This is a genomic window from Thorsellia anophelis DSM 18579, assembly GCF_900111395.1.
Lineage (GTDB): Bacteria > Pseudomonadota > Gammaproteobacteria > Enterobacterales > Thorselliaceae > Thorsellia > Thorsellia anophelis.
This window is the reverse complement of record NZ_FOHV01000001.1, coordinates 115,343-173,013: the sequence shown is the minus strand read 5'-3', so window position 1 is coordinate 173,013 and position 57,671 is coordinate 115,343. Positions and strand designations below refer to the sequence as shown.

Here is a 57,671-nt window from a genome sequence, read left to right as displayed (position 1 = left end):
AAATATGTGGATGAGTTAAACCTTAAAATTAAAGAAGCGCTGACTCAACCCTCACCTAAAATTCAAGCAAAAACAGCAGCTGATTTTGAGCAGGCTATCATTAGAGCAAGTAGTCAAAGATTAGAATTTGATAGGCAGATGCAACAAGAGCAAGAAATATTAAGGGAAATCTCATTAACACAAACCCCTCAATTGATTGCAAATGCAAGAAATCGCTTAACTGAGATACAAAGAAGGTTAGCTGATGTTAGCACTGAAAGCACACCATTATCTAGAATTCAAGCACTTGGAATGCAAGCAGAACAATATGCTCAAAGTGTGAAAATTGAAGAACTCGAACTTTCCCAGCTCTCTGCTAATAATAGACAGGAATTGTCACGTTTACGCATAGAACTTTACCGAGCAAGATATGACTCGTCAGATACCTATTTAGATAAGCTCAGAGAGGGGCTTAATTCACTCAGACAACAAGAAGCAGAAAAAGCCTTGGCGCAGACCAATCAAATTGCCGAGTCACAAGCTGTATTACCAGTGAGCATACAAAATTTGCTCACAAGAAGTCGTGAACTATCCGAAATATTAAATCAAGAAACACAATCAATTCAGTCCCTTGTAAATAGGCAACGTTTAACTGCTTCTAATACCCAACAAGTAAGAGAAGTATTAAATAACTTCACAGAACAAGCACAGTGGTTAGGGTCATCTCCCGTTTTAGGAGAATCTCTTCGAGCTGAAGTTGCCAGATTACCAGAAATGCCACTTACCCAAACATTAAATACCGATATGGCAAATATCAAGGTTAAACGGATTGGATTTCAAAGAGAACTCAATGATCTTCCAAATATTTCTGAATTATTCCAAGATGATGGTGAGGAATTAACAAAAGAGCAAGCGAAAATTGCCTCTGCACAGCTGAATACAAAACGTGAGCTTTTATCCTCATTACTAGCTAATCTAGATACGCAAACTGTCGAATTAACTAGACTGATTGTGGCAAATTCCCAACTTATCGATGCATTAAGTCAAGTCCGAGAAGCAAGCCATAGGCACTTATTTTGGATAGCGGATTTAACGCCCATTTCGATTAACTTTCCGTTTGAAATCACCAAAGATGTTTTGCGATTTTTTTCAACTGAAAGCATCAAAGAAATTCACTTAGCCATCAAAAGCGCAACTCAAGATATCATGGACATCCTATTTCTTCTATTTAGTGCTTTTTTGGTAATTATCAGTTTCAGCCTTAAAAAGAAGCATTTTGCATTTCTTCAGCGCAGTAGTATAAAAGTAGGTAAAGTAACCCAAGACAGTTTTTATTTAACAATTCGAGCCATTATTTGGGCTTTATTTATGTCTCTACCTCTCCCGATTCTTTGGGCGACGATAGGTAATATTCTTAGTAATGCATGGGAATATCCATTAGCTGTAGCACTAGGAAACGGTGTACTAAGTACTGTTCCAATTTTATGGATATTCATGCTAAGCAAACTTTTTTCACACCCACAAGGTCTATTTAGGGCTCATTTTCGTTGGAAGTCAGAAACAGTCAACAGAGCGATGCGTTATTACTCTTTGTCCATTTGGGTAATTGTGCCATTAATTGTCCTGACAACCACGTTTGATACTTATAATGATAGAGAATTTGCAAATTCCTTGGGCAGATTTGCATTTATATTACTATGTATTGCCATTACTTTAGTCACTATAAGTTTTAAACGGGCAGGAGTATTAATATTAAAAAGTAACCGAAATGCGAATGATGGAATTATCAATCGATTTTTTTGGACGTTATTAATTGCAGCCCCCATTGTTGCTGCAATTGCTGCAAGTATTGGTTATTTATCCACTTCAATAGCTCTTTTGATTCGCCTTGAAACTTCTTTATTAATTATTTTCACTCTACGTTTTACTTATCATTTAGTCCATAGAGGCATGCTCATTCAAAGACGCAAACTTGATTTTGAACGTGCAAAACAAAAACGAGCTGAAATTTTGGCTGAACGTGCTAAACAAGGCCAATTAGAAGAATCTAAAGAAATTGCCTCTAACGAAGGCTCTATTGAAATAGACATGGTACCTATTGATTTAGATACAATCAGTGCACAATCCTTAAGATTAGTAGGTTCACTATTAACTTTAACAGGATTTATCCTTGTCGCTTTATTATGGTCAGAGCTACATTCAGCATTTAGCTTTTTAAATAACATGCGTCTTTGGCAGACAACACAAATCGTACAGGGCACAGAAACCATTCAAGCTATTACCATTGCTTCATTATTAGTCGCCACGCTTGTATTTATTATTACCGCCCAATTAGTCAGAAACTTACCCGCATTACTAGAACTTGCCATTTTACAACACCTTGAATTACAACCAGGCACAGGGTTTACTATCACCACGTTAACCAAGTATGTCATTATGCTAATTGGTGGAATTATTGGGTTTTCATGGATAGGTATCGAATGGTCAAAATTACAATGGCTTATCGCAGCGTTAGGTGTTGGGCTTGGGTTTGGTTTACAAGAGATCTTCGCCAATTTCATCTCAGGCTTAATTTTATTATTTGAAAAACCTGTCAGAATAGGCGATGTCGTAACCTTAAGAAATTTAACAGGCACGATAGCCAGAATTAGAACACGGGCAACTGAGATTGTAGATTTTGATAATAAAGAGATCATTGTACCGAATAAAGCCTTTATTACGGAGCAATTTATAAATTGGTCATTATCTGATCCTATTACCCGTATTATTATGACCATTCCTGTAGAACAAGATGCTGATACTGCACTCGTCACAGAACTGTTATTAAAAGCCGCAAATGATTGTGATATGGTAGTTGACACCCCTGTTCCACCGGAAGCTTTTTTAATTAACATGGAAAATGGTATACAGCAATTTAATTTACGGGTTCACACAAATAGTGTGCGTTTCTTAATGCCTTTAAGACATGCTGTACATCAAAATATATTACGCAATTTCCGACTAGCCGGTTTGAAAATGCCTTATCCACCTATCCAAGTTAGAACAGAAATGGCGCACAAAACATCTTAATTTGATAACGAATTATTCATGGTGTGAGTTGAGAAATTAAAATTTTCACAAGTCTACGGTTTTATCAATCTCCGCTTCGCGGAGATTGCGTTTTCTAATTGCACAGTCTACCACCATCACAGATAAAGCATGCCAATTCTAAATCATTAGCTTCACTGGACCTATGACTTTACGGCCAGTACCTTCCCCCTAGTTTTGACAAGAATATACGGTTATTTTCCTAATCGAGCTTCACGCCTTACGGATAGCAAAAAACATTATATTGACAGCGTTTTTTAATCCGTAGGAAGGCCGCTCGTTTTTGAAAGAAATTTTTGTAGGCGCGTTCAAGATCGTTTAAAATCTGTTGAAAATGTTAAAAGAGTGCCTTTTATCCCCGCCCTGAAAAACAGGGTTGTACGACACACAGGATAAAACGCAAAAAATATCTTGAGGTGAAATATAGGCCACGCCACTTATTTGAGATAACACCCCTGATTTATCTATAAGAATTTGAAAAATAAATAAGTAGACATATCAATACTGTTTTAGTATTGTGCGGAAGAATAAACAAACGAATTTTTTCTTAGTAATTTCGCCGTAAACCCAACGCCCATTAGGGCAGTGAGAAGCCACATAGCTACCTTTAGGTTGTCTCCTAAGTTTCCATCTTCATGAAATCGAATTTTGAATATATAAGGTTAAATATAATGAAACTTACTGAGTTAACCTTAGATTTTTCGACGATTAAAACATATGATGATTTACATCAAAAATTGACAGATCTATTTGGTTTTCCTGATTTTTACGGGAAAAATTACCCTGCTTTAATTGATTGTTTGACAAGCCTTAGACATCCCGAAGATGGTATGACGACAATACATGTCAGTCACGATGAAGCTATTTTATTACAGATCAGCGATATGACATTTGATAAAGCAACCATTGGGATATCCGGATTCTTGTTGGCTGCGATACAGTTTGTAAACTATCGCTGCATGTTAGCTGATGAAAAATCCCTAATATATTTATTTTTAGATCGAACATTTTAACCATTAAAAATAATGCATGAGTATCGCACCTATGCGTATGACAGGAGTCAAGCCACCTTTACATTAAGCTATTGATTTATTTATATTGAAATTTTATAATTCATATATTTCAATTGACTCGCTGTAATAACCAGTATATTAAAATGATTATTAAATTCGCATGATAAATAAATGCACGTTCCCCTTGTCCTATTGATAAATTAATCACAATCAGGACGAATAATTCAATAAATTGACATGATAATTCAAATAAATATGTTTATTATTTATCACCTTAACCGATAGAGGCGCTCTCATGAATGATATTAATAGTAAGATAAAACCTTTCAGTTTCCTTGAATATACATCAGCAGCAGGTAACGGCTACTCAGTTATTTTAAACGCAGGGATGTATAAGGATCATATCTTTGAAATGCGTAGTGATGATGGCTTTGAAGGCGGTGGTTATGATTGGGCTAATTTAGCATCCACCTTCCTAGAATTAAACTTAAGTCACCTTGCAGAAAAAATTAGTTTCGACCCAGAAGCTGATATGTTCAGCGCATATTCTAGTGACAAGGATGCATTGGTAAGTTTCATTACTCAATTTCATGCTTTTTGTGAGGATGAACCCAAAATGATTGCACTTTTCCAAACACTTGATTTTATTGATTAGAATGAAACATAAAGATCAAATGGATTGTTCATATAAAAGATGACTTAATTTGCTAAAAACATTGTTTTGATGATTTCAACAGAGATAAATCAAACTTTAATTAAATTAATTGTTCTTAAATATTTTTTAAGGTTATTTTTGCTTAAATATGATCAAATTGCCTGGCGAATTCAAGTCTATTCGGTTAAAGAAATCGCTTTTTAGTGCTTATAGTATTGATTTGTGATTATTCGACATGGGCATCAATCACTAAGTTTGGTAATCTGAGCCTTAAGTGGTTTCATCAAATGCCCTACAAGCAAGGTATTCCCACACGGCACAACGTTGCAAGAATCATTAGAATGATAAAACCCAAGTCATTAAATATGTTACTTATTACATGGGCACAAGCTTATGCGAATCAATCTACAAAAGTGCCCTAATAAGGGGGATATTGGTAAGATATACCCTTATTTACGATTAATGGAAAATAAGTGAGATGTGCAAAGGCTCAGTGTTGAATGTAGTCACAGCATTTGATGTTAACAATCGCATTTCATTTAATACTGAAAGGGGTACAGGTAAATGTCAAAAAGTTCAATAGAATAACTAATTGCACAGTTTAGCCTTTATGTTATAGTAATATCGCATATTACATTCTACTGCTTGATGATTAATGAACATCCAGTCGTTAAATATTTGAATTTAATATTCTGAAAAAAACGTTTCCAGATTGAATTCGTTCAACAATTGTCTATTATGTTTCTATTTTAGGTAGCAGGACAAACAGACACTTTACCGAATTATAAGCTTTATTCACAGTAAACAAACTGACTCTATTACCTCAAGTATTTAAATGTAGTTTAATTTAAACATTCATATTCCCCATAATTTTACACCTACATGAAGATGCAATCTTATAAAAAAGTAATGAAGATAAGTTAAATTATCTTTATGCAAAGATAAGTCAATTTAGGAATATTTTTACCCCACCCCTTGAAGTTTAATTTCTAAACCCCACATAGTAAAGTGAGAAGCGATGCAATATATCCCCCAAATATAAACATTGCTAAATTACTTTAATTTAATTTCATACAATGCTTACTTGAAATAACACTCTTTAGCCATATATTAACGGCATAAGGCATTGTTATAAATTATACTAAGACTTAAATAAATATTTAATTATATAAACTACACTATTGGAGAAAATCATGGGTAGAATTATTGGTATTGACTTAGGAACAACTAACTCTTGTGTTGCAGTAATGGATGGAGATACAGCTCGTGTTATTGAGAATGCTGAAGGCGATCGCACAACCCCTTCAATCATTGCTTATACACAAGACGGTGAAATTTTAGTCGGCCAACCAGCGAAACGTCAAGCAGTAACGAATCCTGAAAACACATTATTTGCAATTAAACGTTTAATTGGACGTCGCTTCCAAGATAGCGAAGCTCAGCGTGATAAAGATATTATGCCTTACAAAATAGTAGAGGCGGATAATGGCGATGCTTGGATTGAAATTAAAGGCGAAAAAATTGCGCCACCACAAATTTCAGCTGAAGTATTGAAAAAAATGAAAAAAACAGCTGAGGACTTCCTTGGTGAATCAGTGACAGAAGCAGTTATTACTGTTCCTGCTTACTTTAATGATGCACAAAGACAAGCAACCAAAGATGCAGGTCGTATCGCTGGTTTAGAAGTTAAACGTATCATCAATGAGCCAACTGCAGCTGCACTTGCTTATGGTATGGATAAAGCTAAAGGAAACCGTACAATCGCAGTGTATGACTTAGGTGGTGGTACATTTGATATATCCATTATCGAAATTGATGAAGTTGATGGTGAAAAAACATTTGAAGTATTAGCAACTAATGGTGATACTCATCTTGGTGGTGAAGATTTTGATAGCCGTTTAATTAACTACTTAGTCGAAGAGTTCAAAAAAGATCAAGGTTTCGATTTGCGTCAAGACCCATTAGCGATGCAACGCTTAAAAGAGGCAGCTGAAAAAGCTAAAATTGAATTATCATCAGCTCAGCAAACAGATGTGAATTTGCCTTATATCACAGCTGATGCAACGGGACCAAAACATCTTAACTTAAAAGTGACTCGTGCAAAACTTGAATCACTAGTAGAAGACTTAATTAATCGTTCAATTGAACCATTAAAAGTTGCTTTACAAGACGCTGGCTTATCTGTTAACGATATTAATGATGTGATTTTAGTGGGTGGTCAAACCCGTATGCCACTTGTTCAAAAAACTGTAACGGATTTCTTTGGTAAAGAACCTCGTAAAGATGTCAACCCTGATGAAGCAGTTGCAATCGGCGCAGCAGTACAAGGTGGTGTATTAAGTGGTGATGTGACAGACGTTTTATTACTTGACGTAAGCCCATTATCATTAGGGATTGAAACAATGGGTGGTGTAATGACACCATTAATCAACAAAAATACAACTATCCCGACAAAACATAGCCAAGTGTTCTCAACTGCTGAAGATAACCAGTCAGCTGTGACAATTCACGTGTTACAAGGTGAGCGTAAACGTGCTGCTGATAATAAATCATTAGGTCAATTTAATCTTGATGGTATTCAACCTGCACAACGTGGTATGCCACAAATTGAAGTAACATTTGATATCGACGCTGATGGTATTTTGCATGTTTCAGCAAAAGATAAAAATACGAATCGTGAACAAAAAATAACAATCAAAGCCTCTTCTGGTTTAAGTGAAGAAGAAATCCAACAAATGGTACGTGATGCAGAAGCGAATGCTGAAAATGACCGTAAATTTGAGGAATTAGTCTCTACTCGTAACCAAGCTGATCAAATGATTCATGCAACTCGCAAACAGTTAGAAGAAGTGGGAGCAAGTTTATCTGAAGAAGATAAAACAGCTATCACAAATGCGACCAATGAGTTAGAAGCAGCAGTTAAAGGTGAAGATAAAGCAGAAATTGATGCTAAAACTCAAGCGCTAATTGCAGTTTCTGGTAAATTAATGGAAGCAGCACAAGCACAAGGTCAGCCGCAAGGCGAAGCAGCAGGTGCAAATGCAAATCGTCCTGATGATGGAACGATTGATGCTGAGTTTGAAGAAGTCAAAGATAAATAAATTACCTAAGACACGTCACAACTTGTGTGGCCTACGTTTTAAGTATTAATGCAATTGAAACACGGGCGTTAGGGTAACTTGACGCCCGTTTGCACGTTTATTATATTTAAAAAAACGGAACCTTATATGTCTAAACGCGATTATTATGAAGTGCTAGGTCTTGCTCGTGGAGCAAGTGAGGCTGAAATTAAAAAAGCCTACAAGCGCCTTGCTATGAAACATCACCCTGATAGAAATCAAGGCAACAAAGAATCAGAAGAACTTTTCAAAGAGATCAAAGAAGCTTATGAAATTTTAAGTGACCAATCTAAACGCTCAGCCTATGACCAATATGGTCACGCTGCTTTTGAACAAGGCGGTATGGGCGGTGGCGGTGCTGGCGACTTTGGAGATATGTTTGGTGACATTTTTGGTGATCTGTTCGGAGGGGGTCGAGGAGGAAGAACTCGCCAGGCAAGAGGATCTGACTTACGTTATGGGATTGAAATCACCCTAGAAGAAGCAGTAGGAGGGGTTCAAAAAGAGATCCGCATCCCAACATTGCAAAGTTGTAAACCTTGTAAAGGTTCAGGAGCCAAACCAGGTACATCCTCCTCAACCTGTACGACTTGTGGTGGAGCAGGTCAAGTACAAATGCGCCAAGGTTTTTTTGCTGTTCAGCAAACTTGTCCAACCTGCCGTGGTCGCGGCAAGGTTATCAAAGAACCTTGCACAAGCTGTCGAGGAGAGGGCCGTGTTGAAGAATACAAAACCTTGTCTGTTAGTATTCCAGCAGGAGTTGACACAAATAATCGAATTCGCTTAGCTGGAGAAGGTGAAGCAGGGCCAAATGGTGCACAACCAGGCGATCTATATGTAGAAATTCATGTCAAACCGCACCCTATTTTTGAGCGCGATGGCAATAATTTATACTGCGACGTGCCGATTAGTTTTACCATGGCAGCACTTGGTGGTGAGATTGAAGTACCTACTCTAGATGGCCGAGTAAAACTTAAAATACCAGCAGAAACTCAAACTCATAAATCTTTCAGGTTAAGAGACAAAGGGGTTAAATCTGTGCGTAGTAATAGCAGAGGAGATTTAATTTGTCGTGTCGTGATTGAAACACCTGTGAAGCTGAATGAACAACAAAAAGCTTTATTAAGAGAGCTTGGTGAAAGTTGTGGTGAGAATGCTGAAGGGGATAACAGCCCTCGTTCAAAGAGCTTTTTTGACGGCGTTAAAAAGTTTTTTGATGACTTAAAAGGTAACTAAATAAACTGGTTTTAAGTTATTTATTTTATGCTATTTAGTTTTCATATCAATAAAATGAAAACTAAATAGCTAACTTATATTTTAGATTTAAATCGTTAACTTCAATTCGTACAATTAGATACTATTACACTAAAATCATGTTAATGAATACAATAACGGATTTGATGATATAGTTAATTGAATAACTATATAAAAAACCACACTGATTCTATCAGCTAAAAATTTCATCTTGAAAAATCAAATCATCGATACAAACTTTATCATCCATTAAAAAACCATTAATGAAGTAAGTAAATTGAATCAGATGATTCTAGCGATTCATCAGCTAAGAAAGCAAGATTAATATCCAGTAAATAAACCTCACCTTCATTTATAGGATATTACTCAAAACAAAACAAAATAATTTAATCTTAAATATGATTATTTACTGATAAAACTTTAGCATAATATTTCATTTTATAATTTATCCTGCCAAATTATTTATATTCATAACTTTATCGTGTGCATTCCCATTAAGTGACTTCCAAGTATCATTTCCACTTTAATATGCATTATGGTGATTGAACCTTCTAAGTTTGTTCCAACGAAACCAACTTTTGTTACACCTTTTGATGTGTCACTCATATACATTACATTAGCTAACCTGTTCTTCGTGCATCTTTATTTGACGCTACCCCTCCTTTAGGGAGGGGAGGATGTTAAATAAGAATTCTGAGCATTCTTCTTAAAGGCTCAGCAGCTCCCCAAAGTAACTGATCACCAACAGTGAAAGCAGATAAATACTCAGGTCCCATATTAAGTTTACGCAAGCGTCCAACTGGTGTAGTTAATGTGCCTGTGACCGCAGCTGGCGTTAATTCACACATTGTAATTTCACGATCATTAGGTATGACTTTCACCCATTCATTATGTGATGCCAATAACGTTTCTACTTCTGTCAGCGGGATATCGCGTTTTAGTTTCAAAGTAAATGATTGACTATGACAACGTAGTGCGCCAATCCTGACACACAACCCATCAATCGGGATTAATTGGTTGGTTGATAAAATCTTATTGGTCTCAGCTTGGCCTTTCCACTCTTCTCTTGATTGTCCATTGTCTAATTGAGTATCAATCCATGGGATTAAACTACCTGCAAGCGGAACACCGAAATTATCGACAGGTAAAGAACCATCTCGCATTGTAGATGTCACTTTACGTTCAATATCTAAAATTGCTGAGGCTGGAGAGGCTAGCTCATTTGCAACAGATTGTTCTAATATTCCCATTTGATTTAAAAGCTCACGCATATGCTTAGCGCCGCCACCAGAAGCAGCCTGGTAAGTAGAGACCGCGGCCCATTCAACCAAATCATGTGTAAATAGACCACCTAGCGCCATCAACATTAGACTGACTGTACAGTTACCACCTGCGAATGTTTTTATTCCCTTATTTAAACCATCATCAATTACTTTTTGATTAACAGGATCTAAGATAATGATCGCATCGTCTTTCATTCTGAGGGTAGATGCAGCATCTATCCAATACCCATTCCAACCACGAGCTCTTAATGCTGGGTAGATCTCACTTGTATAATCGCCACCTTGGCATGTAATAATAATATCCTGTGCGGCTAATGCATCTAGGTTATTTGCATCTTCTAATGTTCCAGCATTAGGTCCAGCAAAAGGAGGAGCTGCCTGGCCTGTTTGTGATGTTGAAAAAAATGTAGGTGTGATGAGTGAAAAATCCTTTTCTTCAATCATACGTTGCATTAATACTGAGCCGACCATTCCACGCCAACCTACAAACCCAACTTTTTTCATCTCGATTCTCCTAAGCAGTGATATTAATTTATTTTAAATTATGTTACAGCTGTTTAAATTAAAGCACGAATTTATACTAGTTACAATCCCGACTTATACCTCAATAAATACCCTTTCTATATTTTAATCGTAATCGATTTTCAAACTATAAAATTGGTACCCTTATATCCTTCACAGAAAGCTACAGGTTTAAATCGTCAATACTCTCATCATCTTCACTTTCAGTATACCCATCTTTATCTTGTAACCAATTATCAGTGATATTTTTTTTCACATCTACCCCTAATTCACGAAAACTTTCAACTTGCTTGATAATATTACCACGCCCTGATGTAAGCTTATTAATTGCAGCTTGATAGCTTTGTTCTGTTTTATTCAATTGCTGCCCAATAGCAAGAAGATCATCTAGAAATAATCTAAATTTATCATAAAGTTTACTTGCTCTTTGAGCAATAAGCGTTGCATTTTGATTCTTATACTCGCTACGCCAGAGTTGTTGTATAGTCCTTAAGGCTGCAAGTAATGTGCTAGGGCTGACTAAGATAATATTTTGTTTTTGTGACTCACTCAATAAATTCTCTTCAGCATTAATCGCTATCATAAAAGCAGGCTCAATAGGGATAAACATCAGTACATAATCTAGTGTATTAATACCACTTAATGCAGAATAATGCTTTTGACTCAATCCTTTCATATGCTGGCGTATTGATAAGATTAACTCATTAGTTGCAATTTGCATTTGAATTTCATTTTCAGCACTATGGTATCGCTCATAGGCCACGAGTGAGACTTTCGCATCAATAATAACTTGTCTACCTTCCGGTAAATTAATAATAACATCTGGCATCCATCGGTTATTATCCTCATCTATAAAGCTACATTGCGTATTGAACTCTCGCCCTTCTTGAAATCCAACCGCTTCAAGTAACTTAGTTAAGATCATCTCTCCCCAGTTACCCTGAATTTTATTGTCACTTTTAAGCGCTTTAGTTAAATTAATGGCTTCTTTAGCAAGTTGTTGGTTAAGTGATTGTAGTTGAACTATTTCATGTTTAAGTGTATGGCGTTCTTTCGCTTCACTGGATAACCCTTCATTAAGTTGTTGACGAAATTGATTAATTTGTTCTTTAAGGGGACCGACAATGTGGAGCAACCCTTGGGCGCTTTGGGTCGCAAGTTCTGTTTGTGAGGCTTGCACAATTTTCTTCGCTAAACTCTCAAATTGATTTGTTATACGAATTTCATTTTCTTGAAAAAATTGAAGACGTTCCTGAGTATTGTGTTCAAAATCTTGCCAGCGTTGTTCTAGCGTTTTTATCTCAAAGCGGTTTTCTGCAAGTTGCTTATCATATTGCGCAATTTGATGAGTGAACGTTAATCTTTCTGAGTGCCAACTTGCCGATTGTTCCATTAATTGCTGGCTTTTAGTCTCTAGCTGTTGCCTACACGTTTTAAGTTCACTTTCGAGAAATTGTTTATCTGCAAGTAATAGATCAATTTGATGCTGCAGTCCATCAACACTTTGCATCAGAAATCTATTTTCATTTTTAGCTTTTTGGCTTTTAAACATCAACCAAAACAAGCCAATAATACATACTGCACACACACACAGCAAAATGACGACAACATTCGTATATAATTCCAGAGATAAGTTCATATTCTCACACTAAAAAAGTTTATATAAATTCAATCTTTTAGCTATTAAGCCTTTTCATCAATGGCTTATTTAAATTTGTATTATGCCAAGTTATTAACTAATCAAGATTAGAGTGATGCCATTTTATTTAAGTAAGTCGACTGTTTATATTTACATTAGATATTAACTTTAATGCACTATCTAAAATATTTAAATCCCTTTAAATGCCTACTTGCACTCATACCTTAATCAACTAATTAAGGTACTTAACCAAGAACAAAAGTCGATAAATAAATGGCAGATAGGTCTCAACTAATAGCAAAGATGGCTTAAAGCTGATAATTCAAAAATAGACATGGCCAAGCATAGCTAACTTTTTTAAATGTCTTTAATATCACTAGGCAAAGTCAACATCTTTCATATTCCTTTTCACACTCAAGATGAATACAGTTGATAGCCTTACAGAACTTTAAGCATCTACAACTAACTGTGCCAAAGCGCCGCTATCACGTAACGTTAAGTTACGGCTTCCAACCAAAAATGGAATCTGGGGGGTCGATACATGTGTAAAAAAAACAAATAATTCAATTGTACCATCGACCCAAACAGTATCGCACAGCCCTCTATCTTCAGGTAAAGGAGGTGCTCCGTTAACACTTGAAACAAGAAAAACAGCACCTTGTAATGTAAAAGACTGAGGTAATATTGCAGTTAAAATCCAGCGCTCCCATGTACCAACTTTTGCATACATATCAACACGCATAGGATCAAATTTATTATGATTAATACCAGGAGGATCGTTATTGAGTAATAATTCTCTTACTTTAATAATTTGACCTTGTACCACAGGCTGAGCAACTAATGTGCTAGGCAAAACCGAGGGAACAAGTGATTTTTCTCCAATGCTATTAAGGGTCAACACTGTGGAGGAAATTAAATCGTTGCTAGACTCAAATATTCGTTTAGTTCGAGCCCAAATACCTAAATCTTGTCCAACTACAATAGACACAGTACTTTGATTACTCATATCAATGATCATCTCACGCCGTTCACCAGGTGCAAGAGAAAATGTGGGGACAATAATTGGACTAGGTAGCAAGCCTTGTTCGGAGCCTATTACATAAAAAGTTTCACCTGTAGATAATTTTACTTGGTATCGTCTTGAATTCGATGCATTATATAACCTTAAACGAATCAGCTTTTTAGGCACATCTAAGACAGGTGAAATGACCCCATTAACAATGAGTCTATCCCCTAAAAATCCGTTTTCCTGCTCTGCATCAAAAACAATATTACCATTGCTATTAAACCTCATATCTTGAATAATAAGTGGTATATCATCTACACCATATTCATTAGGGAGGTCAAAATCTTTACTATACTCATCTTCCACATACCAAAGCCCTGTCAAGCCATTATAGATATGCATGCCATTTAAATTAGGTGTAACGGCTTGATAAGCACAGACTGAGTAATATTGCCTAATTGGAATAATGGGCGACCAAGTTGCATTACTCTCAATCATATGCTGACTACCACCCATTAAATTTGACGGTATATGTAATCCTTGAATATTTATCGCAACTGCTTCTTTTAATCGGTTACTATATATAATTTTAGTATTATCGCCATTTTTTACCCTAACAGTTGGGCCTAAAAAAAGACCGTTAAATCCCCATACAGTAGTTTTTAAATTATCAATAAAAGATCGGTTAACCTCTTGCATAGTTAAAAATATCGGTTGTCCACGTTTACTCTCAACTAATGGTGGAATAGGGAGTTTTGTCTGTTCTGGCTTTTGGGCAAGAAGTTTACCCGGAAATAATGCCGCTCCAGTACCAATTAAACTAGCTTTAAGAAAGGTTCTACGTGTTACTTCAATACTCATTTCTAGTTTTTCCTTTAGTTTACAGTTTAATTGATGTTTCTAGAGCAGCGACTTCAGCATCAAGCTCTTCAATACGCGCTTTCATTACACTGTGACAATGAAGTGCGAGCGCTCGAGCCGCTTCTTTAGGATTGCTCATTTGTACATAAGGTTCTATATCAATAGGAGGGAGCATTTCTACAATCACATAACCATTATTCCAACGATTGAGTTTTATTTTCCCTCTACAAGTATTAGAAACACATAGTGGAATAACTGGTACTCTAGCTGCAATAGCAGTATGAAATGCACCAACTTTAAAGGGTAAAAGTCCTCGTCCTCGACTACGCGTACCTTCAGGAAACATCCAGATTGAGATAGGCTTGCGCTTCATATGTTCTACAATTTGAAGAATCGTTTGATGTGATTTAGCTCGATTATTTCGGTCAATCAAAATATTACCTGAAAGCCAATATAGTTGCCCCCATAGAGGAATCCATTTTAAACTTTTTTTACCTACAGTTACCGTGCCTGGACGAACTAGACTCGCTGCTGTCACTAAATCAAAATTATTTTGGTGGTTTGCAATATAGACCGATTGCTTAGGGATAGTTTGTTCATCTTGATATCGAGCAATCACTTTAATTCCATAATACGGCGCTAAATGTCTAAAATATCTTGCAATTTTAGAAACATGGTTCAGGCTTTTAGGTGTCATCAAACAATACAAAATAGCAACAGTACAAGTGACAACCGTAAATATAATAGTGATGATAAAACGTAAGACAAATAACATGAACTCTCCTATCTTAAACCGACCTAGCTCTATTCAAAAAGGGATTGAGGAATATGTACTTCTAATGCCTCAAAAGGATGAACGCCTCTTGGCAAAGCGGTTCCTTTCTTACCTCTATCAGACTGATATTTAAGCAAATCTGCTTGGCGCATAATGACCTTCCGTTTTCCAATATGGAATGTTAATTCCGTTCCATCCGGTACTAAGTATAGATAGAGTAAACCATCTTCACCTGATTTAGCAGCTGTAGAATTGATACTAATAATTTGATTTCCTTTACCTTTAGACAATTCAGGTAGCTGAGAAACAGGAAATAATAACATTCGCCCAGCTTTTGTAATTGCTAATAACAAGTGCTCTGAGTTTTCAATCAAAATTGGCGGCAAAACTTTGGCATTTTCAGGTAAAGAAATTAAGTGTTTGCCATTTTTGGTTCTTGTGACAAAATCAGAGAAGCTACAAATAAATCCATAACCTGCATCTGAAGCAAGAACAAATTTTTGATCTTCATTCGCCATTAGCAGCTGTTCAACTTTCGCTCCTTCTGGAAGATTGATTTTACCTGTAACCGGTTCTCCTTGGCTGCGAGCGGAAGGTAAACCATTGACATCTAGTGCATAACTTCTTCCTGAACTATCAAGCAATACTGCTGGTTGATTGCTTTTACCACGAGCAGCATGCATAAATTGATCACCAGCTCGATAACTCAGCGCAGTTGGATCGATATCATGCCCTTTGGCACTACGAATCCAGCCCATTTCAGATAATACAACGGTTACTGATTCTACGGGGGTGAGCTCTGTTTCACTAAAAGCTTTTGCCTCTTCACGTTCAACAATAGGCGAACGTCTTTCATCGCCATATTTTTTACTATCTTGTTGAAGTTCTTTTTTGATAAGTAAACTTAATTCAGTTTCACTTCCTAAAATTCGCTCTAGTTCAGCTTTTTCAGCTGTTAGTTCAGCTTGTTCACCACGAATTTTAATTTCTTCTAATTTCATCAAGTGGCGTAAACGAATTTCTAAAATAGCTTCTGCTTGGATTTCACTTAAATCAAACCTTGCAATTAAAACGGCTTTAGGTTCATCTTCTGTGCGGATGATGTGAATCACCTCATCAATATTTAAAAATGCAATCAGCAATGCATCTAAGATATGTAGTCGTTGCAGTACCTTATTCAGTCTATGTTGTAATCGACTACGCACTGTCTCACGTCTAAAAATCAACCATTCATTTAAAATAGTGATTAATCCTTTCACAGCAGGGCGATTATCTAACCCTATCATATTCATATTGACACGATAACTGCGCTCTAAATCTGTAGTCGCAAATAAATGCTGCATGACATTATCAAGATCAACTCGATTAGATCTCGGAACGATTACTAATCGAGTAGGGTGTTCATGATCTGATTCATCTCTTAAATCTTCTACTAATGGTAATTTTTTTGCATTCATTTGTGATGCAATTTGTTCAAGTACTTTAGCACCCGAAACTTGATGCGGTAATCCTGTAACAATCGCACAACCATCTTCTTTATGCCATTTTGCCCTTAAGCGAATTGATCCTTTACCCGATTCATAAATTTTTCTTATCTCTGCCCGTGGGGTAATAATTTCAGCATCTGTTGGATAATCAGGGGCTTGAACAAAATCAATCACTTTATCTAGCGATGCTGTTGGATTATCAAGTAAATAAATAGCCGCTTGCGTGACTTCTTTTAAATTATGTGGGGGGATATCCGTTGCCATACCAACAGCAATGCCCGTAGTACCATTCAATAATATATTAGGTAGTCTAGAAGGGAGAGTACGAGGTTCATCAAGAGAACCATCAAAATTAGGCTGCCAATCTACGGTACCTTGGCCAAGTTCACTTAATAATAAATCCGCATATTTAGATAACCTAGACTCAGTATAACGCATTGCCGCGAATGATTTAGGATCATCAGGCGCTCCCCAATTGCCTTGTCCATCTACTAAAGGGTAACGGTATGAAAAAGGTTGGGCCATTAACACCATAGCCTCATAGCAAGCCGTATCGCCATGTGGATGATACTTCCCTAGCACATCACCAACAGTCCTAGCTGATTTTTTATATTTTGCAGCTGCATTCAAACCAAGTTCAGACATTGCGTATATAATTCGACGCTGTACTGGCTTCAAGCCATCTCCTATATAAGGTAATGCTCTATCCATAATTACATACATCGAGTAATTTAAATACGCATTTTCAGTAAATACGGACAAAGGGAGGCGCTCAACACCATCTTCAGACAACTCAATTGCGTCAATTGGTTGATTCAGTTCATTATCTTTCGTAAAATCAGTCATGGGACTATCTAATCACTCTCTTTATAATTGTTGACATCCTCTCCACCCTAAAGGGCGAGGTTTACGGCACACCAGATAAAAATAATCTACTTTGAGCTATTTATCACTTAGGTATTTCAACTTAAATCTTATCTAATAAAACAGTATTATAACTTTTTTTTCAAAAAAACGTTTAAAAAGTGCGGCTAAAAGCACGCGCCTATTTAATTATTGTTCGGTTCGAGATACACTATACTACAAAAACACAATAAAATTTTACTATATCTAATAAGCAATCGATATTAATAGGTATAAAGCAAAGCTAATTATAGATTTGAAGTATTTTTCTAAGTTTATGCTAAGGTACCAGTTATCAAGCCAACATTTTTGGCTGAAAAATGATGATATACTTAGCACTATGCTAGGTACAAATCCACATTGACATCAATTGTAGATGCAATTTTAGGCAAACTACTCACTTTATCTAGTTAGCCTGCACATGGCTTTAGCTTTATTTTAGCCTTAAAATTTATCTTACACTAAAAATGATAAAATAAACATGAACAAACAGATACTTGCTTTAGTTAATGATGATATAAAAACATTGAACCGTAAATTTTCTGCTATGTCTCGATTTTCTTTGATTAATCCACTTTCAATAAGTAAAATTACCTTGATCGTCATTACTGCTTTATCATTGAATCTATATCCTAATCATTCACAGGCTAATACTTCAACGCAACCAATTAACAATGTTAATGACTTGCTAAGCTCACCTCAAAATAATTGGCTAGATGAAATCCAAACAATTGATATACCACCTGCCCCACCAGAGCCAGAGCGCCCAGCACCAAAACCAGCAGCGAAAAAAAATCAAACAGCTAAACCTGCAAGTAAGCCTAAAGCACAACCAGCAACCAACAAGCCAGCTGCTGAAACTAAAAAACCAGTTACTGAACCTGAAAAACCATTAGAGCAAACTAACAATCCTCCTATACAAAACAAAACATTAACCGAAGAAGAAAAGGCAGCTGCTATTTTACAATCAGTTGGACTTGCACCATCAGGTAATAATTCATCTGAGCTCCCTGATGAGAGTATAACAATTAGGATTGAGAATCCTAATCAACAAACAGCGCAGCCTAAAGAAAGCCAAACTGATGACGCATCAAAAGCACAGCTCATAAAACAAACCGCTGAGCTAGATATCCTTAGGAAAGAGCTTGCCGCTTCAGAACAAAAAGCGCAAGAACAACAAAAAGCGATTGATGAATTGACAAAAACATCAAAAGCGTCGGACCTTGAACGCCAATCAAAAATTGATGCTTTAAATGCTGAACTTAAAACACAACTTGAACTCACAGATAAGCTTAATAAAGAAGCTAATCTAAGAGCTGAAGAACTTAAAACAGCAAAAGAAACGCAACAAAAAGAAATCCAAGCGTTGCAACAGCAATTAAGCGATGCGAAATCAGCGTTAGAAAACCAACTTAAATCCCGCGCTGAAATCGAAAAAGAGCAAGCTTCTGTTGCTCAAAATCAACAAAAAGTAATCGATGATCTCAAACAAGCTTTAGATGCTGCAAAAAAAGAGGCTGAAGCACAAAAAAACGCACTCAATCAATCGAAACAAACCGATAATGAATTACAACAGAAAATAAAAACCTTAACTGATGAACTTGCTGCTAGTGAAAAACTTGCCTCTGAACAAAAAGAAAACAATGCTAAATTAGCACAAGTGGCACAAACTTCTGAAGAGGAAAGCAAACAGGCACTTAAAGCACTTGAAGAGGCCTTAGCAAAGGCTGAAAAAAATCTTACTGAACAAAATAAGACAATAGAAAACTTAACTCAAGCAGCACAAAGTTCAGATGATAGTCGTCAAAAAACAATTGATGAACTTAACCAAAAATTAATTAAAGCACAAGAAGAAGCAACATTAGCTGCTAAACAAGCTGAAGAAAATAAAGCATCTTTTGAGAAAACCATACAAGATGCTATTGCTAGAGCTCAAAATGCAGAAGCATTAGGGCAAGAACGAGCTGCCCAAATTGAAGCGTTAAAAAAACAAATTGCGGATGCCGAAAAGTCACTTAAAAATCAGATTGAACAAAATGAGCTTGCTTTAAAAAAACAAATACAAGAGGCTGATATTAAAGCATCAGCTTTAACACAACTACAAAACCAGTTAAAGGAAGCTGAACTTCGAGCTGAAAAAACCAATGCAGAGTTAGAAAAGCAAACTCAATTAATAAAAAATACTCAAGCTGAAAAACAAAATGAAATTACAGCCTTGACCCAAAAACTGAAAGAACAAGAAATCGCTTCTGCAAAAGCGCTGGCTGATAATGAGAAGAAATTAAACGATCTAGAACAACAAGCCGCTAACTCCTCTCAAATGATTAAATCCCTAGAAAATGAGTTAAAAGAAAAAACGGCTCTAATTGATAGCCAAAAAATAGGACTCACCCAAAATCAACAATCACTCACTGATGCGCTATCTAAAACTGAAGCAGAATTAGCAAAAACTAAGCAAGCATTAGCTGACAATACCGAAGAGAAAAATCGGTTATTAGAGCAGATAAAACTGAGTGAATCTAAAAATAATACTCAAACAGCTAAGCTTCAAGAAGAGTTATCGTTGATACGTGAACTTCTAGCAAAAGCTGAAACAAAAGCGAATGATGATAAATTACTCGCTGAGGAAAAGCTCAAAGAAGCAAATAAAGAGCTACAATCTCAACAAGCTAAATTAGCTGATTATCAATCGCAAATAGAATTAGCAAATGAAGCAAAACTAGCAGCACAAAATGCTCTTGAAGAAGGTTTAAAAAATCAAAGCACTCTCAACAATGAGTTAACGTCCCTGAAAACTATGCTTGCAGAAGCAAAAAAGGCGCAGCCTGACGCTAACGACTTAACGGCTCAAGAAGCCTCGAAAACTAAAATTGCTGAACTTGAAGCCTCTCTTGCGAAAGCTAATGCTGAGCTAATAGCCCAGAATAAAGCGCTAGATGAACAAAAGAAAAAGCTTAATGATACAAATCTAATTAAAGATGAATCATTAACTAAATTACAAAAACAAATCGAATCTGCTGAATCAGCCAAAAAAGCACTCGAAACACAATTAAATCAGCTTGCTGCTGAGAAAGGAATTCAAGAAAAAAATAATCAAGAAAACATTAATCAATTACAAAAACGACTAGCTGAAACTGAACAATTAGAAACTGAGTTAACTCGCCTAAAATCTGAAGCAAATGAACAAAATGCAAAAAATAGTGCGAAAATTCAAGATAAAGATAATGAAATTAAAAAGCTGACAGAAACTTTAGCTAAACTAGAGGGTAATTTAAAACAAGAAAAGGCATCTCTTACAGAACAATTAAAAGCAAATGAAACAGCTTTAGCTAAAAGTATAGATGACGTGAATAAGATTCAGACTGCTTATGATAATCTGATTAAACTACAAGCAACCCAAAAATCTGAAATTGAAACATTAAAAGCAGCTAACAGCGCTGACTCTGACGCGCGCTTAAAGGAAATGGAGCAAGTTAAAAATAATTTAAAAAAAGAACTTGCTATAGCAAAAGAGGAACAACTTAAAGCTGAAAAAGAAAAAGAAGATCTCTTAAAGCAATCTCAAAATAGCACATCAGAGATCCAAAATCTTCAATCACAATTAAGTTCAGCTATCGCTGCGCAAATAGAGGCACAAAAATTAGCTGATAGTGCACAAAAAGAGTATACAACTCAACTTAATGATTTAAATGCTGAGCTTGATATTGCTAAAAAACAGTTAGCAGAACAATCGAAACTTTCTAAGGAAACAACTGGTTCGTCTAATCAAGCTGATGCGGCTATTCAAACAGCTTTAAGTGAATCAGAAAAACAGATTCAAGCCCTAGAGCAAAAAATTAAAGAATTAGAGAATAGTAAAACGGAGATAGGAGGCACACGTGTTGCAGTAAGTGGTAACTTATCTCCTAAAAATGAAATGGAACAACAGGCGTATGCAACAGGCATACTACTTGCAGAACAGTTTAACTCTATCCGTCAAAAACAGATACAAGCGGGTAAAAATTTAAATTCAGATTTTATTCTTGCAGGTCTTGCTGATGCGATAGAATCACAAATGAAAATTGATCCTGTTGAAGCTCAAAAAATAGTTCAATCTCTGAATAAAACGGTGTCTCAAATTGAAAACACAGCCTTAAAAGGCGATGCTTCATATATAGATAGTTTCAAAAAATCAAGAGGCACCTATCCTTTAGAAAATGGTAATTATTACAGAATTATGAGACCTGGTAGCGGCATAAGAGCAACCAAAGACTCTGTCATAACGCTTGATTTAAAAGAATTAAGAACTGATGGTTCAGTTATTAATGAGAATATTTTTAATCAAATTAAAGTTAGCGAATTACCAAGTGTGATTCAAGATGCTGTCATAAGAATGAGTAAAGGTGAAAAGTGGCGGATGGTTGGCCCTGCGTCTCGCCGCTTTGCTGGCGAAACAATGCCTGTCGGTTTGTTTGAAAACTCAGCTATAGTATATCACCTAGAATTGGTAGATATTGCCAAATAACAACAAGTGGTTGATTAAAAAGTTTAATCGACCACTTCAATTAAAAATAAAATATTTATGATGACAAAATAAAAGTTGTTTGTGATTGATACACTCTTGGCAAAGAACGATTTTTTACCTTTATATTCAATACAAATCAATTTAAATATCTTGGGGCTATTGAATATCACACTATACTCATCATCAAAATAATATTGATTTTTGATGTGCTTCAGCCCTATTAAAGCAATAGCTTCCCTATATTCTGATTTTTGCTATGCGAAAAACAATCTATCCACTAGTTTTTTGGCCTCTTCACACTAGCTGACAGGGTATATGCAGAGTAATCTAATAAGCTGTAATCCAGGTTTAATATATCGTACATACCTACAGTATAGGCACGGTTATCACAACCAACGCCATAAAATATAAGGGATTGATTTAATTTAAATTATAATCGAAATAGCCATACATCTGCCCCTGCACTTTAGGGTACTACTATCAAATAACCCTTACTTAAGGCCATTTTACCACTCAGTTCAAGTCTAAACTCCCCGCTCACTTTTATGCATAAAGCAGAGATAGGTTTAATCTAGATTTTTGAAAGTTCCATCTATTCAGTGTCTCCTTTACTTGACTGAGGCGTAGTTGTGCAACACTCTCGATTGCATGGTTTTAGCTAGAATTAGCACTAGTTTGATACAAGTCATCTGATATTATACTGCTTCTGTTAATGGGCATCTATAATTTAAATACGCACATTAAATATTAAAAGCTAGCTCAATTCATTATATTACTGTATATTTCTACTTATTACAAAACTGAACAATACAATCAAAACAACCCACTCTTGGAGCTAATACAATGTTTTTTAACAAAAATATGGATAGACAAGCACTCGAACAAAGTATTTTGGCTGTTATTACTATTGATACTAAGAATAATGTTACGTTTTTTAATAAAGCTGCAGAAAAATTATGGGGGTACAGCAGCAGAGAAGTGCTTGGTAAAAATGTTTCTATCTTAGTACCTCAAGAAATTAGAAATAATCATGATAGCTATGTAAACCACCATCGCCAAACAAATATTGATAAGATAGTAGGTCGTTCTAGAGAAGTACAACTACAACGCAAAGATGGAAAACGCATTTGGGTACAACTCGCCTTATCTCAAATTAAAGTAGGGTTTGAAAAACACTATACTGCCTTTGTTCGTGAAGTCACCGCTGAGCGCCGTGAACGAGAGATCATGCAACAGACACTTGAACAAGCGATTGATGCCGTTGTCTGTATTGATACCAATAACTGTGTCACACTATTTAATAAAGCTGCCGAAGAACTATTTGGTTATACAAGACAAGAAGTGATGGGACAAAATGTCAAAATGCTTGTACCAAGAGAAATTCAATCTTCTCATGATAATTTTGTGAACAGCAACCGGACAACTGGTAAAGATAAAATAGTGGGTACAACACGTGAAATAAAAATTGAAAGAAAAGATGGTCAAGTAGTTTGGGGGCAGTTATCGTTATCAAAAATTCGTGTGGATGAAGGAATTTTATACACTGCTTTCATTAAAGATGTTACAGAAGAAGTGGTGAAACGTAAAGAAAGAGAGATGTTATCATTAGTTGCAAATGAAACAAATAATGCAGTTATCATTACTGATGCTGATGGGATAATTGAGTATGTCAATACCGGTTTTGAACGGCTAACTGGGTATAAATTTACTGAAATTAAAGGAAAAAAACCTGGTGAATTTTTACAAGGACCGGAAACAGATACCCAAACAATTGAACGCATACGTCAGTCACTCAGTAGACGTGAAGATTTTTATGATGAAATACTAAACTACAGTAAATCAGGCGAGCCATATTGGGTTTCACTTTCTATTACACCTATTTTAGAAAATAAGCAATTAAAACGCTTTATCTCTGTACAAGCTAATATTACGCAAGTAAAACAAATGGCTTTAGACTTCACACGAAAACTAGGAGCAATCAGCGAGTCACTTTTCATAGCTGAATTTGAAAACGATTTTAAACTCAAAAGCATCAACCCTCTATTAGAAGAGCGATTGAAATTACATGATATTAAATTAGAAACATTAATAAGCCAGTTAAAAAATGCCTCTAAATCTCATGAGAATCAATTAAATAGTGAAGGGGCAGTATCACTTAAACAAGATTTCATAGGTTCTAAAGATTCTCTAAGTGTTGATGGTCGTCTTTGTGCATTAAGAAACTTTAAAAATGAAATCACACAATATGTGTATTTTGGTATTGATATTAGTGATAGAAAGGAAACCATCATTCGTACACGAGATTCAATGGATAGTGTGGTTGGTGTCAGCAAACAAATTAGCCAGATGGTAGGTAATATTAAACGCATTTCTGATCAAACTAATTTATTAGCGCTTAATGCTGCTATTGAGGCTGCAAGGGCTGGTGATTTAGGAAGGGGGTTTGCAGTGGTTGCCGATGAAGTTAGGAGCCTAGCGAATACATCAAAAGATGTCACGCAAGAGATCGATCATCTTATCAATGAGACTTTAAGCAAAATCGATGAACTTGCAAAATTATTTAATAAAATTGAAGGCTAGTTAGTCAAAATTAGCTGTTCTATTAAAATGTTATCTACTGGCAGCTCAGTAGATAACATTACGTAATATTCCCCCTAAATTAAGCGGATACCTACTGTGGTTAGTTCATTGCGACCTAGTTTCGATGGTTTCTTTCTGGTGACTCCTCTTATTAATATATTGATAGCTAATGCAATATCCGCATTCAACGCATTTAAAATGAACTTATGTTAAACTCGGTATTTGGCATTAATAAATCATTGATGTGAAATTTACCTGGTAATTAACTCACACAAACAGCTGATATTTATATGTTAAATCATTTTTACTACGCAACTATTCTAGTCGTGTCACCCAAGATAAAATAGTATGTTTTTCTTAACCAATTTGACGAAACTTAGTACATCACTAGTAATCTTCTCCAAGTATTTTTAAGATCACCTGAATTTCCTTAGCTAGCTTTATAAACTACTGTGTCATTGCATTATTTGCACGAGTCTGAATCACTGAGATATGCCTAAATAGTTTAAAAGCGTATTTGACTGTAGACTTGGTCACTTTTAACGACTAACCATTTTTGTCTAACCTCCACATACTCAGAGCGAATAAATACGCCTCTATAGCTAGTCTTTATTTTCTCTAATTCCACTTGATTCGGCTTATTTCAGGCTTGATGAGTTAAGGTTAATGCTATAAGGACTAGAGAGACAAAATGTTTGCCTGCTTGATAATATTTGAGCGTAGGCAGTTTTTTATATCTTACATTCACTGTTTTTTATAATAATAACATCCTGTTTGATCACCATTTATACAAGCTGTTTTATAATAGCTTAATCCTTTAATTAGATCTTGTTCCACTCCATGCCCTTTACTGTACATGATTCCAAGATAAGTTTGTGCTGGGGGATGATTTTGTTTAGCTGCTTTTTCAAACATTTCTACCGCTTTCATATAATCCTTTTCTACCCCTAAACCTTTGTAATACAGCATACCAAGAGCAGTTTCTGCGTCTACATTATTTTGTTTAGCCGCTAATTCAAAATAAAATTTAGACTTTACGTAATTTACGTTACCAGCAAACCCCATATAGTAAATAATTCCAAGTTCGTATTGAGCTTTTGAATTTTCTTGTTGTGATGCTAATTCATAGTACTTGATTGCATTATTGAAATCAGCCGACCTGTAATAATAATCAGCAATAAATAATTGAGCCTGTAAGTTACCTTTGTGTGCTTTATTTTCAAACTCTTTGATTAGTGTTGAATCATCAGCAAATGCAACCATGGTATTCAATATAATAAAAAAGCTGAGTGTAATTTTTTTTATTTTCATAATTACATTATGAATCTTGGTATATGAATAATCAATTAGATATTTGGAGCGGTGTAGACACTGAGTTTTTAACATAAGTATTAACTAGGTGATTGTACCTAAATATCGAAAAAATATTTTACCCACCCCATGATTGAAGACATGAAACCGATGCTTGCTAAAGTCTGTGAAGATTTTGAAGCAAAAAAAAAGAGAAAAGTCGCTTAGCAGCCATCGACTAATATCTATTATTAAAGATTATATCAAACAACAAATACTAAAGGCATAGAGACGTAGCCTTTATGCCTTATATTCCCGTCCTTCAGGGCGGAGATATAAGGCAAAATGGATAAAATAGACCTAATACCATACTTTGTTAAATATCAAATACTAAACTCATTAATGAGCGGAAACAATCATTTGAACGAAGATGATACTTAGATAAATTGCAAATACGCGTTTAAGTGCTACCTGAGGTAATTTATGAGCAAGCTTAGCGCCTATAGGCGCAAATAACATACTTGTAATTGCTATTCCAATTAAAGCGGGTAAGTAAATAAACCCAAAACTATACTCTGGTAGATTCGGCGCATCAAAACCATGCCAAACGGCATTCACCGCACCAGCTAAAGCAATTGGAAAGCCTGCAGCAGAGGATGTGCCAATTGCTTTTTTCATTTCATGCCCTAGGTGGCTCAACAAAGGAACCGTCATTGCACCCCCGCCAACCCCTACTAAAGCTGAAATCCCACCTATGCCGAATCCAAATCCAGATAAAGTTAAAAAGTGAGTATTTGGAGCCTTATCTTCAACGACTGGTGGTTTCTTCTTAACAAGGTTATAGATAGAAAAGAGTACGAATGCTGAAAATAAATAGCTTAATAACGTATTAGATAAGTAATTCACAAAATACCCTAATGCAAATACACCTATCAATACCCCTGGTAGAAAACGAATCAAAACATCCCACATCACGGATTGCTTTTTATTATGTGCGTACACAGAGCTTAAAGATGTAAAGCAAATGGTTGCAAAAGAAGTTCCAACGGCAATTTTCATAATATCTTCTTCGTGCACACCTGCCATTTTTAGGGTAATTGTTAAGATAGGGACAATGACTAACCCTCCGCCTAACCCTAATAACCCAGCCATCACACCAGCAATAACACCAAGAGGCAAATAAATCAACATACTTTCTAGCATACTTACTACTCCTTCCTTTGAATTTTATCCTGTCGATTGAGTTGGATGTTTAATTGATGTGAATTCATGTTTAATTGCGCTGATAGATATTTTATTACTATACTTTAATCAATACATTCATTACTAATTAACCTACTCCTACTCATCTAATAAGTCTGATTGTAAAACAACCACTCGCTTAGGACATAATTGTGCAGAATCATTCAGCTGACCAACACCTAAAAACTGTTTAGATACATCATTAAATACTCGCTTAAATCCAGCCTCAGGTAAACATTCTACCACCATATTAGACCGATGATTCTTTGCTGTGGATAAAGCTTCGCTATCTTTTGCAAAAAATTGTACAAAAACCCCTCTAGAAAATGCTTCAGAAGCTTGAGATGTCAAATAAAGTGCCTCAAATGCAGCTGCTGGGGTGTCTAATGGCAAAAGTAAATTATCTATTCTGTCGAATCTAGCTTGTTTCTCTTTTGGATGTAACTCATAAGTTAACTTAAACTTAATATTTGTACCTGCCTCAAAAGCATGATCATGCTCATCAGTGATAAGTTCTGGTTTCGCTGAGACAAATCCTGGCTGGGCAAGCTCTAGTAACTCGAACCAATTAATCATTTTATCCGCAGGATAACTCCCTACCGCAATGCGATGTAATTTTGTCACATGCGCGCCACATCCTAAATTCTCACCCAGATCATCAATAATCGTTCTGATATAGGTTCCTTTTGAACAATGAATATCAAGTGTTATCAGATCATCTTCTAGCTTGATGAGTTCAATAGAATGGACATAGATAGGTCTTGATACTCTAGGCACATCTATTCCCTGCCTAGCATACTCATATAAAGGTCTACCTTGATATTTCAAAGCAGAATACATAGAAGGTATTTGTTCTGTTTCACCTAAAAAAGCATGAATCGCTTTAACTAATTCATCATAAGTATGAGCTAACGGTTTTACTGATATTACCTCACCCTCTACATCCGAAGTATCCGTCCTAACGCCTAACTTAGCAGTCACAAGATAACGTTTATCCGCATCGAGTAAATACTGAGAGAATTTAGTTGCTTCCCCTAAACACACCGGTAACATGCCACTTGCTAATGGATCAAGTGCACCTGTATGACCTGCTCTTTTTGCATCAAAAAGACGTTTAACTTTTTGTAGTAAGTCATTCGATGACATTCCTAGGGGTTTATCAACTAAGATTACCCCATCTAATTCTCTACCACGCCGACTAGGCCGAGCCATAAGACCTCTTTTTTATTTTTACTCTAACTGTAATTAACTTGATAATATTTAACAAACTAATAGATTATTCATCTTCATCTATATCAGATTTTCTTGCCTTATCTTTCATAATGACACTTGTTACAAGATTAGACATTCTCATTCCTTCAGTTAAGGATTTATCATATTCAAAACTTAAATGGGGTACAATCCGCAGACGCATCTGCTTACCTAATAGACTACGAATAAACCCAGCTGCATCATTTAATACAGATAAATTAATTTTAATTCGTTCATGCTCATCAGCTTGTTCTTCATCTAAAATAAAAAAAGAAACAAAAATTTTAGCATAAGCCAAATCTCTTGATACTTCAACTGCTGAAACAGTTACCATACCTAATCTTGGATCTTTAATTTCTCTTTGAAGAATAAAAGCAATCTCTTTTTGAATTTCCTGCGCTACACGTTCATGACGACTAAATGTTTTAGCCATAATATTTCTCCTTATTAGCAATACATTTCTTATGTTTGCACTACGTCTAAATCTATCTAATTGGACATGAAAAAGTGATAATCCGTCATATTAGTCATGATCATATCCTCAAATTTTAAATATAAGCGTGTTTTACTTAGCCTATATTTAATAGAGGTAAAAATCAACAAAGGGCTTGCAAGTCATCCTCGCAAACCCTTGAGAAAAATATTAAAATTAGTTCAACAAACTATATTGTACGCTTAATTTCAATAACTTCAAATACCTCTATCACGTCACCAACTTTAACATCGTTATAATTTTTAACCCCGATTCCACATTCCATACCATTTCGTACTTCATTCACATCATCTTTGAATCGACGCAGTGACTCTAGTTCACCTTCATATATAACGATATTATCACGCAATACACGTATTGGGTTATTACGTTTTACAATGCCTTCTGTAACCATACACCCAGCAATTGCACCAAGTTTTGGTGATTTAAAGACATCACGAACCTCTGCTAACCCTATTATCTGCTGTTTAAACTCAGGTGCAAGCATACCACTCATAGCCTGTTTCACTTCATCTAATAGTGTATAAATCACTGAGTAGTATCTTAAATCAACATCTTCAGCTTCGATAATTTTACGGGCCGTTGCATCAGCACGGACATTAAATCCTAAGACAATTGCATTAGAAGCAGCAGCTAAACTTGCATCTGTTTCAGTAATTCCACCTACACCCGATCCAATGATTTTAACTTTCACTTCATCTGTTGACAGTTGCAATAATGAGTCAACAATTGCCTCACATGAACCTTGTACATCTGATTTAATGACAATATTCAACTCAGAAACGTTACCTTCACCAATATTAGCAAACATATTTTCAAGTTTCGCTTTCTGCTGACGTGCTAATTTCACTTCACGGAATTTACCTTGTCTATATAATGCTACTTCACGTGCTTTTTTCTCATCACGCACAACTGTCGCTTCATCACCCGCAGAAGGTACTGCAGAAAGACCTAGAATTTCAACTGGAATTGAAGGGCCAGCTTCTAATATTTCCTTTCCAAGTTCGTTTCTCATTGCTCTTACGCGGCCATATTCAAAACCACATAGGACAATATCACCTTTACGCAATGTTCCTTCTTGTACAAGGACTGTTGCTACAGGTCCTCGACCTTTATCTAAATAGGATTCTATGACAACACCACTGGCCATACCATCTTTAACAGCCTTGAGTTCTAATACTTCAGATTGAAGAATGATAGCTTCGAGTAGTTCATCAATACCCATTCCCATTTTAGCTGACACATGGATAAACTGTGTATCACCACCCCATTCTTCAGAAATCACACCGTGTTGCGATAATTCATTCTTAACACGATCTGGATCTGCTGTTGGTTTATCTATTTTATTCACTGCAACTACAATGGGTACATTACCCGCTTTAGCATGTTGTATTGCTTCAATTGTTTGAGGCATCACGCCATCGTCAGCAGCAACAACTAATACAACAATATCGGTTGCTTTTGCTCCTCTTGCACGCATAGCTGTAAACGCAGCATGTCCTGGAGTATCTAAAAAGGTTATCATACCATTTGGAATTTCCACATGATAAGCACCGATATGCTGGGTAATCCCACCCGCTTCACCAGAGGCAACTTTTGCTTCACGAATGTAGTCAAGTAAAGACGTTTTACCATGATCAACATGCCCCATAATTGTCACAACAGGTGCTCTTGGTTCTAACCTAGCTTCTGCACCATCACGATCATTCATAATCGCTTCTTCTAGCTCATTTTCACGGCGTAGAATTACTTTATGACCCATTTCTTCAGCAACTAACTGTGCAGTTTCTTGGTCAATAACTTGATTAATAGTTGCCATTGCACCCATTTTCATCATAGTTTTAATGACTTCAGAACCTTTTACCGCCATCTTATTAGCAAGCTCACCAACTGTAATGGTTTCACCAATAATGACATCGCGGTTGATAACTTGAACTGGTTTATTAAAGCTTTGTTGTAAGGTACTTGTACTGCGTTTACTACGTTTACCTTTATGTCTACCACCACGTTCATCTTCTCTATCTGATTTTGAATCGCTATGTCTATTGGTTTTCTTGGCTTTAGCAGCTCGACTACGTTTATCTTTTTCAACTTCAGCATCGTTCACATCTTCAGCTTCACGAGCATAAACAGACGTTGTTGTATGATAATCACCTTCATCTACTACATCAGTAGTTTCAGCTGCCCATTTAGCAGCATTAGCTTCAGCGAGTCTTTTTGCTTCTTCAGCAACACGTTTCGCCTCTGCTTCTACTTTTCTTTGCATCTCTTCTTCAGCTTTGCGCTTAATAGCTGCACTTTCAGCTTCTCTACGAGCTTTTTCTTCTTGAGCTGCTTTAACAGCAGGATCAATTTCAGACTGTTCACTTTTTGAAGAAACAGCTTCAGATTTAGTCTCTGCTGATAGCTTAGCCTGTTCAGCAGCTTTAGCAGCCTGTGCTTCTTTTGCTGCTTGTTCTTTTGCAGCTCTTTGTAAAGCTTCTTTTTGGCGTTCTGCTTCTAATCGCTCTGCCTCTAATTTAGCAGCCTCTTGCTTAGCTTTTTCTTCCGCTGCAATATCTTCAGGTGTACGAACAGTTCGTTTTTTGCGTACCTCTATTTGGACTTCTTTGCTTTTCCCACCTGAACTTGCCACATTTAATGTGGTTCTTGTTTTGCGTTGTAAGGTCATTTGACCTGAGCTCGGCTTATCAGCGCTTAGGTGTTTAAGAAGTTGTTCTTTTTCGGTTTGAGTAACAGTATCTTGCGAACTTTTCGTAAGCCCTGCTGCAGTAAACTGCTGAACCAATCGCTCTACTGGCATATTGATTTCAGCAGCGAGTTCTTTTACGGTTATATCTGTCATACGTCTGTGCTCCCGCTATATTAATTATTTGATTCAGCATCATCTGCGAACCAACAAATTTGTCTCGCTGCCATGATCAATTTACCTGCATATTCACTGGTCATACCTTCAATATCGATTAATTCATCGATACCTTGCTCTGCCAAATCTTCTAATGTACAAATTCCTTGTTCAGCTAATTTATAAGCTAAATCGTCCGTCATTTCTTCTAATGCTAATAAATCATCTGCTGGTTTATTTTCAGCACCCTGTCTCGCAAGCGCTAAAGTAGTCATCGCGGCAATTGCACGACTGCGCAGCATTTCTATTGTCTCTTCGTCTAACTCTTCTATTTCTAATAACTCTTCTTGTGGTACATATGCTAATTCTTCAAGTGTCGAGAAACCTTCTTCCACTAGGAGGGAAGCAAAATCCTCATCAACATCTAGGTGCTGCATGAACATCTCTATAGATTTGTGATTTTCTTGTTGATGTTTTGCTTGAAGATCATCAATGGTCATTACATTTAATTTCCATTTAGTGAGTTGAGTCGCTAATCTGACATTTTGACCATTCCTACCAATAGCTTGAGCAAGTGTATCAGGTTCAACTGCAATATCCATTGTATGATTATCTTCATCAACTATAATCGATGCAACATCAGCTGGCGCCATTGCATTGATCACAAATTGTGCAGGGTTATCATCCCAAAGTACGATATCAACACGCTCTCCTCCTAATTCAGTAGAAACAGCTTGAACACGTGCACCGCGAATCCCCACGCAAGCACCAACAGGATCGATGCGTTTATCATTTGTTTTAACCGCAATTTTTGCTCTCATACCTGGATCACGTGCAGCAGCTTTAATTTCAATCAACTCTTCAGCAATTTCAGGCACTTCAATTTTAAATAACTCAACTAGCATTTCAGGAAGACTGCGACTAATACACAGTTGGGGACCTCTCAATTCGGGGCGAACTGCATATAAAATCCCCCTAATCCTATCTCCAATTCTAAAATTTTCTCTAGGGAGCATATCTTCACGGTTAATTATCCCCTCAGCATTATTACCAAGATCTACTATAATACTTTCACGATTAACTTTCTTAACAATACCTGAAATAATTTGATTAATTCTGTCACGAAATTGATCTGCAATTTGCTCACGCTCAGCTTCTCTAACCTTTTGCATGATCACCTGTTTAACCGTTTGCATAGTGATACGGTCAAAAACAATTTCTTCAATTTCATCTTCGGCAAAGTCACCTAACTTCACTGTGTCATCTTCATGATGAGCAGCATCAAAAGTTATTTCTTTAAATGGACTTGTTACTTCATTAACAACTAACCAACGCCTAAAAGCCTGGTAATCTCCTGTTTTACGATCAATTGCAACACGAGTCTCTATGTCTTGTCCATGCTGTTTTTTTGCTGCCGTAGCAAGCGCAGCTTCTAGGGCTTCGAATATTTTTTCTCTTGCCAACCCTTTTTCATTTGATACTGACTCTACTACAGCTAAGATCTCTTTATTATTCATTTCGCTAGCCTCATGTTTAATCTATTATTACTCTAAGTATACTCTTAGAACTAATCTTTAGAATTTATAAATAATATTTCCTTTTTGGATGTTACTTAAGGCAAATGTTATAGGTTCAGCCTCAACCATCATGGTAATCATTTCCCCCTCAACAGCATGAATGATTCCCTTAAAATTTCGTCTATTTTGCACTGCCATTCTCAAGCTCACTTGCGCTTCTTGACCAATGTATTTTTCATAATGTGCTACTGTAAACAAAAGCCTATCTAATCCTGGTGATGAAACTTCAAGATAATAAGCTGCATTAATTGGATCTTCGACATCTAAAATAGCACTTATTTGATAACTTGCATCTGAACAATCATCAATTGATACACCACCTTCTTTATCAATATAGACACGCAAGATAGCATTTCTTGCTCGTACATATTCAACGCCATATAATTCAAATCCAAGAGATTCAACAGTCGGGGTCAATAATTCAATAATCTTTTCTTCAATGGTAGACACTTCTTCACCTTTATCATATCTGGTTCATTGTTATTTCAACTATTTTATTGCCAAGTCATATTTTATTAATTTTGAAAATTAAAACACTAGCAAAGCATAAATTAATTTTATGACAAAAAATGGTTTTAACCCAATTTGGCTAAACTATTTTCTTTATCATGTAAAATAAATGATTTACAGAGCAATAAAAATAAAAAAGGGCCTATAGCCCAATGTTTCGATAGCCAAAATACCAATAAAAAACCCCGATAAATCGGGGTTTTTTATTGGTAACTTGACCTATGTAAAAATTGGTTGCGGGGGCAGGATTTGAACCTACGACCTTCGGGTTATGAGCCCGACGAGCTACCAAGCTGCTCCACCCCGCGTCCGATATCGCGCGCATAATACCTGTTGATGATAAATAATGCAACACTTAGTTTGTTCATTCACTTAATTGATTTGTAACATACTGAATGAATATATTATCTTTCGTAAATAAACTCTACACCATCTTCATCATCTTCATCCCAATCATCATCTAGATCATCGTCATCAAAGCCTTCAGAATCCTCTTGATTTAATTCACTTTCATGATAGTTATCCCAAATAAATAAAGGCGCAGCCTCATTATTTTCTAACTCTTCTTCTCTTGGATTCTCATCAATATAAGTCATCATTTCCCAAATTAATGGTTTAATACCAATAGATAGACCTGCTGAAATCAACTTATAATTTTCTACTAATTGGTAGGTATTAGGTGTTATCTCATTCAACTTCTGCCATTTTTCATTAATATTTAGAATAATCTCTTTTGCGCGCGCTTCTGCTTCTTCTGATGTGTCAAATAAATCAACTTTATTAAAAACTAGCCAACGCGGTTTATTTGCTAATTTTTCACTATACTGTCTTAATTCATTTTCAATAATATGGATATTTTCAACTGGATCTGATCCATCAATCGGTTGTAGATCGACTAAATGAATTAAAATTCGGCATCGTTCTAAATGCTTTAAGAAGCGAATCCCTAAACCAGCGCCATCTGAGGCTCCTTCAATCAAACCAGGAATATCCGCAATTACAAAACTTTTCTCCATATCTAAACGTACAACGCCTAAACTCGGGACTAATGTTGTAAAAGGATAATCAGCCACTTTTGGTTTCGCCGCAGAAACTGACCGGATAAATGTTGACTTACCTGCATTTGGTAAACCTAGCATACCGACATCAGCTAATAGCATCAATTCTAATAATACTTCGCGTTCCTCACCTTTTGTCCCCATCGTTTTTTGCCTAGGTGCTCGATTGACAGAAGATTTAAAACGAGTATTGCCAAGTCCATGAAACCCACCTTTGGCTATCATGACTCGTTGCTGATGTCTAGTCAAATCAGCGATGACTTCGCCTGTTGCTTTATCCGTAATACGAGTACCAACAGGTAATTTAATTTCGATATCTTTACCACGTTTACCAGTACAATTACGACTTTGACCATTATCACCACGCTCTGCTCGATAAGATTTAACAAATCGATAATCAATCAGAGTGTTAAGATTTTCATCAGCAATAGCAAAAACATGACCACCATCGCCACCATCGCCACCATCAGGACCACCGTCTGGAATGTACTTTTCACGACGAAAGCTCGCACACCCATTTCCACCATCACCTGCTGCAATCAAGATTGTAGCTTCATCCACAAATTTCATATATTACTCCTTCATACCTAGCCAAGATATTCATGTTAAATTTTATTTATTATTCAAACAGAACATAGGTAGTATGATTTTTAAAATCAAAAAGCCCTGCTTGAAATTAAGCAGGGCTTTTCAGATTTGCATAAATTATTTTTTTAGTCGAAATAGGGTTCGCCTATTTTTCGCATCTAAATAAATTAAATTTATTCTGCAACGATACTAATGTATTTGCGGTTTAGTGGGCCTTTAACTTCAAACAATACTTTACCTGAAACTAAAGCAAATAAAGTATGATCACGACCACAACCTACATTTTCACCAGCATGGAATTTAGTACCACGTTGACGAACAAGGATGTTACCAGCTAATACTGCTTGACCACCATAGCGCTTAACACCTAAGCGTTTACTCTCTGAATCGCGTCCATTACGTGTGGAACCGCCCGCCTTTTTATGAGCCATTATCTAATCCTCTTAAATTAAGCACCAATACTAGTGATTTTAACTTCTGTAAACCACTGGCGATGACCTTGTTGCTTACGTGAATGCTTACGACGACGGAATTTAACGATTTTAATTTTCTCGCCACGGCCGTGTGTAACCACTTCTGCTTTAATTTTACCACCTGCTACTAGAGGGGCGCCAATTTTAACGTCTGAACCGTTTACAATCATAAGAACATTATCAAACTCAACAGATTCTCCTGTTGCAGCTTCAATTTTCTCAAGACGTACGATTTGACCTTCTTCAACTCGGTGTTGTTTACCACCACTTTGGAAAACCGCGTACATAATCTCTCCGCTTAATATATATTTTGATGCGTTAAAGCGACAAAAATTCTAAAATTGATAGCGATAATACGCTAAATTTTTTATTTTGTTGCTACACAATTTGTATTTTAAAAAATAGACGATAGATTCTACGCAAAAACCCGTAAGTTAGCAATAGTTATCTAGTCAAATTTATTAAAAATATAACAGCTAACCTAATCAAAGCCAAATAAAACAGATGAATTGATTTTAACTAAACAGTCTGATGAAAACATCAGATATCATGCTAAAATACACTTATACAATTTTTTTTACAAATTTCTTATCTTTGTTTTAAATTGAATACAGCCTTGGGGAATTAATCTGAAATACAGATTTTGTCTAAGGTGCAATAACTTAACTTGAATACTGTGCCAATGGAGGCCTTATGCATAAATTCGGTATTTCGATTTACCCTGAACATTCAACACCAGAAAAAGATATGGCTTATATATCATTAGCTCACAAATACGGATTCAAACGTATTTTTACTTGCTTGCTTTCCGTTGCTGGTGATAAAGAAAAAGTCATTAATGAATTCAAAACAATTATCGCACATGCTAATAAGCTAGGCATGGAAGTTATGCTTGATATAAGCCCTCGCGTATTTGGGCAGCTTGGAATTTCATATAGTGATTTAAGCTTTTTTCATGATATGGGCGCTTATGGTATTCGCTTAGACGTTGGATTTACTGGCCAGGAAGAAGCAACCATGACATTTAATCCTTATGATCTAAAAATTGAAATTAATATGAGCCAAGATGTGCATTATCTCAATAACATTCTTGATTATCGTCCTAATAAATCAAATTTATTAGGCTCACATAATTTTTATCCTCATAGATATGCTGGTTTATCATTTGATTATTTTGTGAAATGTACAGAACGATTTAAAAATGCAGGGATTAGAACTGCAGCTTTCGTATCATCAAACGAGGCTACATTTGGACCTTGGCCAATCATGGAAGGGCAGTCGACTTTAGAAATGCACAGAGATCTGCCCTTAACAACACAGGTAAAACATCTTCTTTATAGTGAATTATTAAATGACATTCTAATTGGTAATGCTTACGCTTCAGAAGAAGAGCTCAAAGCAATGGGCGAGCTTTTAACAGAGCAAAAATTCACGCTTGATGCGTATTTATATGATTCGATTACGCCGCTTGAAAAAATTATTGTCTGCGATGAACAGCATTTCTATCGCGGAGATGTCTCTGATTATTTCATCCGTTCAACACAATCTAGAGTAAAATATAAAGATGAAATATTCAAACCTACCTATACGCCACAAATCAGAAAAGGTGACATCTTAATTGAAAATGAAGGTTATGGGCAATACAAAGGGGAATTGCAAATCGCACTAAAAGACATGGTCAATCAAGGTAAAACGAATGTAGTTGGAAGAATTAAAGAAGATGAAATATTTCTCATCGACTATATGAAACCCTGGAGCAAATTTCAATTTAATATTATTGGACAAATTAACCATCCATAATAAATATTTTTAAATATATTAATTAATTGTTTTATAACGTTGGCGCTTTACCGAGCCTATAATCAATAGTTACACTAAATTAATTATTGGCTTGGCAAGCGCGCCAACCTATATGTCGTTATGGTAAATTACAACACACCTTGTCCCATCATAGCTTTAGCAACTTTAACAAAACCTGCTATATTAGCGCCTTGAACATAATTAGTCTGTTTTTTCTCACCACCATACGTCACACAGGCCTCATGAATATCTAACATAATGCGATGTAAGCGTTGGTCCACTTCTTCAGCTCTCCAGCTGATTCTTTGCGCATTTTGAGCCATTTCAAGACCTGAGGTTGCAACACCACCAGCATTTGCAGCTTTACCTGGTGCAAATAAAACGCCTGCATCTATAAATGCTTCTGTTGCTTCAATTGTCACTGGCATGTTGGCACCTTCACCTACAGCTTTAACGCCATTTTGAATTAAGACTTTAGCATCTTCAAGGCTAAGTTCATTTTGTGTTGCACAAGGCAATGCAATATCACAAGGTATGTGCCAAGGTGTTTTACCCGCAATATAAACCAATTTACGCTCATTGGCATAATCAGAAACTCGGCCATACCGACTATTTTTTATCTCTTCTAAGTGAGCTAATTTGTCAGTATCAAAACCACTTTCATCATATACTGTACCATTCGAGTCAGATGCTGAAATAACCTTAGCACCTAATTGCATTGCTTTTTCAATAGTGTATTGAGCAACATTACCAGATCCTGAAACGGCAATCGTTTTCCCCTCAATACCTTGTTGATGTTGCTTGAGCATTGCGTCGACAAAATAAATTAATCCATAACCAGTAGCTTCTGGACGAATTAAACTTCCCCCAAACTCAAGTCCTTTACCAGTAAAAACACAACTATTATTATTAGTGAGTTTACGCATCATACCAGCCATAAATCCAACTTCACGGCCGCCCACACCGATATCACCAGCAGGTACATCTGTATCAGGTCCAATATGACGGAATAGTTCTTGCATTAATGCTTGACAAAAACGCATGATCTCACCGTGGCTTTTTCCTTTTGGATCAAAATCCGATCCGCCTTTTCCCCCACCCATAGGTAAAGTAGTTAAGGCATTCTTGAACGTTTGTTCAAATCCAAGGAATTTCAGGATAGATAGATTCACAGAAGGATGAAAGCGCATGCCACCTTTGTATGGGCCAATTGCAGAATTGTATTGTACTCTAAAAGCGCGGTTAACATTAACCTGACCTTTATCATCAACCCAGGTCACTCTAAATTGGATCACTCGCTCAGGTTCTACTAAGCGTTCTAAAAGACTAAACTCACGGTATTTTGGATTCTGTTCCAAAAATGGCCAAATAGAGGTAAAAACCTCTTTAACTGCCTGTAAAAACTCTGGTTGATGATCGCTACGTTGCTTTACATACCCTAAAAAACTTTCTAATGTTTTATCTGTCATGCCAACCTCATTTAATTGTTGATTGATATTGTCAATTTTACTGAACTGTATGTCAGAGTAAGAAAACTAGATAAACGTCACTTGACTTAATGCTTACCCTGCCTTTTATTGACTATTTGCCTAATTTTTGAATGCGGGTCTTAACTATAGTGAAGACACATAACATATCAATGCATGCCTAAACGAAGAACTGTGACGCACGTCAAAAGATCACGCGTGCTTGAATATAAATTGAGAAATAGGAAATTGACAAGTGTTTTTTTAATTAATTTTGCATTTTTTTTACAGAAAAATGAATAAAAATTTAAAAACAATAACTTACAAAATCATTTTTTTTCAAAAAAAAATTTAAATCTGCTAAATTTAAATTCCATCGAATAAAAAAACATATTTTCTGCATATTTATTAAAATATAATTAATTTACTTATCTGCATGCAAAGTATAAAGAGGGCTATGAGGCAAAAATAATTCTACTAATTGCAACGGGTAACCATTAATTAATAGATGAGAACGTCGCCCCCATAAATTCACTCTCTTTGATGCGCTAGCCATCCATACTAGATAGGATTGTAGCTGCTCAGATAAAGAACTTAGCTCAATTGAAATTCTTGCAATCTCTAATTTCGAACGAATTAATCCAGGGTGGCTAAATAAATAGCGTCCTAGGGGAATTGTCCCTAAATCAATAAGCTTTTGATTATTATCAAATAAGGTTACCTCAGGTATGAGAGTGCGAGCAATCAACCATGGCTGCCTATTTGCATATAATGTAATATCTCTTTGCCAATATCTTCCCTCAGGATAAACCCCACACGGTAAATTTAAGGCATTAGAGCTTAAATCAATAAATTGTTCAACGTGAGGATATACCGTTACTGACATACCAAGTGATTCAAATCGCTTTGTCATTGAACCAACTTCTAATAGCCAACTTTTACACAAAAGGAATGATTCGTCATATTCAAATGAGGACGCTGCAAAAAACTCTGCAGCTCCTAATTTCCCTTGTAAAATAGCATTATCAGTATTGGTTATATTAAATTCGTCATAACTCATTTTAATGTAATGGTTTGTACACCATCCGTCGTCCCTACTAAAGCAATATCAGCCCCTCTATGGGAGAATAACCCCACTGTGACTACACCCGCAATTCGATTAATCTGATCTTCGAGCTCTATTGGATTAAGTATGGATAAATTGTGTACATCAATAATGACATTACCATTGTCTGTTTTAACACCTTGTCGATAGATAGGTGTGCCACCTAAGCTAACAAGTTGCCTTGCAACATAAGCACGAGCCATAGGTATCACTTCTATCGGAAGCGGGAATTTTCCTAAAATATCCACTTTTTTTGAACCATCAACTATACAAACAAATTTTTTTGCCATTGCAGCGATAATTTTTTCTCGAGTCAATGCAGCTCCCCCACCTTTGATCATTTGCAATGACGGGTTAATCTCATCCGCACCATCGACATAAACATCAACACCATCAACTTCATTGCAATCAAATACTGGGATGCCTAGGCGCTGTAGTTTTTCTGTCGAAGCTATCGAACTCGATACTGTTCCCACTACATCCTCTTTAATGGTAGCTAGAGCATCTATAAAATAAGCTGCCGTACTACCTGTCCCGACTCCAACAATCATGCCAGGTTTAATATAGTCAAGCGCTGCATAACCTACGGCTTTTTTTAATTCTTCTTGTGTCATAAAATACCCCGTCTATAAATCGCCCATTAATATCATTCATTGATAGTATTAACCTTACACCAATTTTTCTAAAATAGCCATAAAGCCAATGAGTGTCAATCAACAAGAAACATTCGTTAACTAGCATTGACATTGAATTCAAATATCTTCTAATATAGCCCTATGATAAATTTAGCACGGTTTGATCCACACCTCCTATACATTTTTTATATTCTCTATCAAGAGAAAAATGCATCACGTGCAGCTGAACGCTTAATGATAAGTCAACCTGGTCTTGCCCATAAGTTAAATAAATTGCGGCAAGAGTGGAAAGATCCATTGTTTATTAAATCATCAAAAGGATTAACCCCTACTCCTAAAGCGCACCTTCTAGCCCCCAAAGTAACTAAATTAATTCATCATTTAGATATATTTTATCAAGAAATATTTGAAAAAGACTTTTTAACTAGGCATGAGAAAATAGTGCTATACACAACAGATTATATGGAGCAAAAATTACTTCCCTCACTTCTCTACATGTTACAAGAAAAGGCACCTAATATCACAATAATCACCCGTAATACCCAAGGAAAACTGCCTAAAAATGAATTAGAAAATGGAGAGTGCGATCTTGCAATTGCAGGGTTCTATAAAAATCTTCCCGATACATTTCGTCAACAAAAATTGTTTGAAGAACCTTTCGTTGTACTGTGCCGAAAAAATAACCCCGAAATTAAGGGTGAATTAACTTTAGATAATTATTTATCATCAAAACATATTGTAACAACGTTAAATGGTGATTTATTCAGTTTAATTGACAAGGAACTTGCAAAACACAATCAAAAAAGAAATATTATTGCTGGTGTATCAAGCTTTTTATCTACTATAGAAATAGTTCGTCACAATGATTTTCTAGTAACTTGTCTTAAATCAATAGCAACGTTAGTTACAGATGCGAATCCAGAATTAATCTATTATCCTTTACCTATTGAAGTTAAACCAGTTGAAATGATGCAAATTTGGCATGAAAGAACACATGAAGACCCTTTACGTTCATGGTTAAGGCAAGCGATAAAATTAAAATTGTCTGAAGAGATAATTTAATATAAGGATGCAATATACTCTAGTAATTTGAATGATAGCTTAGACAAAAAAGGAGAGTAAGTTTAGGCTGCTATCCCTAACCTGTTTGAGAAACAGGTATGCTTACAACAATAGATGAACATTAAAAAACACATTAAATTAATCGCCTTAGATCTTGATGGCACATTATTAAACTCTTCACATGAACTCTCAGACGATAATATACAAGCCATAAATGAAGCAAAAGAGCAGGGTATTAAGGTTGTATTGGTAACTGGCAGACCATTTATTGGAACTCAGAAGTTTACTAAACAGCTTAATATGATGAGTGATTCAGATTATGTAATTGTCTGTAATGGAGCTTTAATTATGACTCCTAACTCTGGTGAGGTGATTTTAGAAAATACACTCAATATTGATGATTATTATTATCTTGAAACATTAGCACGAGAGTTAGGGGTTCACTTTCAAGTTTTCGACCAAAATAGTGTATATACTGCAAATAGAGACATTGGGAAATATACTGTTTTAGAATCTTGGTTAACAGGTATTCCATTAAAATTTAGAACTCGTGAAGAAATGCCTAAGTCAATGCGCTTTCCAAAGATGATGATGGTTGACGAGCAAGATATTTTAGATAATGCAATCGCAAAACTGCCAAAATCTATTTATGAACAATTTAATGTGATTAAAAGCTCACCTAATTTCTTAGAAATTATTGCAAAAAATGTAGACAAAGGCGCAGCATTAAAATCACTAGCTAATAAATTAAATATAGCACAAGAGAACGTGATGGCAATTGGAGATCAAGGTAACGATATTTCTATGATTAGCTATGCTGGTTTTGGTATCGCTATGGAAAACGCGATAGACGAACTTAAGGATATTGCAGATGCCTTAACAGATCATCATGACAATAATGGTGTAGCAAACGCAATTAGAAAATGGGCTTTAGCATAGCATTAAGAAGGTTTGAATATTTAAAAAGCCAAACTAATCTCACAAATTGTTTATCATCATTAAATTTATGCCTAGCTTTCCAATAGTTAATAACTCAAGGAATACATTAGGCATAAATACTCATCATGCTCAATTATTTGGTGTTATTTGATGGAGAAACTTTTTCTTCGGAATCTAGTCCCTTATTAAATAAACCGGATGAACCATCAGAATAATCCCTTGGAGGTGCATCATAAGTAGGTTTTGTAGTCCCTACAGTATCATTATTTGGCGATTGCTGTAGTTTAGGAAAGGGAGTATTTTTAATATCTGTATTAGAAATTAGATGTTTTGAGCTTTTTGCCATCCAATCATATAATTGACGATAATCTCTAGCCATTTTATCTAAAATATCTGAGCTATTTGAAAAGTGAGCTATCATTTCTTGCTTATAAGTTTCAAGCTCAGATCGTGTTTTGTCTAGCTCTTTACGCAAAATTTCTGCATCAGGAGATTTTTTACTGATACGCCCTAAAATAAAACCTAAAACCAAGCCAGCTGCTGCACCAATTAATAAATATTCCCAGATCATGTAGCCTCCAACATGAAGTTAATAAAATTAAGTATCTGTTACGATAGACTAATTATAAAATAGCAATCTATCTCTTTGCCTACCTATCAGTTTAACACAGTTTATCCTAAGACAAAGTGTAGTTTATCTATATTTTTATCACTTTAGGCTAGGATTTGACATTTTCTCCTTTCTAAAGGATGGGAATTCCTACTCCGATTAGTTTATTAAACTCGCTTAGGTGGGTTCTTTTTGTTGACTCCTACCCAGAAACAGGTACTTTGGAATTCATTTAACAAGCTAATCAGGCATGTATTGCCCTGAATACATTGATCTCTCTAACAACTTTTCAGCATTTTCTTCAAATCCTTATTCAACTCATTTGAAATGAGCTTCTGTTAAACGATTCTCTTTAGATATATGAAAGTAGCAGGGACATGTTCAACTGGTATTTTTAGGAGCAGATCTATTAAATATCCTTCTTGCCAAGCTAATTGATAGTAAAGTTGCCTTTTAATCTCAAACCATAATTGATCTAATATCGCTTTATTTAATCCTGATAGTTGCGGTGGCTCTCCAAGAACGATTACCAAGCAAAACATTGAATAATATAGAAAAAACAAAAATAACGACTACGTTGTTACGCCTTATATCCCCGTCCTGAAGGATGGATATATAAGGCGAAATCGATAAATAAAAAAACAAATACTCTATTTTCTAACAAGATGTTACACTTGTATAACTTAAAAATTACCAAAAAAAATGCCCTTCTAGATTACTCCAAAAGGACATTTTATTATCTTATTAATTTACTTATCTGTGACTATTGTTCATCATTATACGTGAAATTGACTTGTAAACTTAATCCTTGCTGTGAAAAATTTGGAGGCGTCGCTTTTAAAATATCATTAGCATCATCATTAGTCACTTGCGTTTTGAATGCAAAGCTTCCAAGTCCCTCACCTGCGTCGTTGATTTTATTTTCACCATTGTAAAAATCCCATACAATCGATTCTTGTTCTGCAGGTGTTAACCCTCTGAATCCTGTTTCTTCTTGGTCAGTATAAATACGAATATCTACAACATATTGAGTATTAACTGTTGGTTCTTCTGTTAATAAAATATCAACATCAGGAGTATAAACACCATTACCATCTACATCTTCATAAATCAAAGCAGCGTATGATTTACTGCCATCAATTGTGTTACCACCACCATCTGGATTTGGTCCATTATTTTCAGGATCGAGTCCATTACCACCTGGTAAATCAGGATTAGATTCACCTGGTCCTGGCATACCTGGTTTTTGATCTGGGTTTGTATTACTCCAGAAAAAATTAATATCAGCAGCATATAGTGCCTGCCCTTGAACTGGATCACCAAACTCCGTTTCAGGTGTAATACTAAATGCAATTCTTGAGCCACCAATGTTACCTGGAATTTGAAGCGCTTTTGATGTGGAAATGCTTGGTACGCTTATATAGTTAGCTTCATTAATTTTAGTCGCATCAATATGATCCCATGAAGTGACAGCAATTCCTTCTCCGCTTTCATCAGCCCATTTATATCCCTCTTTAGGCTTTGCTGACCACCACACAACACTATATTCTCCAGCTATCAATTGCGGATCGGTATCTCTATCAAGCAAGTTAAAAAATTGACTACCTTTATCATCTGTCGGTATTGCAATAACATCACCAACTTGAATATCACCAGGTTCACCTGTAATAATTGTTGTACCCACTGAGTCTAATGAAGGATAGTATCCTTTAATTGATTTTGTTTTAGCAGAACTTGCATTAATAGGTTCAGCAAAGACAAATGTAGATGACAACATGGTAGCTATACTCAATGCAATAGCTAACGGTTTAAAATAAGTTCTTTTCATATTATTTCCTTAACTTTAATATTGTGCGTATTGATTATTAGAACCAATACGCTTTGTAATTATGAGTTATTCTGCCACTTCATCTGCATCAAATGAGAATGAAATTGAAATGGTTGTTCCTTGCTCTGAATAGTGGTCTGGCAAAGATTGCATTGTTGGATGAGCATCACTATTACTTGTTTGTGTCATAAATGCATAAGTATCTGAAACCCTATTTGAGCCATCATTTAAGGCATAAGATACAGTTTCATCACCGTTCGTTATATGCCATTGGATAGTTTGTTTTTCATGTTCTTCAAGTTCTCTCAACACAGGCTCACCATCAACTTCAGTAACAATTTGAATGTCAGCTATATAAGTTGTATCTACGGTTGGATGATCTGTTAACAATTCATCTACGCCTAAATCCAAGATACCATTTCCATTTCTATCTATGTAAATACGGACAATTGCATCACCGATTTCACTGCCTCCGATTTCACCACCACCACCGCCTTCATTTGGTCCTTCAGGGTTACCACCATCTCCAGGAGGATTTGGATTTTCTGGATTTTCTGTTCCAGGATCAGGATTACCTGGTGTTTGATCTGGATTAGTATTTCCCCAGAAGAAATTTAGATCTGGTGCATATAATGCGCTACCCTTTGCAGGATCACCAAAATCTGTTTCTGGCGTCATACTAAATGCAATCCTTTGATTAGGCTTAACTGGTGGTACCCTTAACGCTTTAGATGTTGAGACTTGAGGAATATCAAGATAGGTTGCTGGATTGATTAACTCCGCATCAACATGCGACCAATTCGTTACGTTAGTCCCAACGCCGGTAGTATCATCAGACCATTTATATCCCTCTTTTGGTGTTACTTTCCACCAAGCTAAATCATAATTTTTTCCACTATTAGGCAATAAAGCTGGATCCCCATCACGATCAAGCTGGGCAAAAAATTGCTCATCAAACACATCTGATGGAACAGCAACAATATCACCAACCCTTAAACCTGAAGTCTCACCCGCAATTATCGTTGAACCGACTGAATCGAATGAAGGGTAGTAACCTTTTATCGTTTTTTCAACAACAAATGTATGCTCCTTAGCAAAAGCTGTTGATGAAAAAAATATAGATACTAGTGATACAGATAAAGCCGTTTTCAAAAATTTATTTTTCATATTTTCCTTCCATGAATTAATAACAAACTAATAACAAACTAAACATATAAGAAAATTCCTTTTCTTACTTACTCAAAAAAGATACTCCAATAAAATACCCTTGCTCACTATAATTAGGACCTTTTGATCGTAATTTATCAGAAGCGTCCAAATTACTTCTTTGTGTGAAAAATTCACTATATTCCAACTCTCCTAATTCGTTAAAATGATGCTGGACTCTTTTCCCACCTTCATCAAACAAATCTGTTTCCGTATAAGTTTCTGAGATAAAACACTCTAACTTTTCTCTGTCTTGCGGATTTTGGATATCACAACTACTTCCTTCAACAGGTTTAAATAGACGCCACACTAATTGGCTGTCAATCAAATCTTCCCGTCTGAGTTTCTTTCCATTTAGCTCTACATCTGCTGCTGTATAACGATTATTTACTGTAAAATAATTTTCAATTGGTTTTCCTTCATCATCCAAAATATTAACAGTGAAGCTCCCATCTTCAACATCACAATCTTCTGGATTAGCTGGTAATATATTGATTTCTTTTATAAAACTATGCCCATTTGGTATCGTTAATCCTGGCATCAGAATACCTGGAGAAAGTGGATTAGGATTAGGTACACTTACCTGTAATTCAATAAACTTAATTGGTAAATCATGAGGCTCATTAATATCGCTCACTTCAAAATACCCAGGGATTTCAGCCATTCTTAGATAGTAAGCTCGACTGAAATCTTTAACTTGCAATGGATGCGAAGATGTATCCGGAGAAGAATCTAAAGGTGTATAAGGTCTTATATCATATGATAATACACCACCTTCAACCGGTACTATATTGCTATCATCCAAGGCATCCTTAACATACTTTGGTATAGTGATTACCGTTTGATCAACTCTTGAATCCGGATCTATACCTAAGCTACGCTTATCAACTTGAATTCGCTCACCTGATGCAGATTCAAACCACCAAGTAATCGAGTTTTGGGTGCCTTCGCGATTATTTTCCATAAAAGGTCGATCCCAATCTCCATCTACATCCAAAACTTGATAGTGAACTTTTGCTTTAGAGCACACACGTAATTCACCATCTAAGTTATTTACAGTGATAGCAGTTCTTATGCCAGGCGCATATCCTAGTAGCTCTCCAGTTGCCCCACTGCTTATCTGATAAGCTTGGTCTAAATTTGCATAAGCAGTCAAAGTAGTTAACGTTGAAATAGTAAATGTCAGTATACAAGCCCTAGATATACATCCTAATTTCATATTTTGATGCAATCTTTTCATCATATATTTCATTATTTCCACTCTCCTGCTCTGCGATTTTCTACGGCAGCAACACGCTCTTCTCTTGTATTTCCTCTAAATCCTATATAACCATCTTCAGCGTAGAAAAAACCATCTTTTTGACCAAAACAAATCCTATCTCGCCCTTGTTTAGCATTTGATGGGTCTTGTATTTGTTTATAATTAATTTTGGCAATTAATGCTAACTGCTGCTCATTTTTGTATAACTCATCTTTTCCTTCTGATAACAATGCACCAAAGGCAAGATCATTATTTTCATAATTAGTAATCTGCGTTGCATAAACTGGATATCCATTACATCTAGACAAAACAGCATTCTCTGAATCTCTAATTTCTAATCCAGATTCTGGATCGACATATGCCCATTCAATGCTGTGTTCCACCATTCCTGTAACATCAGTCAGTTCTCCAGTCGTTGAATCAGGATGTCTTAACACCACCTCATAATAACTATTCGTATATACTGGCTCAGGACTTTGATAATTAAACGCTCTACTGTCCTTAATACCACTTCTTGAAACAAGAAGTGGTGGTCCTTCATAGCTTGAACCGGGTCCTTGTACTTGATAAATTTCAAAAATAAGTTCTTCTGGGTTTAGAATGCTTGGTTCTGATTTTACGAACTGAGCTGATACAACGTTACTACTAATTATTTCCAAATTATGGCGATCGGATTTAGCAATGAATTCAATCTTTTCATCTTCAAAGCGTTCATCAGCAATAATGTGAAATCTCCAATATTCATATTGAGTTGCATCTCTAAATTTACTCAGTGCATAATAAATTCCATCAGCCCTATTTAACTCTCTAAAATCATCACTCGTACCTTGCTTACGCCATAGCAATTTTGGATCGGGAATATCTACTGGGCCATTTGAATCTTTTGTAATAAAATCTAATTGCAACTTTTTATCAAAAGCAAGTCCTAGAATTTCCTCTTCACTAATTGAAATATCGCTTACAATTTCAGCACGATCAATATCATCTTTCCAAACTAAATAAGAGGAGGACTCAATACCAACATTCAACTCTATCGCATTAGAAGTAGCAACATAGCCTCTTTCAGTTTTAACTTGGAGAGCAATGCTGTATGTCCCTGGTAAATTTGGTGAAAATACAAAAGTCCGTCCAGTATTACCTTCATTCGCTCTAGGTTCTTTTTTAGTGCCAATAGGAGTGACAACAATCCATTGAAACTCACTTACCTCAGCTCTACTTTGTACGCTAGATGTAAACTGAACTGTTTGGTTTAATTTAGCACTAGAAGGCCCATCAATTATGACTTCAAAATCTTCCTGCCTATACTCAAATACAATGTCATAATTTCTATCAACAATATCGTATCTACTACCTTTTAAACTTCTTGCTAATGCAACATTACGAGGATCCAGCTGCTGTTCGATTGGAGTTCCTAACTGTAAATTCACAGTCATCCCAAACCGAGTATCATCCATGCCATTTTTGCCAATTTTATGAGACAAATCAGCTGTAACTAATGGAATAGGGGTATAATCCAACCCAAAAGTCAACGCATGAGGATCTTTTTGCCTATCCTGAGTGCTAAATAAAGCTACTTCATCTCCAAAATACTTTTCAAAAACTAATGACCCGCCTAAATGTGGATAACTAGGCAAATAGCTTTGAGCTCTTATGTCAAAGCCTCTTGCTGGTCTTTCATCATAAATTAATGATTCATAATTTTTTAATACTTCTGACTCTTTCCAATCTGATAAAGGAGTATAAAAATTTGTAGACAGTTTTAGATAATCCATCCAAAACTCACCACCTATACCTAATCGAGTATTCGAACCACTAAAATCATGATCAATAAATGCATTTGATCCTAATAACCAATCAGAAGTTTCATATCGATACCCAAGGCCAAAATTACCAACGACTCTTTTATCGTTTCCTGACCCTTGTTCGTGAACTCCAACTTGACTGAACCATAAATTTTCATTCTCATCATAAAGTGGTGTTAAAACCCTTAATGAACCAGACTGTAACTTACCATCCTTATCTATAGAAACATTAACTTCCGCTTTACCAAATTTACCTAAAAAATCCGACGCCTGTTTATTAACTTGTCTATTCACTTCAGATTGGACTTGATTAATAATATAGTCTTCAGTTTTTTGCTGTAAGGCTTTACTGGATAAATTACTCCAATCTTCTGTTGCTGCGCTTTGAGCAAAGCGAGCTAAATTCTCGTCTGAATCTCCAGCCATGTACTGTGCCATTGGAGTTTGATTAAGTACGACATCAATTGTTGAGTCATCTAGCTGGCTATTTAAACTCGGTAACCCAACTACATTATTAGTACTTTCTTGTATATTCCTATGAGTATTTTGAGAAACAGGTAATTTTATAATTTGCCCAGTTTCTAATTGAGAAATATGAATAAACTCATTATCATTAAGCTCATTAAATTCTGATAACGTCATATTATGTTCTAAAACAATCTCTAATATTGAAGTTGGTCTTTCAATTTCATATAAAATAAAATCGTTTTCTGTTGAAAAATGATTATCTCTATTTTTAAGTTCTTCAGCATTCGCATAACTGCTGAAAACAATAATCATTGCTAACATTAGAGAACTTTTAATTTTTTTATTTTTCATTTCATATCTCATATCTATTTAAATCAAATTTATCCAACTCTTGTTTTGAATTAATATTATCATGTCAAAAGAAAACATCATTAGCTCGATAACTTATTCACTCAGGACATATAAAATAAAACTTTCATCTGCATAAATAACAATTACATATTAATAGTTCAGCCTAATACCTTTTCAATCAAAAATGTTTTTTATATTTATCTTTTTTGTTTTACTCAATCATTTTATTATATTTATATTTTTTTTAATTGCTTGAGATAGATAAAATATTTACCAAAAATGCATTAAATAACAAATAGATATTTTAACCCTTATATTTTTTAAACAATTAGTTGTAACAGAATATTTTTAACGTAATGATAGCGTTAAGATTATTTACACAGATATAAAAAACAAAATAAGAGTTTTAAATTATCATCTGTAAAAATTATCTAAACAACTAACAATTAAAAGTAATATTCATTTTTTTAAAATTACCTCTCTAATTAAAAAATTTACATATCTTTTATTAATAGGAATATGTAATCTGTATAAATAAAGATTATCATCAACTGCCTAGTGCTTAAAATTGAATAGACGCTCAGAAGTTATTGTGATAATCCATCTCCTATAAGCAATTCTTGTCTCTATTCTAATTTACTACTTTACCTACTAAGGAGTCTAAATAAGTGAGCCTTATCCTTAATATAGAATGATTGCTTAAACAAATAATATGAATAAATATTTACGTTAATCAGTTCATTATAATATGATATCGGGGGAAACAAATTTATAAACTGGAAACTCTTAAGCGGTTATTAATGGACTTATTAAAAAACCATAATTCTAACCCATTGAAAAATAAATCATAAAATTTCAACTCGAACATTTACCTCAAAAAAACATAGTCTGTATATTAAGGCGAGAGAATAGCGAGTACGTTTTTCGTAAATGTATAGACGTATTAATATGTGATTCAAAACACAGTATTAAGGAATATTTAAGAGGTTGTTTGTGGTCGCCTTCTTATTTTGCAGGGAATTGTGGTGGCTCTATTATCAAGCAATATATAGAACAACAAAGAACACAACAAAAATAACGACTACGTCGTTATGCCTTATATCCCCATCCTTACTAGGCGGGAATATAAGGCGAAATGAATAAATAACATGCTGCGGTAATTCGTTGCAAACACTCAATGAAGAACTAGTACACTAAGACGATTGTTGAAACATTAAGATCTCAAACTAGCGAATAGAATAATCCATCTTACGGCATGATAGATGCAACTAGCAACTTAAATGGCACCCTTAATATTTATAATAAAGGCATTTCATAATTAAACCCAGTTAGATAACCATTTCTAACTATGGAATCTGAGTAAGTTCCAATACTATCGAGGAATGAGTGGTTAAAAATAAAAGACACTGCCCGAAAAGGACAATAAAAAGTAGAGGTATTTTTTAACACGCTAAATTTGTAATCCCACAAAAATTCATCATTATCTGATACTGAGCTAAACCTATATAAGAATCAGGATAAACTTTGGTATTACGAATGGGCTGGAACATCGGCTATTCAAAAGTAATTGGTAAAAATGATTTCATTCATTTTTACCAAAAAAATGCTGTAGCCAATACGCAAGAATAAACTTAATAATGACAGAAATATAGATAATTAACTTTTAAGAATACGTAACAAGTCATTATCTAACTTAGCGTCAAGTAAATCATCACTAGGATTAATTTGCTCTTCAGTATCTTCTTCCGGATCAACTTCTATTCCTAAGATCTCATAGAGCTCTGAAATTCGCCCTAATGTTTCATCAACAAATGTCAATTCTTTGTCAGTTAGAGATTCACCTGCATCCAACAACTCAAGATAACGCTCTAATTTGACTGAAGATTCTAGCTTTACTAGTTCCTTATTCAATGCTATTTTAGTTTTAACATCTAATTCATTTGACTGATTAGACACATCTATACCATCTAAACTACGGGGAGTACTTTCTTGTAAATTGGCATACTGAGAAAGATCCACTTTAACTTTGCTTCCGAGCCTTGGATCAGCTGACGTTTTACCACCTTTTTGCTGAGCTGATTTTTTCTCTTCATGGAATCTGCTACCTGCAGGATTTCCTTTTCTATTTTTTAATTTTTTCAGCTTACGAGCTTCTTCATTAAGTTCAGCTCTTGTTTTTCGATTTTTGCTATTTTTTGATTTTCCACGGCTTTTATTTCCGTTACTACTTATTTTTTTTTCGATAGGTTTCATAATATTCTCTAACTTATTTTACTCATTATATTTCTCATGAAATGCTAGCTGCGTTAAAATCTATACCACACTGATTTCATTCATTTTTGAAGTTACATTTTGATTCTAGGCCATAAAGATAAAACTGTGAATTAAACACCCTAGTACATTATAGACGTTATTTAAATAGAAACATGATTATTTTGTCATTAAAATACTATATTTTGTCAATACATGAGCTTAGGGTTAGAAAGCTTTAGGTGAAACTGAATTAGCTTTGCAATTCTTAATTTGTGAAACCTATTATTCAACAAAAAAACTCATATCAACATGAGAACCTAGTGTTTTCACATATTTAGTTAAAAACCACAAGTAATTGATTAAAATCAAATTAAATTAAAAAATCCAACATAAGTGCGTATCTATTGTTTAACAATTACTCAATATATGATTTATATCATGTCATCAAAAAAACACATCTCTTATTCTAGCTCTATAAATGTGATCGCATCACAAAAGTTTTATTAACATTAAACTAAGGAGATGACTATGACAGTCAAAAATTTAAAAGATCTCGATCTTTTACTTGATAGAGTTAGAAAAGCTCAGCAAATTTATGCTAATTTCTCACAAGAGCAAGTCGATAAAATATTTAGAGCTGCCGCCTTAGCAGCAGCTGATGCGAGAATCCCCCTAGCTAAACTCGCTGTGGAAGAATCTGGCATGGGGATTGTTGAAGACAAAGTTATTAAAAATCACTTTGCTTCCGAGTATATTTATAATGCTTATAAAGATGAAAAAACCTGTGGTATATTAGAAGTTGATGATGTTTTTGGCACAATGACTATAGCCGAACCTACAGGGATTATCTGTGGTATTGTTCCGACAACTAATCCAACTTCTACAGCAATTTTTAAAGCACTCATCAGTCTAAAAACCCGTAATGGAATTGTCTTCTCGCCTCATCCTAGAGCTAAAAATGCAACAAATACTGCTGCTAAAATTGTGCTAGATGCTGCAGTTGCAGCAGGCGCCCCTAAAGATATTATCGCATGGTTAGATGAACCTACTTCTGAACTATCTCAACAGTTAATGAAACACCCAGAAATTAATCTAATCCTTGCAACAGGTGGTCCAGGAATGGTTAAGGCAGCTTATAGCTCAGGAAAACCAGCAATTGGAGTAGGTGCAGGTAACACGCCAGTGGTTGTCGATGAAACAGCTGATATAAAAAGAATGGTTGCATCTATTTTGATGTCAAAAACATTTGATAACGGTGTTATTTGTGCCTCTGAACAAGCTGTCATTGTTGTAGAGGAAATCTATGATGCGGTACGTCAACGTTTTGAAACTCATGGTGGTTATTGGTTAACTGGTAAAGAATTAACAGCAGTTCAAAATACAATTCTTAAAGATGGCAACCTGAATGCTGCAATTGTTGGTCAATCAGCAATCAAAATCGCAGAAATGGCAGGCATTAAAGTGCCAAGTACGACTAAAATACTCATTGGTGAAGTGACTAAAGCAGATCATGGTGAACCGTTTGCTCATGAAAAATTATCACCAACACTTGCATTTTACAAAGCAAAAGATTTTGCTGATGCAGTCGACATAGCTGAAAAATTAGTCATTCTTGGTGGCATCGGTCATACGTCATGCTTGTACACGGATCAAGATAATCAACAAGAGCGTATTAATCTTTTTGGCAATAGAATGAAAACAGCTCGTATTCTCATCAATACACCAACATCACAAGGTGGAATTGGCGATTTATACAACTTCAAACTTGCGCCTTCTTTAACTCTAGGGTGTGGTTCATGGGGTGGTAACTCAATTTCTGAAAATGTCGGACCTAAACATCTCATCAACAAAAAAACTGTCGCAAAAAGGGCTGAAAATATGTTATGGCATAAGCTTCCTAAATCAATTTATTTTCGTCGTGGTTCACTTCCTATCGCACTTGAAGAAGTCGCAAATGAGGGTGCTAAACGTGCCTTTATAGTTACAGATAGATTCTTATTTAATAATGGCTATACGGATTTAGTTGTTGAAATATTCAAATCTCATGGCATTGAAACTGATGTATTTTTTGAGGTAGAAGCAGATCCAACGTTAGGCATTGTACGCAAAGGTGCTGAACAAATGAATAGTTTCAAACCCGATGTCATTATTGCATTAGGCGGTGGTTCACCGATGGATGCAGCTAAAATCATGTGGGTCATGTATGAACATCCAAATACAGCATTTGAAGACTTAGCGTTACGTTTTATGGATATCCGTAAACGTATTCATAAGTTTCCGAAAATGGGAGATAAAGCAAAATTCATTGCTATTCCAACAACATCTGGCACAGGTTCAGAAGTCACACCTTTTGCAGTTGTCACAGATGATAAGACCGGTCAAAAATATCCATTAGCTGACTATGCAATCACACCAGACATGGCTATTGTCGATCCTAATCTTGTCATGCAAATGCCACCTTCACTCTGTGCTCACGGTGGTATCGATGCAATCACCCATGCCATGGAAGCGTATGTATCAGTTCTAGCAAATGAATTTTCTGATGGACAAGCTCTACAAGCTCTGAAACTACTCAAAGAGTACTTACCTGCAAGTTATAAAGAAGGTGCTAAAAACCCAATAGCTCGTGAGCGCGTACATAATGCAGCCACTTTAGCAGGGGTCGCTTTTGCAAATGCCTTTTTAGGGGTGTGTCACTCTATGGCTCATAAATTAGGATCTGAATTCCATTTGCCACATGGCTTATCAAATGCACTACTTATCTGTAATGTTGTTAGATATAACGCTAATGATAATCCAACCAAACAAACCGCTTTTAGCCAATACGATCGTCCGCAAGCACGTCGACGCTATGCCGAAATTGCAGATCATCTTGAACTAACCCAACCAGGTGACAGAACCGCCCAAAAAATTGAGCGCCTCTTAAACTGGCTGGAAGAAATTAAAGCTGAACTTGATATTCCTAAGTCAATCAAAGAAGCAGGTATTCAAGAAGCTGATTTCTTAGCAAAAGTTGATAAGCTTTCTGAAGATGCATTTGATGACCAGTGTACAGGTGCTAACCCACGTTATCCATTGATCTCTGAGTTAAAACAAATTTTACTCGATAGTTTCCATGGTAAAGCTTTTAGCGAGCAGCAGCCTGAACATGAAGTTATTGATATTTCAGATAATATTCAAGCAAAGAAAAAATCGACCCGTAAATAAGCAATTTAGTGCTTAATTCATACAAAACTCCATCAGAAACTGATGGAGTTTTGTCTTTTTAAGTTAATTAATGCACTGGTAAGTATAGGTAATTCTATACGCAAAGCACCCTCCAGGATCAGTTCCTGGCGCTATACATTTCTCTTCTTTACCAGAAAATGGCATAGCATCACTATAACCCCAACTCTTGCATCTTTCTCTCACTTGATTGAGTGTCTCTTCTTTATCAATTTTAACATCACCTAAAATATTTAATAAATTAGCCTCATAACCCAATTTGATTGTACCATCTGACTTACTCCCTCCAACAGTATCTAAATGCGTCACGCTTTCACATCCAGTTAAATTAACAACCACGATAAATAATATCAATATTATTTTTTTCATAAAATTTCCTTATCAAATGAAAATAGTTAAATGATAATAATCACTATAGTAAATTACTCAAATATAGCTGTTTCACGCAATAAGTATATCTCAAACAACTATACTTAAAAGTCAATATACACAAACAGTTACGCTGAAATTAATTTTGAAAAAAATATTATTAACTTATTTGCACAAATTTATTTTAAATTAAAGAAGTGTATAATGATGTATAAATGCTATGATATATAATGCTCAAATATCATGTTACTGATAGCGACTAAGTGGATAAAATTTAACGAGTAGGTATTACTAAAGATACGCCTAATGGCTAAAAATCTATTTGATTACATCAATAAAACACCTATTTTAATATGAATACAAACAGGAGAGTAAGAGGCTGCACTGAGGGGAGAAATCAATTTCTTAGCCTAATTAAAATGCCAATTGCGTTAGTAAGATGAAAGATTACAAAGTTAAATTTATTGAATTTGCACTAAATAAACAAGTTTTAAAGTTTGGATCATTTAAGCTAAAATCTGGTAGAGTTAGCCCGTATTTTTTCAATGCTGGACTATTCAATTCCGGAGCTGATTTAGCCCAGCTTGGTAGGTTTTATGCAGCAGCACTTGAAGATTCAGGTATAGAATATGATTTACTATTTGGTCCTGCTTATAAAGGTATTCCTATTGCAAGTGCAACAGCCATATCATTATACAATGATTATCAAAAAGATATTCCTTATTGCTTTAATAGAAAAGAAGCAAAAGATCATGGGGAAGGTGGTTTGCTAGTCGGAAGTCAACTTTCAGGTAAGGTGATGCTAGTAGACGATGTGATAACTGCTGGAACTGCAATACGTGAATCGATGGAAATTATTAACCAAGCTAATGCCACTCTTTCTGGTGTCCTCATATCCCTTAATAGACAAGAACGAGGAAAATCTTCACTTTCAGCTATAGAAGAAGTAGAGCGGGATTATCAATGCCGAGTGATATCGATCATTACATTATTAGACGTAATAGAATATCTCAAACAAAATAAAGAAATGTCAACATACCTCGATGCTATCGAAGCTTATCACTCAACTTATGGTGTTTAGGGTAAATGAATATTATTGAATCTAAAAAACGCTTTATTGCAGGGGCTGCTTGCCCTAATTGTAAGGCATTAGACACATTAAGACTTTGGCAGCATCAAGAATTTGATATTAATCATCGATTGATCTACGAAACGGAAATTGTTGAATGTGTTGAATGCCTACACACACAAACGCAAGTCATTAAGGATACACCTGAATCGGTCTCCCCTAACCAAC

General features: G+C 35.5%; 39 protein-coding genes, 1 tRNA gene and 3 pseudogenes (2 of these 43 running past the window's edge). 16 read left to right on the top strand and 27 right to left on the bottom strand.

Going from position 1 to position 57,671, the window contains the following annotated elements; all coding sequences use genetic code 11:
- A protein-coding gene (gene mscM, locus BMW37_RS00715; protein ID WP_245710985.1) for a miniconductance mechanosensitive channel MscM crosses the window boundary here: on the top strand, positions 1-3,048 show its 3' portion. It extends 309 nt beyond the left edge of the window; 3,048 of the gene's 3,357 nt are visible here — the last part of the coding sequence; its start codon lies beyond the left edge, outside the window; the stop codon is at positions 3,046-3,048.
- 241 nt (positions 3,049-3,289) lie between these two features.
- Here the strand turns inward: mscM and BMW37_RS15395 are convergent.
- Positions 3,290-3,397: pseudogene (locus BMW37_RS15395) on the bottom strand (hypothetical protein); the annotation flags it as partial.
- 340 nt (positions 3,398-3,737) lie between these two features.
- On the opposite strand from BMW37_RS15395, the gene BMW37_RS00705 reads away from it, so the two are divergent.
- The 5 genes from BMW37_RS00705 to dnaJ all read left to right on the top strand — a co-directional run bounded on the left by BMW37_RS00705 (position 3,738) and on the right by dnaJ (position 9,089).
- Positions 3,738-4,079 carry a barstar family protein gene (locus BMW37_RS00705; RefSeq protein ID WP_093316688.1) on the top strand — a complete coding sequence of 114 codons (342 nt, stop codon included), beginning with the start codon at positions 3,738-3,740 and terminating at the stop codon, positions 4,077-4,079.
- A 295-nt stretch (positions 4,080-4,374) separates the two neighbouring features.
- Entirely contained in the window at positions 4,375-4,734 is a 360-nt protein-coding gene (locus tag BMW37_RS00700) for an Imm51 family immunity protein (RefSeq protein WP_093316686.1), read from the top strand.
- Positions 4,735-4,937: 203 nt separating this feature from the next.
- Positions 4,938-5,156: a transposase family protein gene (locus BMW37_RS15830; RefSeq protein ID WP_093316684.1), complete on the top strand. Its 219-nt coding sequence runs from the start codon at positions 4,938-4,940 to the stop codon at positions 5,154-5,156.
- 771 nt (positions 5,157-5,927) lie between these two features.
- Positions 5,928-7,835, top strand: a complete 1,908-nt coding sequence (dnaK, locus tag BMW37_RS00690) for a molecular chaperone DnaK (RefSeq protein WP_093316682.1) — start codon at positions 5,928-5,930, stop codon at positions 7,833-7,835.
- A gap of 126 nt (positions 7,836-7,961) precedes the next feature.
- Entirely contained in the window at positions 7,962-9,089 is a 1,128-nt protein-coding gene (gene dnaJ, locus BMW37_RS00685; RefSeq protein ID WP_093316679.1) for a molecular chaperone DnaJ, read from the top strand.
- Between the two features lie 698 nt (positions 9,090-9,787).
- On the opposite strand, the gene asd is transcribed toward dnaJ, so the two are convergent.
- The 5 genes from asd to parC form a co-directional block, all read right to left on the bottom strand.
- On the bottom strand, positions 9,788-10,894 hold the full coding sequence (asd, locus tag BMW37_RS00680) for an aspartate-semialdehyde dehydrogenase (RefSeq protein ID WP_093316678.1): 1,107 nt from the start codon (positions 10,892-10,894) through the stop codon (positions 9,788-9,790).
- Positions 10,895-11,075: 181 nt separating this feature from the next.
- Positions 11,076-12,551 (bottom strand): DNA recombination protein RmuC, encoded by a 1,476-nt coding sequence (gene rmuC / locus BMW37_RS00675; protein WP_093316676.1) that lies wholly within the window; start codon positions 12,549-12,551, stop codon positions 11,076-11,078.
- Between the two features lie 448 nt (positions 12,552-12,999).
- A complete protein-coding gene (locus BMW37_RS00670) occupies positions 13,000-14,412 on the bottom strand; it encodes a multicopper oxidase domain-containing protein (RefSeq protein ID WP_093316945.1) in 1,413 nt (470 codons plus the stop codon).
- A 25-nt stretch (positions 14,413-14,437) separates the two neighbouring features.
- Positions 14,438-15,193: a 1-acylglycerol-3-phosphate O-acyltransferase gene (locus BMW37_RS00665; RefSeq protein WP_093316673.1), complete on the bottom strand. Its 756-nt coding sequence runs from the start codon at positions 15,191-15,193 to the stop codon at positions 14,438-14,440.
- Between the two features lie 29 nt (positions 15,194-15,222).
- Positions 15,223-17,526, bottom strand: a complete 2,304-nt coding sequence (gene parC / locus BMW37_RS00660; protein WP_093316671.1) for a DNA topoisomerase IV subunit A — start codon at positions 17,524-17,526, stop codon at positions 15,223-15,225.
- 538 nt (positions 17,527-18,064) lie between these two features.
- Between parC and BMW37_RS00655 the strand changes: the two genes are divergently transcribed.
- The 3 genes and pseudogenes from BMW37_RS00655 to BMW37_RS15820 all read left to right on the top strand — a co-directional run bounded on the left by BMW37_RS00655 (position 18,065) and on the right by BMW37_RS15820 (position 24,667).
- Entirely contained in the window at positions 18,065-22,087 is a 4,023-nt protein-coding gene (locus tag BMW37_RS00655; RefSeq protein WP_093316668.1) for an FKBP-type peptidyl-prolyl cis-trans isomerase N-terminal domain-containing protein, read from the top strand.
- A gap of 843 nt (positions 22,088-22,930) precedes the next feature.
- A pseudogene (locus BMW37_RS15825) lies at positions 22,931-24,022 on the top strand (PAS domain-containing protein); the annotation flags it as partial.
- 372 nt (positions 24,023-24,394) lie between these two features.
- The gene (locus tag BMW37_RS15820; protein ID WP_425441740.1) at positions 24,395-24,667 is read left to right on the top strand and encodes a methyl-accepting chemotaxis protein; all 273 of its coding nucleotides are present in this window, start codon (positions 24,395-24,397) and stop codon (positions 24,665-24,667) included.
- A gap of 744 nt (positions 24,668-25,411) precedes the next feature.
- Here the strand turns inward: BMW37_RS15820 and BMW37_RS00645 are convergent.
- The 11 genes from BMW37_RS00645 to rplU form a co-directional block, all read right to left on the bottom strand.
- Entirely contained in the window at positions 25,412-25,978 is a 567-nt protein-coding gene (locus BMW37_RS00645) for a tetratricopeptide repeat protein (protein ID WP_177168546.1), read from the bottom strand.
- Between the two features lie 378 nt (positions 25,979-26,356).
- On the bottom strand, positions 26,357-27,160 hold the full coding sequence (locus BMW37_RS00640; RefSeq protein WP_093316658.1) for a sulfite exporter TauE/SafE family protein: 804 nt from the start codon (positions 27,158-27,160) through the stop codon (positions 26,357-26,359).
- A 138-nt stretch (positions 27,161-27,298) separates the two neighbouring features.
- Positions 27,299-28,411, bottom strand: a complete 1,113-nt coding sequence (gene truB / locus BMW37_RS00635; RefSeq protein WP_093316655.1) for a tRNA pseudouridine(55) synthase TruB — start codon at positions 28,409-28,411, stop codon at positions 27,299-27,301.
- 64 nt (positions 28,412-28,475) lie between these two features.
- Entirely contained in the window at positions 28,476-28,883 is a 408-nt protein-coding gene (gene rbfA, locus BMW37_RS00630; RefSeq protein ID WP_093316652.1) for a 30S ribosome-binding factor RbfA, read from the bottom strand.
- 229 nt (positions 28,884-29,112) lie between these two features.
- A complete protein-coding gene (gene infB, locus BMW37_RS00625; RefSeq protein ID WP_093316649.1) occupies positions 29,113-31,788 on the bottom strand; it encodes a translation initiation factor IF-2 in 2,676 nt (891 codons plus the stop codon).
- 20 nt (positions 31,789-31,808) lie between these two features.
- Positions 31,809-33,305 (bottom strand): transcription termination factor NusA, encoded by a 1,497-nt coding sequence (gene nusA, locus BMW37_RS00620; RefSeq protein ID WP_093316646.1) that lies wholly within the window; start codon positions 33,303-33,305, stop codon positions 31,809-31,811.
- A gap of 57 nt (positions 33,306-33,362) precedes the next feature.
- Positions 33,363-33,815: a ribosome maturation factor RimP gene (gene rimP, locus BMW37_RS00615; protein ID WP_093316644.1), complete on the bottom strand. Its 453-nt coding sequence runs from the start codon at positions 33,813-33,815 to the stop codon at positions 33,363-33,365.
- 291 nt (positions 33,816-34,106) lie between these two features.
- Positions 34,107-34,183: transfer RNA gene (locus tag BMW37_RS00610), tRNA-Met, on the bottom strand.
- Between the two features lie 96 nt (positions 34,184-34,279).
- On the bottom strand, positions 34,280-35,503 hold the full coding sequence (gene cgtA, locus BMW37_RS00605) for an Obg family GTPase CgtA (protein WP_093316640.1): 1,224 nt from the start codon (positions 35,501-35,503) through the stop codon (positions 34,280-34,282).
- Between the two features lie 191 nt (positions 35,504-35,694).
- Positions 35,695-35,952: a 50S ribosomal protein L27 gene (gene rpmA / locus BMW37_RS00600; protein WP_093316637.1), complete on the bottom strand. Its 258-nt coding sequence runs from the start codon at positions 35,950-35,952 to the stop codon at positions 35,695-35,697.
- 17 nt (positions 35,953-35,969) lie between these two features.
- A complete protein-coding gene (gene rplU, locus BMW37_RS00595; protein ID WP_093316634.1) occupies positions 35,970-36,281 on the bottom strand; it encodes a 50S ribosomal protein L21 in 312 nt (103 codons plus the stop codon).
- 406 nt (positions 36,282-36,687) lie between these two features.
- Between rplU and BMW37_RS00590 the strand changes: the two genes are divergently transcribed.
- The gene (locus BMW37_RS00590; RefSeq protein ID WP_093316631.1) at positions 36,688-37,794 is read left to right on the top strand and encodes a DUF871 domain-containing protein; all 1,107 of its coding nucleotides are present in this window, start codon (positions 36,688-36,690) and stop codon (positions 37,792-37,794) included.
- Positions 37,795-37,922: 128 nt separating this feature from the next.
- Here BMW37_RS00590 and gdhA read toward each other — a convergent pair whose 3' ends face one another.
- The 3 genes from gdhA to rpiA all read right to left on the bottom strand — a co-directional run bounded on the left by gdhA (position 37,923) and on the right by rpiA (position 40,979).
- Complete coding sequence (gdhA, locus tag BMW37_RS00585; RefSeq protein WP_093316629.1) at positions 37,923-39,263, bottom strand: NADP-specific glutamate dehydrogenase; 1,341 nt, start codon at positions 39,261-39,263, stop codon at positions 37,923-37,925.
- A gap of 421 nt (positions 39,264-39,684) precedes the next feature.
- Positions 39,685-40,320, bottom strand: a complete 636-nt coding sequence (locus tag BMW37_RS00580; RefSeq protein WP_093316626.1) for a chorismate lyase — start codon at positions 40,318-40,320, stop codon at positions 39,685-39,687.
- Entirely contained in the window at positions 40,317-40,979 is a 663-nt protein-coding gene (gene rpiA / locus BMW37_RS00575) for a ribose-5-phosphate isomerase RpiA (protein ID WP_093316623.1), read from the bottom strand. Before rpiA ends, BMW37_RS00580 begins: the two co-directional genes overlap by 4 nt.
- Positions 40,980-41,141: 162 nt before the next feature.
- Here rpiA and BMW37_RS00570 point away from each other — a divergent pair, with 162 nt between their 5' ends.
- Together BMW37_RS00570 and yidA are read left to right on the top strand one after the other, a co-directional pair.
- Positions 41,142-42,062 (top strand): LysR family transcriptional regulator, encoded by a 921-nt coding sequence (locus tag BMW37_RS00570; RefSeq protein WP_218139434.1) that lies wholly within the window; start codon positions 41,142-41,144, stop codon positions 42,060-42,062.
- Between the two features lie 114 nt (positions 42,063-42,176).
- On the top strand, positions 42,177-43,001 hold the full coding sequence (gene yidA / locus BMW37_RS00565) for a sugar-phosphatase (RefSeq protein WP_093316620.1): 825 nt from the start codon (positions 42,177-42,179) through the stop codon (positions 42,999-43,001).
- Positions 43,002-43,134: 133 nt separating this feature from the next.
- Here yidA and BMW37_RS00560 read toward each other — a convergent pair whose 3' ends face one another.
- From BMW37_RS00560 to BMW37_RS00535, 5 genes are all read right to left on the bottom strand, one after another.
- Positions 43,135-43,572, bottom strand: coding sequence for a Z-ring associated ZapG family protein (locus BMW37_RS00560; protein ID WP_093316615.1), 438 nt, complete (start codon positions 43,570-43,572; stop codon positions 43,135-43,137).
- 802 nt (positions 43,573-44,374) lie between these two features.
- Positions 44,375-45,439, bottom strand: a complete 1,065-nt coding sequence (locus BMW37_RS00550; protein WP_093316609.1) for a hypothetical protein — start codon at positions 45,437-45,439, stop codon at positions 44,375-44,377.
- 66 nt (positions 45,440-45,505) lie between these two features.
- Positions 45,506-46,606 (bottom strand): hypothetical protein, encoded by a 1,101-nt coding sequence (locus BMW37_RS00545; RefSeq protein WP_093316606.1) that lies wholly within the window; start codon positions 46,604-46,606, stop codon positions 45,506-45,508.
- 64 nt (positions 46,607-46,670) lie between these two features.
- The gene (locus BMW37_RS00540) at positions 46,671-47,897 is read right to left on the bottom strand and encodes a hypothetical protein (RefSeq protein WP_093316603.1); all 1,227 of its coding nucleotides are present in this window, start codon (positions 47,895-47,897) and stop codon (positions 46,671-46,673) included.
- Complete coding sequence (locus BMW37_RS00535; RefSeq protein ID WP_177168545.1) at positions 47,897-50,527, bottom strand: inverse autotransporter beta domain-containing protein; 2,631 nt, start codon at positions 50,525-50,527, stop codon at positions 47,897-47,899. Before BMW37_RS00535 ends, BMW37_RS00540 begins: the two co-directional genes overlap by 1 nt.
- A gap of 970 nt (positions 50,528-51,497) precedes the next feature.
- Here BMW37_RS00535 and BMW37_RS00530 point away from each other — a divergent pair.
- Positions 51,498-51,605: pseudogene (locus tag BMW37_RS00530) on the top strand (IS200/IS605 family transposase); the annotation flags it as partial.
- A 578-nt stretch (positions 51,606-52,183) separates the two neighbouring features.
- On the opposite strand, the gene yihI reads toward BMW37_RS00530, so the two are convergent.
- A complete protein-coding gene (gene yihI, locus BMW37_RS00525; protein WP_093316597.1) occupies positions 52,184-52,780 on the bottom strand; it encodes a Der GTPase-activating protein YihI in 597 nt (198 codons plus the stop codon).
- 528 nt (positions 52,781-53,308) lie between these two features.
- Here yihI and adhE point away from each other — a divergent pair.
- On the top strand, positions 53,309-55,987 hold the full coding sequence (gene adhE, locus BMW37_RS00520) for a bifunctional acetaldehyde-CoA/alcohol dehydrogenase (protein ID WP_093316594.1): 2,679 nt from the start codon (positions 53,309-53,311) through the stop codon (positions 55,985-55,987).
- Positions 55,988-56,050: 63 nt separating this feature from the next.
- On the opposite strand, the gene yecR is transcribed toward adhE, so the two are convergent.
- Positions 56,051-56,374 (bottom strand): YecR family lipoprotein, encoded by a 324-nt coding sequence (yecR, locus tag BMW37_RS00515; RefSeq protein WP_093316591.1) that lies wholly within the window; start codon positions 56,372-56,374, stop codon positions 56,051-56,053.
- Between the two features lie 439 nt (positions 56,375-56,813).
- Here yecR and pyrE point away from each other — a divergent pair, with 439 nt between their 5' ends.
- Entirely contained in the window at positions 56,814-57,455 is a 642-nt protein-coding gene (gene pyrE / locus BMW37_RS00510) for an orotate phosphoribosyltransferase (RefSeq protein ID WP_093316588.1), read from the top strand.
- A gap of 5 nt (positions 57,456-57,460) precedes the next feature.
- Positions 57,461-57,671: the 5' portion of a YheV family putative zinc ribbon protein gene (locus BMW37_RS00505; RefSeq protein ID WP_093316585.1), read on the top strand. 26 nt of this gene lie beyond the right edge of the window; 211 of the gene's 237 nt are visible here — the first part of the coding sequence; it begins with the start codon at positions 57,461-57,463; its stop codon lies off the right edge, out of view.

Excerpts from the sequence above, each read along its gene's own strand:
- BMW37_RS00705 (WP_093316688.1), top strand. The coding sequence starts at position 3,738 with ATGAAACTTACTGAGTTAACCTTAGATTTTTCGACGATTAAAACATAT.
- asd (WP_093316678.1), bottom strand. The coding sequence starts at position 10,894 with ATGAAAAAAGTTGGGTTTGTAGGTTGGCGTGGAATGGTCGGCTCAGTA.
- rpiA (WP_093316623.1), bottom strand. The coding sequence starts at position 40,979 with ATGACACAAGAAGAATTAAAAAAAGCCGTAGGTTATGCAGCGCTTGAC.
- BMW37_RS00590 (WP_093316631.1), top strand. The coding sequence starts at position 36,688 with ATGCATAAATTCGGTATTTCGATTTACCCTGAACATTCAACACCAGAA.
- adhE (WP_093316594.1), top strand. The coding sequence starts at position 53,309 with ATGACAGTCAAAAATTTAAAAGATCTCGATCTTTTACTTGATAGAGTT.
- BMW37_RS00535 (WP_177168545.1), bottom strand. The coding sequence starts at position 50,527 with ATGAAAAATAAAAAAATTAAAAGTTCTCTAATGTTAGCAATGATTATT.
- nusA (WP_093316646.1), bottom strand. The coding sequence starts at position 33,305 with ATGAATAATAAAGAGATCTTAGCTGTAGTAGAGTCAGTATCAAATGAA.
- BMW37_RS00665 (WP_093316673.1), bottom strand. The coding sequence starts at position 15,193 with ATGTTATTTGTCTTACGTTTTATCATCACTATTATATTTACGGTTGTC.
- BMW37_RS00700 (WP_093316686.1), top strand. The coding sequence starts at position 4,375 with ATGAATGATATTAATAGTAAGATAAAACCTTTCAGTTTCCTTGAATAT.
- BMW37_RS00560 (WP_093316615.1), bottom strand. The coding sequence starts at position 43,572 with ATGATCTGGGAATATTTATTAATTGGTGCAGCAGCTGGCTTGGTTTTA.
- truB (WP_093316655.1), bottom strand. The coding sequence starts at position 28,411 with ATGGCTCGGCCTAGTCGGCGTGGTAGAGAATTAGATGGGGTAATCTTA.
- BMW37_RS00655 (WP_093316668.1), top strand. The coding sequence starts at position 18,065 with ATGAACAAACAGATACTTGCTTTAGTTAATGATGATATAAAAACATTG.
- yihI (WP_093316597.1), bottom strand. The coding sequence starts at position 52,780 with ATGAAACCTATCGAAAAAAAAATAAGTAGTAACGGAAATAAAAGCCGT.
- yecR (WP_093316591.1), bottom strand. The coding sequence starts at position 56,374 with ATGAAAAAAATAATATTGATATTATTTATCGTGGTTGTTAATTTAACT.
- BMW37_RS00580 (WP_093316626.1), bottom strand. The coding sequence starts at position 40,320 with ATGAGTTATGACGAATTTAATATAACCAATACTGATAATGCTATTTTA.
- BMW37_RS00550 (WP_093316609.1), bottom strand. The coding sequence starts at position 45,439 with ATGAAAAGAACTTATTTTAAACCGTTAGCTATTGCATTGAGTATAGCT.
- infB (WP_093316649.1), bottom strand. The coding sequence starts at position 31,788 with ATGACAGATATAACCGTAAAAGAACTCGCTGCTGAAATCAATATGCCA.
- dnaJ (WP_093316679.1), top strand. The coding sequence starts at position 7,962 with ATGTCTAAACGCGATTATTATGAAGTGCTAGGTCTTGCTCGTGGAGCA.
- rmuC (WP_093316676.1), bottom strand. The coding sequence starts at position 12,551 with ATGAACTTATCTCTGGAATTATATACGAATGTTGTCGTCATTTTGCTG.
- pyrE (WP_093316588.1), top strand. The coding sequence starts at position 56,814 with ATGAAAGATTACAAAGTTAAATTTATTGAATTTGCACTAAATAAACAA.
- BMW37_RS00540 (WP_093316603.1), bottom strand. The coding sequence starts at position 47,897 with ATGAAATATATGATGAAAAGATTGCATCAAAATATGAAATTAGGATGT.
- cgtA (WP_093316640.1), bottom strand. The coding sequence starts at position 35,503 with ATGAAATTTGTGGATGAAGCTACAATCTTGATTGCAGCAGGTGATGGT.
- gdhA (WP_093316629.1), bottom strand. The coding sequence starts at position 39,263 with ATGACAGATAAAACATTAGAAAGTTTTTTAGGGTATGTAAAGCAACGT.
- BMW37_RS15820 (WP_425441740.1), top strand. The coding sequence starts at position 24,395 with ATGGATAGTGTGGTTGGTGTCAGCAAACAAATTAGCCAGATGGTAGGT.
- yidA (WP_093316620.1), top strand. The coding sequence starts at position 42,177 with ATGAACATTAAAAAACACATTAAATTAATCGCCTTAGATCTTGATGGC.
- BMW37_RS00545 (WP_093316606.1), bottom strand. The coding sequence starts at position 46,606 with ATGAAAAATAAATTTTTGAAAACGGCTTTATCTGTATCACTAGTATCT.
- rplU (WP_093316634.1), bottom strand. The coding sequence starts at position 36,281 with ATGTACGCGGTTTTCCAAAGTGGTGGTAAACAACACCGAGTTGAAGAA.
- rbfA (WP_093316652.1), bottom strand. The coding sequence starts at position 28,883 with ATGGCTAAAACATTTAGTCGTCATGAACGTGTAGCGCAGGAAATTCAA.
- BMW37_RS00645 (WP_177168546.1), bottom strand. The coding sequence starts at position 25,978 with ATGAAAATAAAAAAAATTACACTCAGCTTTTTTATTATATTGAATACC.
- dnaK (WP_093316682.1), top strand. The coding sequence starts at position 5,928 with ATGGGTAGAATTATTGGTATTGACTTAGGAACAACTAACTCTTGTGTT.
- parC (WP_093316671.1), bottom strand. The coding sequence starts at position 17,526 with ATGACTGATTTTACGAAAGATAATGAACTGAATCAACCAATTGACGCA.
- rpmA (WP_093316637.1), bottom strand. The coding sequence starts at position 35,952 with ATGGCTCATAAAAAGGCGGGCGGTTCCACACGTAATGGACGCGATTCA.
- BMW37_RS00640 (WP_093316658.1), bottom strand. The coding sequence starts at position 27,160 with ATGCTAGAAAGTATGTTGATTTATTTGCCTCTTGGTGTTATTGCTGGT.
- BMW37_RS00570 (WP_218139434.1), top strand. The coding sequence starts at position 41,142 with ATGATAAATTTAGCACGGTTTGATCCACACCTCCTATACATTTTTTAT.